At 71.7% G+C, this 50,544-nt stretch carries 30 protein-coding genes and 1 pseudogene; 24 read left to right on the top strand and 7 right to left on the bottom strand.

The genetic code is table 11. From position 1 onward, the window contains the following. Window positions 1-56: 56 nt before the first annotated feature. Window positions 57-1,049, bottom strand: a complete 993-nt coding sequence (locus KMS84_RS04660; protein ID WP_256914734.1) for a hypothetical protein — start codon at window positions 1,047-1,049, stop codon at window positions 57-59. Window positions 1,050-1,185: 136 nt separating this feature from the next. Here KMS84_RS04660 and KMS84_RS04655 point away from each other — a divergent pair, with 136 nt between their 5' ends. The 19 genes from KMS84_RS04655 to KMS84_RS04565 all read left to right on the top strand — a co-directional run bounded on the left by KMS84_RS04655 (window position 1,186) and on the right by KMS84_RS04565 (window position 30,336). Then, a complete protein-coding gene (locus tag KMS84_RS04655) occupies window positions 1,186-3,837 on the top strand; it encodes a valine--tRNA ligase (protein ID WP_256914733.1) in 2,652 nt (883 codons plus the stop codon). Window positions 3,838-3,935: 98 nt separating this feature from the next. Continuing rightward, window positions 3,936-5,468: a bifunctional tetrahydrofolate synthase/dihydrofolate synthase gene (gene folC / locus KMS84_RS04650; protein WP_256914732.1), complete on the top strand. Its 1,533-nt coding sequence runs from the start codon at window positions 3,936-3,938 to the stop codon at window positions 5,466-5,468. An 8-nt stretch (window positions 5,469-5,476) separates the two neighbouring features. Then, window positions 5,477-5,842 carry a DUF4233 domain-containing protein gene (locus tag KMS84_RS04645; protein ID WP_256914731.1) on the top strand — a complete coding sequence of 122 codons (366 nt, stop codon included), beginning with the start codon at window positions 5,477-5,479 and terminating at the stop codon, window positions 5,840-5,842. 92 nt (window positions 5,843-5,934) lie between these two features. Next, window positions 5,935-6,348 carry a nucleoside-diphosphate kinase gene (ndk, locus tag KMS84_RS04640; RefSeq protein ID WP_256914730.1) on the top strand — a complete coding sequence of 138 codons (414 nt, stop codon included), beginning with the start codon at window positions 5,935-5,937 and terminating at the stop codon, window positions 6,346-6,348. A gap of 233 nt (window positions 6,349-6,581) precedes the next feature. After that, window positions 6,582-7,601, top strand: a complete 1,020-nt coding sequence (locus KMS84_RS04635) for a rod shape-determining protein (RefSeq protein WP_020127820.1) — start codon at window positions 6,582-6,584, stop codon at window positions 7,599-7,601. Window positions 7,602-7,810: 209 nt separating this feature from the next. After that, complete coding sequence (gene mreC, locus KMS84_RS04630; RefSeq protein WP_256914729.1) at window positions 7,811-8,749, top strand: rod shape-determining protein MreC; 939 nt, start codon at window positions 7,811-7,813, stop codon at window positions 8,747-8,749. Between the two features lie 15 nt (window positions 8,750-8,764). After that, on the top strand, window positions 8,765-9,436 hold the full coding sequence (mreD, locus tag KMS84_RS04625) for a rod shape-determining protein MreD (protein ID WP_256914728.1): 672 nt from the start codon (window positions 8,765-8,767) through the stop codon (window positions 9,434-9,436). A gap of 155 nt (window positions 9,437-9,591) precedes the next feature. Further along, on the top strand, window positions 9,592-11,841 hold the full coding sequence (gene mrdA / locus KMS84_RS04620) for a penicillin-binding protein 2 (protein WP_256914727.1): 2,250 nt from the start codon (window positions 9,592-9,594) through the stop codon (window positions 11,839-11,841). Then, on the top strand, window positions 11,838-13,037 hold the full coding sequence (gene rodA / locus KMS84_RS04615; protein WP_256914726.1) for a rod shape-determining protein RodA: 1,200 nt from the start codon (window positions 11,838-11,840) through the stop codon (window positions 13,035-13,037). The genes mrdA and rodA overlap by 4 nt, the downstream gene beginning before the upstream one ends. Window positions 13,038-13,140: 103 nt before the next feature. Further along, complete coding sequence (locus KMS84_RS04610; protein ID WP_256914725.1) at window positions 13,141-14,667, top strand: CYTH and CHAD domain-containing protein; 1,527 nt, start codon at window positions 13,141-13,143, stop codon at window positions 14,665-14,667. A gap of 126 nt (window positions 14,668-14,793) precedes the next feature. Then, window positions 14,794-16,749 (top strand): TIGR03960 family B12-binding radical SAM protein, encoded by a 1,956-nt coding sequence (locus KMS84_RS04605; RefSeq protein WP_256914724.1) that lies wholly within the window; start codon window positions 14,794-14,796, stop codon window positions 16,747-16,749. Between the two features lie 75 nt (window positions 16,750-16,824). Further along, window positions 16,825-18,081: a VanZ family protein gene (locus KMS84_RS04600; RefSeq protein ID WP_256914723.1), complete on the top strand. Its 1,257-nt coding sequence runs from the start codon at window positions 16,825-16,827 to the stop codon at window positions 18,079-18,081. 107 nt (window positions 18,082-18,188) lie between these two features. Beyond that, a complete protein-coding gene (locus tag KMS84_RS04595) occupies window positions 18,189-19,334 on the top strand; it encodes a hypothetical protein (RefSeq protein ID WP_256914722.1) in 1,146 nt (381 codons plus the stop codon). Window positions 19,335-19,382: 48 nt separating this feature from the next. Next, on the top strand, window positions 19,383-20,147 hold the full coding sequence (locus KMS84_RS04590; protein ID WP_256914721.1) for a TIGR03936 family radical SAM-associated protein: 765 nt from the start codon (window positions 19,383-19,385) through the stop codon (window positions 20,145-20,147). Window positions 20,148-20,424: 277 nt separating this feature from the next. After that, on the top strand, window positions 20,425-24,633 hold the full coding sequence (locus KMS84_RS04585) for an Rne/Rng family ribonuclease (RefSeq protein WP_256914720.1): 4,209 nt from the start codon (window positions 20,425-20,427) through the stop codon (window positions 24,631-24,633). 457 nt (window positions 24,634-25,090) lie between these two features. Then, a complete protein-coding gene (locus KMS84_RS04580) occupies window positions 25,091-26,206 on the top strand; it encodes a DegT/DnrJ/EryC1/StrS family aminotransferase (protein ID WP_256914719.1) in 1,116 nt (371 codons plus the stop codon). Further along, window positions 26,203-27,228, top strand: coding sequence for a Gfo/Idh/MocA family protein (locus KMS84_RS04575; RefSeq protein WP_308287952.1), 1,026 nt, complete (start codon window positions 26,203-26,205; stop codon window positions 27,226-27,228). The genes KMS84_RS04580 and KMS84_RS04575 overlap by 4 nt, the downstream gene beginning before the upstream one ends. Before the next feature lie 108 nt (window positions 27,229-27,336). Then, a complete protein-coding gene (locus KMS84_RS04570; RefSeq protein ID WP_256914718.1) occupies window positions 27,337-29,043 on the top strand; it encodes a glycosyltransferase family 2 protein in 1,707 nt (568 codons plus the stop codon). 9 nt (window positions 29,044-29,052) lie between these two features. Further along, the gene (locus tag KMS84_RS04565; protein WP_256914717.1) at window positions 29,053-30,336 is read left to right on the top strand and encodes a nucleotide sugar dehydrogenase; all 1,284 of its coding nucleotides are present in this window, start codon (window positions 29,053-29,055) and stop codon (window positions 30,334-30,336) included. Window positions 30,337-30,551: 215 nt separating this feature from the next. On the opposite strand, the pseudogene KMS84_RS04560 reads toward KMS84_RS04565, so the two are convergent. From KMS84_RS04560 to wecB, 4 genes and pseudogenes are all read right to left on the bottom strand, one after another. Next, window positions 30,552-31,586 (bottom strand): annotated as a pseudogene (locus tag KMS84_RS04560) (acyltransferase family protein); the annotation flags it as partial. Beyond that, the gene (locus tag KMS84_RS04555) at window positions 31,583-33,250 is read right to left on the bottom strand and encodes a glycosyltransferase family protein (RefSeq protein ID WP_256914716.1); all 1,668 of its coding nucleotides are present in this window, start codon (window positions 33,248-33,250) and stop codon (window positions 31,583-31,585) included. The gene KMS84_RS04555 and the pseudogene KMS84_RS04560, both read right to left, overlap by 4 nt. Beyond that, the gene (locus tag KMS84_RS04550) at window positions 33,247-34,569 is read right to left on the bottom strand and encodes a glycosyltransferase (RefSeq protein ID WP_256914715.1); all 1,323 of its coding nucleotides are present in this window, start codon (window positions 34,567-34,569) and stop codon (window positions 33,247-33,249) included. Before KMS84_RS04550 ends, KMS84_RS04555 begins: the two co-directional genes overlap by 4 nt. Window positions 34,570-34,680: 111 nt before the next feature. Further along, window positions 34,681-35,757 (bottom strand): non-hydrolyzing UDP-N-acetylglucosamine 2-epimerase, encoded by a 1,077-nt coding sequence (wecB, locus tag KMS84_RS04545; RefSeq protein ID WP_256914714.1) that lies wholly within the window; start codon window positions 35,755-35,757, stop codon window positions 34,681-34,683. A 331-nt stretch (window positions 35,758-36,088) separates the two neighbouring features. Here wecB and KMS84_RS04540 point away from each other — a divergent pair, with 331 nt between their 5' ends. Together KMS84_RS04540 and KMS84_RS04535 are read left to right on the top strand one after the other, a co-directional pair. Next, a complete protein-coding gene (locus KMS84_RS04540; protein ID WP_256914713.1) occupies window positions 36,089-37,669 on the top strand; it encodes a glycosyltransferase family 4 protein in 1,581 nt (526 codons plus the stop codon). Between the two features lie 120 nt (window positions 37,670-37,789). Beyond that, complete coding sequence (locus KMS84_RS04535; RefSeq protein ID WP_256914712.1) at window positions 37,790-39,931, top strand: glycosyltransferase; 2,142 nt, start codon at window positions 37,790-37,792, stop codon at window positions 39,929-39,931. 232 nt (window positions 39,932-40,163) lie between these two features. Here the strand turns inward: KMS84_RS04535 and KMS84_RS04530 are convergent, their stop codons facing one another. Continuing rightward, window positions 40,164-40,769, bottom strand: coding sequence for an acyltransferase (locus KMS84_RS04530; protein ID WP_256914711.1), 606 nt, complete (start codon window positions 40,767-40,769; stop codon window positions 40,164-40,166). Window positions 40,770-40,920: 151 nt separating this feature from the next. Then, window positions 40,921-42,675, bottom strand: a complete 1,755-nt coding sequence (locus tag KMS84_RS04525) for a D-glucuronyl C5-epimerase family protein (RefSeq protein WP_256914710.1) — start codon at window positions 42,673-42,675, stop codon at window positions 40,921-40,923. A gap of 688 nt (window positions 42,676-43,363) precedes the next feature. Here KMS84_RS04525 and KMS84_RS04520 point away from each other — a divergent pair. From KMS84_RS04520 to KMS84_RS04510, 3 genes are all read left to right on the top strand, one after another. Beyond that, on the top strand, window positions 43,364-44,863 hold the full coding sequence (locus tag KMS84_RS04520; RefSeq protein WP_256914709.1) for an FG-GAP repeat protein: 1,500 nt from the start codon (window positions 43,364-43,366) through the stop codon (window positions 44,861-44,863). A 156-nt stretch (window positions 44,864-45,019) separates the two neighbouring features. Then, complete coding sequence (locus KMS84_RS04515; protein ID WP_256914708.1) at window positions 45,020-46,630, top strand: VCBS repeat-containing protein; 1,611 nt, start codon at window positions 45,020-45,022, stop codon at window positions 46,628-46,630. A 116-nt stretch (window positions 46,631-46,746) separates the two neighbouring features. Then, window positions 46,747-50,376 carry a LamG domain-containing protein gene (locus KMS84_RS04510; RefSeq protein WP_256914707.1) on the top strand — a complete coding sequence of 1,210 codons (3,630 nt, stop codon included), beginning with the start codon at window positions 46,747-46,749 and terminating at the stop codon, window positions 50,374-50,376. Window positions 50,377-50,544: the final 168 nt, after the last annotated feature.

The raw sequence follows: 50,544 nt of genomic DNA, 5'->3' as shown, positions 1-50,544 counted from the left end.
GGGGCCCCGGTCATGCGACCGGGGCCCCTCCTCGTGTCCGTCCGCGGACCGGGACGTCACACGCCGACGCGGATCTGGTCGCGCAGCTTCGTGGTGATGTCGATCGCCACGTCCTTGGTGACGCCCTTCGTGGCGTCGCCCGGCGACACCATGGCGATGGTGCTGTAGTCGGCCCAGGCGCAGAACCAGTCGGTCTTCTCCTGCTTGGTGAGCGCGTTCTTCCCCTTGGCCGCCTGGCACTTCATGACCGCGCCGTCGAGGTCGGCCTTCTCGGGTTCGCCCACCAGCTCGCCCTTCTGGGCCCCGGCGGAACCCGACGAGCTCTCCTGCGACGACTTCTTGAAGTTGGCGAAGAACAGGTCCAGCGTCGCCTGCGGGTCGGCGATCTTGCCGTAGGCGCCGGCGAACGTGATGGTCTTCGAGGTGGCCAGCTCGGACGCGTCGGGCGCGGTGCTCGGGTCGGCCGGGTCGTACCCGCTCAGGTCCGCCGTCGTGTAGACGCCGATGACGGACTTGCCGTTCTGGACACCGGTCTTCGCCAGGTCGGCGCCCGAGTCCTTGCCGGGGCTCGCGCCGTCGTCCGAGACCCTGTTGTAGTCGGTCAGGGCGGTCCCCGGCGTCGTCAGTTTGTGCGCGCCGTCGTCCTTGAGGCCGCCGGCGCCGCCGCCTCCGCCGATCACGAAGTAGGCGCCCACGCCCAGCGCGACGACGACCGCGACCGCGCCGACGACGACGGCGGCCGTCTTCTTGCCGCGGCCGCCCGCCGGCGGCTGCGGGACGCCGTAGGGCGGCTGGCCGTACGGCGGCGGCTGCTGCCCGTACGGGGGCTGCCCGTACGGCGGCTGCTGGCCGTAGGGCGGGGCCTGCGGGGGCACGCCCTGCGGGGCCTGCGCCGGGTAGCCGTAGCCGGGCTGCGGGGCGGTGGGCGGCTGGGGGTAGCCGTAGCCGGGCTGCGGCGCCTGCGGCGGCTGACCGTACGGACCGGGCTGGCCGTACGGTCCGGGCTGCTGGGGCTGCCCACCGTACGGGCCCGGCTGGTTGTGACTCATTCCTGGGTTCCCCTCCAGATGCTTATGCGTTTTTCACATCCTGGCTCAAAGCCCCTACCTGCGCGGCGGCGGGGGTCGCACCGTTACAGAGGAAACACGTTTCGGGACGGCTCGGTGACACCCCTAAACTGGGCGCGTGACCGAGAACGCTCAGCAGCAGCCATCAGCGCCCCACACCGAACTGCCGACCCAGTACGCGCCGGCCGACGTAGAGGGGCCGCTGTACGAGCGCTGGGTGGAGCGGGGCTACTTCGAGGCCGACGCCAAGAGCGACAAGCCTCCGTACACCGTCGTCATCCCCCCGCCGAACGTCACGGGCAGCCTGCACCTGGGGCACGCCTTCGAGCACACGCTCATCGACGCCCTCACCCGCCGCAAGCGCATGCAGGGCTTCGAGACGCTCTGGCAGCCGGGCATGGACCACGCCGGCATCGCCACGCAGAACGTCGTCGAGCGCGAACTGGGCAAGGAGGGCAAGTCCCGTCACGACCTCGGCCGGGAGGCGTTCGTCGAGCGCGTCTGGCGGTGGAAGGGCGAGTCCGGCGGCCAGATCAGCGGCCAGATGCGCCGCCTCGGCGACGGCGTCGCCTGGTCGCGTGAGCGCTTCACCATGGACGAGGGCCTCTCCCAGGCCGTCCAGACCATCTTCAAGCGGCTCTACGACGACGAGCTCATCTACCGGGCCGAGCGCATCATCAACTGGTGTCCGCGCTGTCTGACGGCGATCTCGGACATCGAGGTCGAGTACCAGGACGACGACGGCGAGCTCGTCTCCATGAAGTACGGCGAGGGCGACGACACCATCGTCGTCGCCACCACGCGCGCGGAGACGATGCTCGGCGACACGGCCGTCGCCGTCCACCCCGACGACGAGCGCTACAAGCACCTGGTCGGCAAGGAGATCCGCCTTCCGCTGACCGACCGCTCCATCCCGGTCGTCGCCGACACCCACGTCGACCCCGAGTTCGGCACCGGCGCGGTCAAGGTGACCCCGGCGCACGACCCGAACGACTTCGAGATCGGCCAGCGCCACAACCTGCCGTCGCTCACCGTCATGGACGAGCACGCGGTCATCACCGCCCACGGCCCCTTCCAGGGCCTGGACCGGCTGGAGGCCCGCTCCGCCATCGTCGCCGCCCTGCGCGCCGAGGGCCGGATCGTCGCCGAGAAGCGGCCGTACGTCCACTCCGTCGGCCACTGCTCGCGCTGCAAGACGACCATCGAGCCGCGCCTGTCCATGCAGTGGTGGGTCAAGGTCGGCCCGCTGGCGAAGGCCGCCGGCGACGCCGTCCGCGACGGCCGCGTCAAGATCCACCCGCAGGAGATGGAGAAGCGGTACTTCGACTGGGTCGACAACCTGCACGACTGGTGCATCTCGCGTCAGTTGTGGTGGGGTCACCGCATCCCGGTCTGGTACGGCCCGAACGGCGAGGTCGTCTGCGTCGGCCCCGACGACGAGGCGCCCACCGGCGAGGGCTGGCGTCAGGACACCGACGTCCTCGACACGTGGTTCTCCTCCGGCCTGTGGCCGTTCTCCACGCTCGGCTGGCCCGAGCAGACCGAGTCGCTCGCGAAGTTCTACCCGAACTCCGTTCTGGTCACCGGCTACGACATCCTCTTCTTCTGGGTCGCCCGGATGATGATGTTCGGCCTGTACGCGATGGACGGCACCCCGCCGTTCCACACCATCGCCCTGCACGGCATGGTCCGCGACCAGTTCGGCAAGAAGATGTCGAAGTCCTTCGGCAACGCGGTCAACCCGCTGGACTGGATGGACAAGTACGGCTCCGACGCGCTCCGGTTCACCCTCGCGCGCGGCGCCAACCCCGGCGTCGACGTCCCGATCGGCGAGGACTGGGTCCAGGGCTCCCGCAACTTCGCCAACAAGATCTGGAACGCCACGCGCTTCGCGCTGATGAACGGCGCGACGGTCGAGGGCCCGCTGCCGGACGCCTCGCAGCTGTCGGCGACCGACCGCTGGATCCTGTCCCGGCTCAACTCGGTCGTCGCCGAAGTCGACGCGCTCTACGAGGACTTCCAGTTCGCGAAGCTCTCCGACGCGCTGTTCCACTTCGCCTGGGACGAGGTCTTCGACTGGTACGTCGAGCTGTCCAAGACGACGTTCATGGCCGGCGGCGAGCCCGCGAAGGTCTCCGGCCGGGTCCTCGGCGAGGTCCTCGACGTCACCCTGAAGCTGCTGCACCCGATCGTCCCGTTCGTCACGGAGACGCTGTGGACCACGCTGACCGGCGGCGAGTCCCTCGTCGTCGCCGCGTGGCCCAAGGCTGTGTCCGTCCCCGGTGCCGACGCGCCGGGCGGCTTCCGGGACACGGCCGCCGAGAAGGAGATCGAGAGCCTCCAGTCGGTCATCACCGAGGTCCGCCGGTTCCGCGCCGACCAGGGTCTGCAACCCGGCCAGCGCGTCCCGGCCCGCCTGACCCTCGACGGCACGCCGTTCGCGGCGCACGAGGCCGCCGTCCGCCAGCTGCTGCGTTTGCAGCCGGAGGGCGAGGACTTCTCCGCGACGGCGACCCTGCCGGTCGCGGGCGCCACGGTCGCGCTGGATCTGTCCGGCACGATCGACGTGGCCGCCGAGCGCAAGCGGCTGGCCAAGGACCTGGCGGCGGCCGAGAAGGAGAAGGCCCAGGCGGTCGCCAAGCTCGGAAACGAGGCGTTCCTCGCGAAGGCCCCCGACAACGTGGTCGACAAGATCCGCACCCGCCTGGCCAAGGCGGACGAGGACATCGCCCGCATCGAGAGCCAGCTGGAGCGTCTGCCCCAGGCGTGAGGCGGCGCGAGGCGTCATGACGACGAAGGCCCCCGGGACCGGCACGGTTGCGGGGGCCTTCGCCCACCTCTGTCAGCGGTCGTCCGTAGACTGGCCCCGTGAGCGAGCTCCCCCCGAACGGCAACCACGACGACCTGCCCGCCCCCTTCGACCCCCTCGATCCCTTCGACGAGATCATCGCCGAGGAGACCGACCGCGACCCCGATCTCGCGGTCATCGAGGCCGGCAGCCGCACCCTGCGCACCCAGGGCGGCGCACCGCAGGCCGACGTGCCCGCGCGCCCCGAGGACCCCGAGGTCGACAAGGCCCTGCGCGAGGTCGAGGCGGAGCTGGCCACCCGCTGGGGCGAGACGAAGCTCGAACCCTCCGTCGCCCGGATCGCCGCGCTGATGGACGTGCTGGGGGACCCGCAGCGCTCCTACCCGTCGATCCACATCACGGGCACGAACGGCAAGACGTCCACCGCCCGCATGATCGAGGCGCTGCTCGGCGCCTTCGAGCTGCGCACCGGCCGGTACACGAGCCCGCACGTGCAGTCGATCACCGAGCGCATCAGCCTGGACGGCGCCCCGATCTCCGCCGAGCGGTTCATCGAGACCTACCGGGACGTCCAGCCGTACATCGACATGGTCGACGGCGCGCAGGAGTACCGGCTGTCGTTCTTCGAGGTGCTCACCGGCATGGCGTACGCCGCCTTCGCCGACGCGCCCGTGGACGTCGCCGTCGTGGAAGTGGGCATGGGCGGCTCCTGGGACGCCACGAACGTCATCGACGGCGACGTCGCCGTCGTCACGCCCATCGACCTGGACCACACCGACCGGCTCGGGGAGACGACCGCCGAGATCGCCGCCGAGAAGGGCGGGATCGTCAAGCAGGACGCCACCGTCATCCTGGCCCAGCAGCCGGTCGACGCGGCCCAGGTGCTGCTGAAGAAGGCCGTCGAGGTCGACGCGACCGTGGCCCGGGAAGGGCTGGAGTTCGGGGTCGTCGCCCGCCAGGTCGCCGTCGGCGGGCAGCTGGTCACCCTGCGTGGGCTGGGCGGCGAGTACCCCGAGGTGTACCTGCCCCTGCACGGCCCCTACCAGGCGCACAACGCGGCCGTCGCGCTCGCCGCCGTCGAGGCGTTCTTCGGCGTCGGCTCCCAGCGGCCCGAGCCGCTCGACATCGAGACCGTCCGCAAGGCCTTCGCCGCCGTCACCTCGCCGGGCCGCCTCGAAGTCGTCCGCCGTTCCCCGACCGTCGTCCTGGACGCCGCGCACAACCCGGCCGGCGCCCGGGCCACCGCCGAGGCCGTGGGGGAGGCGTTCGACTTCTCCCGGCTGATCGGCGTGGTCGGCGCCAGCGGCGACAAGAACGTGCGCGGGCTCCTGGAGGCCTTCGAGCCGATCTTCGCCGAGGTCGTGATCACGCAGAACGCCAGCCACCGCGCGATGGACGCCGACGAGCTCGCCGCGATCGCCGTCGAGGTGTTCGGCGACGAGCGCGTCCAGGTCGAGCCGCGGCTGCCCGACGCCCTGGAGGCGGCGATCACCCTCGCCGAGGAGGAGGGCGAGTTCTCGGGCGGAGGCGTCCTGGTCACCGGTTCCGTCATCACCGTCGGCGAGGCGCGACTGCTCCTCGGGAAGGGCTGAGGCCCGCCATGCGTACGCTCTGCTCCTCGACCCTGATCGGTGAGTTCTTCGTCATCGGCTTCGCCGGCCTGGTCGCCATGAAGGACTCCGAGCTGTCCCCGTCCACGGTGTGGACGGTCTGCGGCATCGCCATGCTGCTCAGCGTGCTGCTGTGCGGCATGGTCACCCGGCCCGGCGGGGTCGCGCTCGGCTGGGCGCTCCAGATCGCCCTGGTCGCGTCCGGTTTCTTCGTCCCGATCATGTTCTTCATGGGCCTGCTCTTCGGGGCGCTGTGGTGGGCCTCGGTGCACTACGGCCGAAAGGTCGACGAGGCCAGGGCCCGCTTCGCCGCGCAGGCCTCCGCCGCCTCGGCGGATACCGCTGACGCTGCGTGACGAGTGCCCGGAGCGGACCTGTAACCTCATCCCACCGCACCTGAGGCGCCAGAGCACCGGCGCCGGACACCGGCTGTAGAAGGAGCCCCCTCGTGAGCCAGCGCACCCTCGTCCTGCTCAAGCCCGACGCCGTCCGTCGTGGCCTGACCGGCGAGATCATCAGCCGTATCGAACGCAAGGCCGGCTGGCAGATCACCGCGCTGGAGCTGCGTACGCTGGACCAGGACACGCTGGAGCAGCACTACGGCGAGCACAAGGGCAAGCCCTTCTACGAGCCGCTGGTGCAGTTCATGGCCTCCGGTCCGGTCGTCGCGCTGATCGTCGAGGGCGAGCGGGTCATCGAGGGCGTGCGGGCGCTGGCCGGCCCGACCGACCCGATCGCCGCCGCTCCCGGCTCCATCCGCGGCGACTACGGTGTCATCGTCCGCGAGAACCTGATCCACGCCTCCGACTCCGAGGAGTCCGCCGAGCGCGAGGTGAAGATCTTCTTCCCCGGCCGGGCCTGACCCCGTACGGCCGCAGAAGGGTCTGAAGCGGGCGATCGAGGGAACGTGAGCCCCCGAACGCCCGTCTCCAGAAGCGAACCCACACAGCATCTGCAAACAATGGCGGAGACCGCTCCGCAGTGTTCGTGCAGGCGCGTTTACGATGGAAGCCTTCACGTCACAGCACCCACCTCGCCGACCTGATAAGCCCTCAAAGCTCATGGAAGGCCAGTCGAATCCTGATGGGGAACTCAATGTCGTTCATCGGCCGTGACATGGCTGTCGACCTCGGGACCGCCAACACGCTGGTGTACGTCAGGGGTCGCGGGATCGTCCTCAACGAGCCGTCCGTCGTCGCGATCAACACCAACACCGGTGGCATCCTCGCGGTCGGCGCCGAAGCGAAGAAGATGATCGGGCGAACGCCGGGCAACATCGTTGCCGTGCGTCCGCTGAAGGACGGCGTGATCGCCGACTTCGAGATCACCGAGCGGATGCTCCGCTACTTCATCCTGAAGATCCACAAGCGGCGGTATCTGGCTCGGCCGCGGGTCGTCGTCTGTGTGCCCTCGGGCATCACGGGCGTCGAGCGCCGTGCCGTCATCGAGGCGTCGACCCAGGCCGGCGCCCGTCAGGTGCACATCATCGAGGAGCCCATGGCCGCGGCCATCGGCTCCGGCCTGCCGGTCCACGAGGCCACGGGCAACATGGTGGTGGACATCGGCGGCGGCACCACGGAGGTCGCGGTCATCTCGCTCGGCGGCATCGTCACCGCCCAGTCCATCCGTGTCGCGGGCGATGAACTGGACAACGCGATCATCCAGCACATCAAGAAGGAGTACAGCCTCCTCCTCGGTGAGCGGACCGCCGAACAGATCAAGATCACGATCGGTTCGGCGTACGACCTCGACGACGACCAGCACACCGAAATCCGTGGCCGCGACCTCGTCTCCGGACTGCCCAAGACCGTCGTCATCTCGGCCGCCGAGGTGCGCAAGGCGATCGAGGAACCGGTCAACGCGATCGTGGACGCCGTGAAGACCACGCTCGACAAGTGCCCGCCGGAGCTGTCCGGCGACATCATGGACCGCGGAATCGTTCTGACCGGTGGCGGAGCCCTGCTGCGCGGTCTGGACGAGCGGCTGCGCCGGGAGACCGGCATGCCCATCCACATCGCCGAGGACCCGCTGGACAGCGTGGCGCTCGGCTCCGGGAAGTGCGTCGAGGAGTTCGAGGCGCTCCAGCAGGTCCTGGACGCGGCGCCGCGCAGATGACGTAACGCTTCGATTCCGCCGTACGGGATGATCTCCTCTCGTGCGGCGGATCGTTGGTATTGCGGCATAAGCTCCGATAAAGCGCCCTTGGTCATCTCGGCCCGGGGCCACCCCGGTTCCCCGCCCGCTCTCCGACAACTGCTCGACGACACCTGCTTCCTGATTCCTGTTCTTGGTTTTTCTCTCGAGGAAGGGCACGGCCGCCGCACGTGAGGGACACACGAGAGAGCCGGCTGCTCCTGGTGCTGCTGATCGCCGTAGCGTTCGCGCTGATCACGGTGGACATCCGGGGCGGGGAGGACTCCCCGGTCGACGGCGCCCGGCAGGCCGCGGCCGCCGCCTTCGGCCCGATCGAGAACGGAGTGTCGTCGGCGGTGGACCCCGTCGGCAACGCCGTCTCGGCCGTCCGCGACTCCGGGGAGCGCCACGACCGGCTCACCGCGCTGGAGAAGGAGAACGCGGCGCTCAAGGCGAAGCTCGGCAGCGACGACCGCAACCGCAGCCGGCTGACGCAGCTCGACAAGATGCTGAAGATCGCCGGCACCGGGCAGTACGGCATCAAGGGCGCGGAGGTCATCGCCATCGGAGCGGCCCAGGGCTTCTCCTGGACGATCACCATCGACGTCGGCGCCAACGACGGCGTCAAGCGCGACATGACGGTCCTGAACGGGGACGGACTGGTCGGGCGGGTCACCACCGTCGGACCCGACACCGCGACCGTGCTGCTGGCCAGCGACCCCGACTTCACCGTCGGCACCCGGATGGAGTCCTCCGACGAGCTCGGCTTCGCCTCCGGGCAGGGCGACCGCCCGCTGCGCGTCGAACTCCTCAACGGCAAGGCCGACGTGAAGAAGGGCGACCGGCTGGTCACCTTCGGCTCGCAGGCCGACAAGCCCTTCGTGCCCGGCGTCCCCGTCGGCGTCGTCTCCCGCGTCGACCCCTCCGGCGGCGACCTCACCCGCACCCTCTACGTCACGCCGTACGTCAGCTACACCAAGCTCGACATCGTGGGCGTCGTCGTCGAGGCCCCGAAGAAGGACCCGCGCGACACCGTGCTCCCCTCCAAGCCCAAACCGGTCCCCACGCCGACGGTGACCGTCACGGTCACTCCGAGCGCGAACGCACCCGTAGACGGCCAGCAGCAGTAGGAGCTGACAACCCCCATGCGCGTCAACCGGATCCTGCTCTCCGTCCCGCTGGTCGTCGTCGCCCTGGTCGTCCAGGTGAGCGTCCTCGCCCGCCTCCACCTCCCGGGCGCCGTCCCCGACCTCCTCCTGCTCACCGTGCTGGGCCTGGCCATGGTGTACGGCCATGTCGGCGGCGCCCTCATCGGCTTCGGCGCCGGCCTGCTGGCCGACCTCGCGCCGCCCGCCGACCACGCGGCCGGGCGCTACGCCCTGGTGCTCTGCGTGATCGGCTACCTCGCCGGGCTGATCAAGCCCGAGACCGGGCAGATCAAGTCGGCCACCGGCCCGATGGTCGTGGTCGTCGCGGCCGCCGTCGGCTCGACCCTGCTGTACGCGGGGGTCGGCGCCCTCGTCGGCGACACCGCCGCCCGTCACGTGGGCCTGACCGGGCTGCTGTTCACGTCCGCCCTGTACGACCTGCTGCTCGCCCCGTTCGTGGTCCCCGCGATCATGTTCCTGGCGCGGCGCGCCGACAACGACCCGCTCGCCGAGACCAACTCCGCGGCCAAGACCCCGGACATCTCCTCCGGCTGGCTCTCCTCGGGCACGGGCCTGCGGATCGGCGGGCAGCGCGGCGGGCTCAAGCTGAAGGCGGCCCGGTCGCGGGCCACCCGAGCCGGGCGCATCAAGGGGGTCAAGCGGCTGTGACGGCGGGGGCCCGCGCGCACGGCGCGCCACCGGATGAATCACCCGAACGGGTAAGGCGAGGCGGAACGAGGCCTCACAGACCGATCGTTCATCATTCGTCCGCGCACACACGTTCGCGCACCGCGTCCGCGTCCTGAGAGGGGGAGACAGCCGCAGTGACCAACATTCCCGAGACCGGTCGGACCCCACGGGTGCAGATCCGGCTCGTCGTGATCCAGATCCTCGTCCTCTCCCTGCTCGGCACCCTGGGCGGCCGCCTGTGGTACCTGCAGATCCGGGAGGGCGCCGCGTACGCCAAGGAGGCCTCCGGCAACCACGTGCAGCAGGTCGTCGAACCCGCGGTGCGCGGCTCGATCCTGGACGCGCGCGGCGTGCCCCTGGCCGACAACGAGACGCGCCTGGTCGTCTCCGCCTCCCGCACGGACCTGCTGAAGCAGCCCGACGACGGCAAGGCGGTCCTGGCCAAGCTCGCCGGTGTCCTCGGCATGAAGGCCGACGAGGTCGCCCAGAAGGTCCGGCTGTGCGACGCGAAGACGCCGCAGCCCTGCTGGAACGGCTCGCCCTACCAGCCGATCCCGATCACCGACGAGGCGACCGCCAAGCAGGCCCTTCAGATCCGCGAGCGCGCCGAGGACTTCCCCGGCATCACCGCCGAGCCCGAGGCCGTGCGCCGCTATGCCGCCCCCGGCAACGCCAACACCGCCCAGGTCCTCGGCTACCTCTCCCCGGTCACCGACGCGGAGATCACCAAGGCCCAGGACACCGACTCGCCGTACCTGCGCTCCGACCAGGTCGGCCGCAGCGGCCTGGAGCGCCAGTACGACAAGGAGCTGCGCGGCAAGGCCGGCGTCACCCGCTACGAGGTCGACAACCTCGGCCGTGTCATCGGCCAGGCCGAGGCCGACGCGGCCCAGCCCGGCTCCAACCTCGTCACCAGCATCGACGCCCGCGTCCAGCGGGTCGCCGAGTACGAGCTGAACAACGCGATGAAGATCGCCCGCACCCAGTTCGACAAGATCACCGGCGAGAACTACAAGGCCGACTCCGGCGCCGTCGTCGTGATGGAGGCCAAGACCGGACGGGTCGTCGCCATGGCGTCCGCCCCGGCCTACGACCCCAACGTCTGGGTCGGCGGCATCTCCGCCAAGGACTACAAGCGGCTCACCGGCAAGAACTCCGACTACCCGCTGCTCAACCGGGCCATACAGGGTCAGTCCGCGCCCGGTTCGACGTTCAAGGTGGTCTCCACGGCCGCCGCGGTCGAGGCCGGCTACGAGTGGGACGGCGGCTACCCGTGCACCAGCTCCTACTCGGTGGGCGGCCAGGTGTTCAAGAACTTCGAGGGGGAGAGCTTCGGCCCCATCTCGCTGGGCCGGGCCCTCGAGGTCTCCTGCGACACCGTCTTCTACGGCCTCGCCGACCGGGAGTGGAAGAAGGACGGCGGCATCAACCCGAAGAAGGGTGAGCCCAAGGACTTCTTCTACAAGGCCGCCCACCAGTTCGGCCTCGGCAAGGAGACGGGTCTCGACCTGCCGAACGAGGTCACCGGCCGGGTCCCGGACCGCCAGTGGAAGGAGTCCTACTGGAAGGCCAACAAGGACTCCTGGTGCAAGTCCGGCAAGAAGGACGGCAGTTACGTCGAGAAGATCGCGTACGAGAACTGCCTCGAGGGCAACAAGATGCGCGAGGGCGACTCGATCAACTACTCCATCGGTCAGGGCGACACCCTCGTCACCCCGATCCAGGAGGCCGTGATCTACGGGGCGCTCGCCAACGGCGGCACCATGTACACCCCGACCATCGGCAAGGCGATCGTGAGCGCCGACGGCCGGACCGTCCAGGAGATCAAGCCCAAGCCCAAGGGCAGGCTGCCCGTCACCAAGGCCACGATCAAGGGCATGGACGCCGCGCTGGAAGGCGTGATCACCCGCGGTACCGCCGCCTGGAAGTTCGGCGGCTGGCCGCAGGACAAGATCCCGCTGCACGCGAAGACGGGTACCGCGGAGGTCTACGGCAAGCAGACGACGTCCTGGCTCGCCACGTACAGCAAGGACTACACGGTCGTCATGACGATCGCCCAGGCCGGTACCGGCTCGGGCGCCTCCGGTGAGGCCGTGCGGCACATCTACAACGCGATGTACGGCGTCTCCGAGGACGGCGGCATCGACAAGAAGAACGCCCTGCTGCCCACCCCGCAGACCGGCCTGCCCAAGGTCCAGGCGGACGGCACGATCAAGTCCCCCAAGGTCTCCAAGGACCCGGCCAAGGAGCAGCGCGCCAGCCAGCAGAGCACCCCGGACCCGGACGGGACGCAGCCGGCGGGCACCGCGCAGCAGAACACCGCCACCAACCGCGACACCCGCCGCCGACGACGGAACAGGGGAAGCCGGAGGATGTGCACATGAGCGGCGCGAACAGTTTCTCCGTCTCCGGATACGGGCCCGCCCGGGCCGGCTGGACACGGGTCTTCGCCCGTGACTCGATGGCCCGCAGGCTGGACTGGCCGATACTGCTGTCGGCGATCGCGCTGTCGCTGATCGGCTCGCTCCTGGTCTTCTCGGCGACCCGCAACCGCACCGAGATCAACCAGGGCGACCCGTACTACTTCCTCGTCCGGCACCTGATGAACACCGGCATCGGGCTCGCCCTGATGGTCGGCACCATCTGGCTCGGCCACCGCACCCTGCGCAACGCGGTGCCGGTCCTGTACGGACTGTCGCTCCTCGGGATCCTCGCGGTGCTCACGCCGCTGGGCTCCACGGTCAACGGCGCGCACTCCTGGATCGTGCTCGGCGGCGGCTTCTCGCTCCAGCCCTCCGAATTCGTGAAGATCACGATCATCCTGGGCATGGCCATGCTGCTCGCGGCCCGGGTCGACGCGGGCGACAAGCCCTACCCCGACCAGCGCACGGTGATCCAGGCGCTCGGTCTCGCGGCCGTCCCCATGCTGATCGTGATGCTGATGCCCGACCTCGGGTCCGTCATGGTCATGGTGATGATCGTGCTGGGCGTGCTGCTGGCTTCCGGCGCCTCCAACCGCTGGGTCTTCGGGCTGCTCGGAGCGGGCGCGGCGGGCGCGATCGCCGTCTGGCAGCTGCACATCCTCGACGAGTACCAGATCGCCCGCTTCGCCGCCTTCGCCAACCCCAGCCTCGACCCGGCCGGCGTGGGCTACAACACCAACCAGGCGAGGATCGCGATCGGCTCCGGCGGTCTCACCGGCGCCGGGCTGTTCCACGGCTCGCAGACCACCGGCCAGTTCGTGCCCGAGCAGCAGACCGACTTCGTGTTCACGGTCGCGGGCGAGGAACTCGGCTTCATGGGCGCGGGCCTGATCATCGTCCTGCTCGGCGTGGTCCTCTGGCGCGCCTGCCGCATAGCGCGTGAGACGACGGAGCTGTACGGCACGATCGTCGCCGCGGGCATCGTGGCCTGGTTCGCGTTCCAGGCCTTCGAGAACATCGGCATGACCCTGGGGATCATGCCGGTGACGGGCCTGCCGCTGCCGTTCGTCTCCTACGGCGGCACATCGATGTTCGCCGTCTGGGTGGCGGTGGGACTGTTGCAGTCCATCCGGGTGCAACGGCCCATGTCGGCCTGAGCGCCCCCGCACCCCCGGGCACCTTCGGGTTCTCCTCCGGGCGGCCGTGATTCGGGTCCGATGCGCACTGCCGCTCGGACCCGAGTGCGACTAGATTCAATTCATGGCGGAGACGAAACGCGAGATCGAGCGCAAGTACGAATCCGACGAGAGCGGGCTGCCCGATCTGACCGGAGTGGCCGGCGTCGTCACCGTCCTCGACAAGGGCGTCGTCGAGCTGGACGCGACCTACTACGACACCTCCGACCTGCGGCTGGCCGCGGCCTCGATCACCCTGCGCCGCCGCACCGGCGGCTCGGACGCCGGCTGGCACCTGAAACTGCCGGTCGAGGCCGGCGTACGGGACGAGATCAGATCCCCCCTCTCGGACACCGTGCCCGAGGAGCTCGGCCGGCTAGTCCGCTCGCGGGTCCGCGAGGGGCAGCTGGTGCCGGTGGTGCGGCTGCGCTCCAGCCGGGACGTGCGCGAACTCGTCGACGGCAGGGGCCGCCCACTCGCCGAGGCCAGCGTGGACGCCGTGCGGGCCGACCGGCTGTTCGGCGGCGAGGGCAGCGCCCAGTGGACCGAGATCGAGGTGGAGCTCGCCGACGGCGGTGACCCGGCCCTGCTCGACAAGGTGGAGAAGCGGCTGCGCAAGGCCGGCGTCCGGCCGTCGAGGTCGTCGTCCAAGCTGGCGAGGGCGCTGACGGAGACGGCGTCGAAGAAGAAGCGGGCCAAGGGCAGGACGTCGGCGGCGAAGGCCGCCGCGGGCGACGAGCCGGTGACCGCCGGCGACCATGTGCTCGCCTACGTGCGCGCCCAGCGGGACGCGATCGTCGCCCTCGATCCGGCCGTCCGCCAGGAGACCCCGGACTCCGTGCACGACATGCGCGTCGCGACCCGACGGCTGCGCAGCACCTTCCGTTCCTTCGGCAAGGTCCTCGACCCGGCCGTCACCGCCCCGATCGCCGACGAGTTGAAGTGGCTCGCCGGCGAACTGGGCGCCGGCCGCGACCAGGAGGTGCTCGACGAACGCCTGACGGCCGCTGTGGACGACCTGCCCGCCGCCCTCGTCTCCGGCCCGGTGGAGGCCCGGCTGCGGGCATGGGCGCAGGCCCAGCGCACCGGCTCGCGCCACCGGCTGCTCGGGGTCCTGGACTCGCCGCGCCATCTGGCCCTGCTCGACGCCCTGGACGCGCTGGTCGCCGACCCGCCGCTGCTGGAGGCGGCCGCGGGCAAGCCGGGCAAGGTGCTGGCCAAGGCCGTGCGCAAGGACTTCCGGAAGGTGTCGGCGCTGATCGCACCGGCCCTGGACGAGCCGTCCGGTCACGCGCGGGACGTCAGCCTGCACGAGGCGCGCAAGAAGACCAAGCGGACCCGCTACGCGGCGGAGACCGCCGTCCCCGCGGTCGGCGGCTCCGCCAAGGCGCTCGCCAAGTCCATGAAGTCGCTGCAGAGCCTGCTCGGCGACCATCAGGACAGCGTCATGGCCCGCCAGACCCTGCGCGAGCTGTCCGCGGTGGCGCACGCGGCGGGGGAGAGCGCGTTCACCTACGGCGTGCTCTACGGGCGGGAGGTGGGGCGGGCCGAGCGGGCCGAGGAGGCGCTGCCGCGGGTCTGGGAGCGGGTCTGCGAGCGGACGCAGGTCTGAGGACCGGCCGCCGTGGGCTTCTCGTCGGGCGGGGGATGCCTCCGGTCGGGTTACGCTAGATGGTCACCCGCCCCCGAGCCTGTCGGCCGGGGGGATCCCCGGTCAGCTCACGAAGGTGCCCCCGCGATGTCTGTCGAGTCGGTCTTCCCGCAGCTCGAAGCCTTGCTCCCGCATGTGCAGAAGCCGATCCAGTATGTGGGCGGCGAGCTCAACTCCACGGTCAAGCCCTGGGAGGCGTGCGACGTCCGCTGGGCTCTGATGTACCCGGACGCGTACGAGGTCGGTCTGCCCAACCAGGGCGTCATGATCCTCTACGAGGTGCTGAACGAGCAGGAGGGCGTCCTCGCCGAGCGCACCTACAGCGTGTGGCCGGACCTGGAGGCGCTGATGCGGGAGCACGCCGTCCCGCAGTTCACCGTGGACAGCCACCGCCCGGTGAAGGCCTTCGACGTCTTCGGCCTGTCCTTCTCCACGGAGCTGGGCTACACCAACATGCTGGCCGCCCTGGACCTCGCCGGGATCCCGCTGGAGGCCGCGGACCGCGGTCTCGACGACCCGATCGTGCTGGCCGGCGGGCATGCCGCCTTCAACCCCGAGCCGATCGCCGACTTCATCGACGCGGCGGTCATCGGCGACGGCGAGCAGGCCGTGCTCGACATGACGAAGATCATCCGCGAGTGGAAGGCCGAGGGCCGGCCCGGCGGCCGCGAGGAGGTCCTCTTCCGGCTGGCGAAGACGGGCGCGGTGTACATCCCGCGGTTCTACGACGTCGAGTACCTGCCGGACGGCCGGATCGCCCGCGTGGTCCCGAACCGCTCCGGCGTGCCGTGGCGGGTCTCCAAGCACACGGTCATGGACCTCGACGAGTGGCCCTACCCGAAGCAGCCGCTGGTCCCGCTCGCCGAGACGGTCCACGAGCGCATGTCGGTGGAGATCTTCCGCGGCTGCACCCGCGGCTGCCGCTTCTGCCAGGCCGGCATGATCACCCGCCCGGTGCGCGAGCGGTCGATCACCGGCATCGGCGACATGGTGGAGAAGGGCCTGAAGGCGACCGGCTTCGAGGAGGTCGGCCTGCTCTCGCTGTCGAGCGCCGACCACAGCGAGATCGGCGAGGTCGCCAAGGGCCTCGCGGACCGCTACGAGGAGGACAAGATCGGCCTGTCCCTCCCCTCCACCCGCGTCGACGCCTTCAACGTGGACCTGGCCAACGAGCTGACCCGCAACGGGCGCCGCTCGGGTCTGACCTTCGCGCCCGAGGGCGGCTCGGAGCGTATGCGCAAGGTCATCAACAAGATGGTCTCCGAAGAGGACCTGATCAGGACCGTCTCCACCGCGTACGGCAACGGCTGGCGCCAGGTGAAGCTGTACTTCATGTGCGGCCTGCCCACGGAGACGGACGAGGACGTCCTCCAGATCGCCGACATGGCGATGAACGTGATCGCCGAGGGCCGCAAGGTCTCCGGCCAGAACGACATCCGCTGCACGGTCTCGATCGGCGGGTTCGTGCCCAAGCCGCACACCCCGTTCCAGTGGGCTCCCCAGCTCTCCGCCGAGGAGACCGACGCCCGCCTGCAAAAGCTCCGGGACAAGATCCGCGGCGACAAGAAGTACGGCCGCTCGATCGGCTTCCGCTACCACGACGGCAAGCCCGGCATCGTCGAGGGCCTCCTCTCCCGTGGCGACCGCCGCATCGGCGCCGTCATCCGGGCCGTCTACGAGGACGGCGGCCGCTTCGACGGCTGGCGCGAGCACTTCTCCTACGACCGCTGGATGGCCTGCGCCGACAAGACGCTGCCCGCCTTCGGCGTGGACGTCGACTGGTACACGACGCGCGAGAAGACCTACGAGGAGGTCCTGCCCTGGGACCACCTGGACTCGGGCCTCGACAAGGACTGGCTCTGGGAGGACTGGCAGGACGCCCTCGACGAGACCGAGGTCGAGGACTGCCGCTGGACGCCGTGCTTCGACTGCGGCGTGTGCCCGGCGATGGACACGCACATCCAGATCGGCCCGACGGGCAAGAAGCTCCTGCCCCTCACGGTGAAGCAGCCCGCCGGCAGCGGACACGCGCACGGGCACTGAGGCGGGCCCCGCTCCACTTCCGCGCCGGTCGGGACGTCCGGCCGGCGCCCGGGTGCGTGTCCCGAAGGCGGCAGCGTGATCGAAGCGTCCCTCTCCGCCGTGCCGGGCCTGGTCGTCTCCGTGCTGGTGCTCGCGGTGCTCACCGCGGCGCCCACGGCCCTCGTGGCGAAGGCGACGGGCAGGCCGTGGCCCCTCAGGACGGCCCTGGCGGTCTACCTGGCAGGCATCCTGGCGGTGACGCTCCTGCCGGGCCACGCCGGCTTGCAGCCGTGGCAGTGCGACACCGGTGCGCCCGCGCACCTGTTCACGTCGGCGAGTTCGCTGCTGAACGTCGCCCTCTTCGCCCCCGGCGCGCTTCTCGCCGTCCTGCTCTTCCCCAGGCCGGTGACGGTCGCGGCTGCCTTCGCAACGCTCAGCGCGGCCGTGGAACTCGCCCAGTCGGCCGGGATCCCGGGCCGCTCGTGCAGTGTGACCGATCTTGCGGCCAACGGGACCGGTGCGCTGCTGGGCTCCCTGCTGGGGGCGCTGTGGCTCCACCTCCGCCGGCGACCGCCCGGCAGGCCGCTGCGCGACCTCGTAGGGGGAACGTCCCTCGCCGTGCTCGCCGCGCTGCTCGTCGGCGGTGTCTTCGCGTCCCGCATCGACCGGGTCGACGTCGTCGCGATGGACGAGCACCGGCGCGATCTCGCGCAATCCGCCGTCCAGGCCGACGAGTGGATCACCACCGTGGCCGAGGGCGTCTTCGGAAGCGGTACGCGGGTGCGGGAGACCGCGAGCGCGACGCAGGGGCGCCGGCTGCGGATCACCGCGACGACGAACCGCGGCACCGTCACCGGGATCTGGCCGGCGAAGACGCTGGAGAGCGCTCGGTCCTCCACGGTCCGCGGCGACGAGGGAAGCCTCGACACGAGCGACGTCGCGGCGGCTGCGGCACGGTTCGCCCACCGGTGGTTCCCGCAGAACGTGAAGGGGAGCCGGCAGCGGGTCCGCTGCACCGGTGACGGCCCGACGAGGGTCTGCGCGGTGGCGTACCGGCGCTACGTGGACGAGGTCATGATGCCGATGCGTCTCGACCTCGCCGTCTCCGCATCGGGTCGCGTCCTGGGGTTCACCGCCCGAACCGTCGACGACCCGGTCCTCGCGCGCGTCACCGTCGACGTGGCCGAGGCCGAGGCCTTGGCGAAGGCGCCCGCGGGATCGACGGGCACATCCGCCGTGCTGCTCGCCGCGCGGGTCCGGGGCGCGTGGCGGCCGGTCTGGCTCGTCGGCGGCGGCGGGCGGCACGTCACGATCGACGCCGCGACCGGTGAACGCGTCGCGGGCACGGCCTGAGCGACGGGGCGGCCCTGACATCCCCTCAGGAGAGCCTCGGCGCAGGCGGGTCGGGGGCGGGGCGGCGTCCGTGCATCCGCCGGAGCGGCTGTAGCGTCTAGGTCCATATGGACCTGCAGAAACCGCCCGCCGCGCAGTCGCCCGCGGCACCGTCCGGCCGAGCGGCCGGGCAGGCGCCCGAGGGGTGTCTCGTCGTCGCGATCCGGCTGCCCGTGCGCATCGTGGTGCTCGTGCTCGTCGTGCCGGTGCGGATGGCGTGGGACGCGCTCGTCGTCGGCGGACGGTTCCTCCGGGACACCGTGCTGCGACCGTTCGGACGGGCCCTGCTCCGGCTCGGGAAGGCGCTGTTCGTCTGGCCGCTGATCGGGCTGTGGCGGTACGTCGTCGTTCCCCTGGGCCGTGCGCTCGCCTGGCTGGGACACGTACTGCTGGTAGTGCCCGCGCTCTGGCTGTACCGCCGGGTCCTCACGCCGCTCGGGCACGGCCTCGCCTGGCTGGCCCGAGGGGTGGGAGCCGGGGCGACGTGGCTGTACGCGCGCGTGCTGACGCCGGTCGGACACGCCGTCCTGTGGTCGCTGAAGGGGATCGGTGCGGTCGCCGCGGCCGTCGGCCTCGGTCTCTACGGCGCGGGGGCGTGGCTGGTCCGGTACCTCGTCGTCGTCCCCGCGCGATGGCTGTACACGTGGTGCCTCGCACCGGTCGGCCGGGCGCTCGCCCGGTGCGCGCGGGAGGCGTGGCGGCTGCTGCGGCTGCTGGCCGGCGGGATCGGCCTCGCCCTGTACTGGACGGTCCGGATCCTGCTGGTGCTGCCCGCGCTCGCCCTGTGGCGCTGGGTGCTGGCCCCCGTCGGCCGCTTCCTCGCCGTCGTCGCACGGGAGGTCGGGGACGCCCTCGGGCACGCCTGGCGCATCGCCGGCCGCATCTCGTTCGCCGTCGGCCGGTTCCTCGCCACCGTCCTGCGGTGGACCGTCGTGGAGCCCGTGCGCTGGGTCCACCGGACGGTGCTCACCCCGGTCGGGCACGTGATCCGCGACGCCGTGCTGCGTCCCGCCGCCCAGGCCGCGCGCAGCGTGGGCAGGGCCTCCCGGCAGGCGCTGGCCGCCGCCCGGGAGACGGCGCGGCAGACCCGCGCCGACGTGCGCCGCATGCTGTTCGGCGAGCCCGTGCCCCGGGAGGCGCTCGCCCGCCGGGAACCATCGGCGGGCGAGGCACGTACTCTTGGTAGCAGTACGACCGCTCTCACGAAGGACTGAACGACACTGGGCAAGCGACAGCCCGAAGGCCCGCCGCCCGCACCCGCGGTGCAGCGCATCCGTCTGCGTTACACCAAGCGCGGCCGCCTCCGGTTCACCAGCCACCGTGATTTCCAGCGTGCCTTCGAGCGCGCGTTGCGCCGTGCCGAGGTGCCGATGGCGTACTCGGCGGGGTTCACGCCGCACCCGAAGGTGTCGTACGCCAATGCCGCACCCACCGGCACGGGCAGTGAGGCGGAGTACCTGGAGATCGCGCTGACGGCGGCGCGTGACCCGGAGAAGCTGAGAGCTCTGCTCGACGAGTCGCTGCCCACCGGGCTCGACATCGTCGACGCGGTCGAGGCCCGCACCTCGGGTCTGGCCGACCGGCTGACGGCCTCCGTCTGGGAGCTGCGGCTGGCCGGCGTGGACCGGGCCGACGCCGACCGCGCGGTGGAGGCCTTCAAGCGGGCCGACGCCGTGGAGGTCCAGCGCACGACCAAGAACGGCGTCCGCACCTTCGACACCCGGGCCGCCGTCGTCAGCCTGGAAACGCACGGTGAGCCTGCTGATAGGCCGACCGACCAGCCCTGTGCGATACTGCGGCTGGTTGTTCGGCACGTGACGCCTGCCGTACGACCCGACGACGTCCTGTCCGGTCTCCGCGCCGTGGCCGACCTGGCGCCGCCGGTCCCCGCTGCGGTGACCAGGCTGGCGCAGGGGCTGTTCGATGAAGAGACCGGCACGGTGACCGACCCGCTCGCGCCCGACCGCGAGGCAGCTCAGGCCCTCACAACGGCCGAACCCGCTGCCGCCGCGAAGGCGCCCGCGTAGGGAAGGTCCCGCGAAGGAACGTACGTCGTAGCGCCGCCCTCGTATCCGGGAGCCACCTGGGTCGGGCAGCGCACCGACCACAAGACTTTCGCCAGGCCGTACGCATTCGGCGTACGGAACCGGCGAGACAGGACACAGAGAGCCCCCGTGCGGCGCCCGCGCCCCGGACGGCGGCACCGCGCATCGCGCGAGCCGCGGACGTCAACGGCGGTCGATCCTTCGTGATCGCCGCCGGACCAGGCGCGGCGCCCGGGGGCCTGACGGGAGAAACGCCCGCATGCTCGAGCCAACCGAATCCGCAGAGTCCGCGACGGACTCCGAAGCGAACACCCCCAGCGACACCCTGCCGCCGCGTCGTCGGCGCCGTGCCGCTTCCCGGCCGGCGGGTCCGCCGACCGGGGCCGCCGCCGACGCCCCGGCCGAGATCACCACGCCGGCCATACCGGCCGTGGAGTCCGTCGAGGAACTGGCGGAGGACACCGTCACGGACGAGACCGTCCAGGACGAGAACGCCGTGGCCGAGGCGAGCCGGCCCGAGGAGGCGGCCGAGGCCGCGCCTCGCGCCCGCCGTCGTGCCACCCGCCGGGCCTCCGCGCCCGCCGGAGCCCCGGCCGCCGCCGAGGCGGCCGAGACCGTCGTGCCGGTGGCCCCGGCCGAGGCGGACGCCCCGGCCGTCGAAGAGGTCGCCGCCGAGGCGGCGCCGGACGAGGACGCGGCTCCCCGCCGCTCCCGCCGCCGCGCCACCCGCCGTGTGACCACGCCCGCGGAGGCTCCGGCTGAGGCCGTCGAGGCCGCCGAGGAGCCCGCCGCCGCACAGGCCGCGCCCGAGCCGGTCGCCGAGGAGGCGCCCGCCGAGGCCGCCCCGCGCACGCGGCGCCGCGCCACCCGCCGCGTGACCGCCCCCGCCGCGACGCCCGAGCCCGAGGCGTCCGCCGCAGCCACCGCGTCCGACGCGGTCGTCGAGGCCACCGCGTCGGTCGAGTCGGCCGAGGCCGGGACCGAGGCGTCCGCGCCGGCCGCGGAGGCGGCCGAACCGGCCGCGCCGCGCTCCCGCCGCCGCGCCACCCGCCGCGTCTCCGCGCCCGCCGCCGAGACCCCCGAGGTCTCCGCGCCCCAGGCGTCCGAGGCCGCCGCGGAGCCGGTCGCTCCCGCCGCCCTCGAGGAGCCGAAGGCCGCCGAGGCCCCCGCCGCCGACGAGGACGAGGCCGGTCCGCGCCGCGGCCGCCGTCGGGTGGTCCGCCGGGCCGCCACCGGCTTCTCCGCGCCCGAGCCCGTGAAGGACGAGGACGACGCGCCGCGCCGTCCCGCGCGGCCCGCCGTCGCCGTGTTCCAGGCGCCCGTGTTCGCCGAGCCGCAGTTCCAGACCCCGCAGCGAGCTGCCGCCGAGGCCGCCGCCGAGGCGGAGACGCCCGTGGCGGAGGAGCCCGAAGAGGTGCAGAGCGCCCCGGAGCCCGCCGAGGAGCCCGCCGGCTCGCGTCGCCGTCGCCGCCGCAGGGCTGCCGGCGCCGGTGAGGAGGCCGAGTCCGGCCGTCCCGCCGCGCCCGCCGCCGAGACCGTCGCGCCCGCCGCCGACGACGAGGCCGAGACCGAGCCGGAGGAGGCCGACGAGGCCGCCGAGGACCTCGCCGACGGCGAGGACGACGGCGAGGAGACCGGTTCGCGCCGCCGTCGCCGCCGGGGCGGCCGCCGCCGCCGTCGTGGCGACGCCGCCGACGGCGAGGGCGAGTCCGCCGACTCCGACGACGCCGACGACACCGCCGAGCAGGACGACGCCGAGGACGAGCACGCCGAGGACGAGGACGCGGGCGGGTCCACCGCCGGCAGCCGCCGTCGCCGCCGTCGCCGTCGCCGCGCCGGGGACGCCTCCACCGAGGCCGAGTCCGTCGACGGGGACCCCGAGCGCACGGTCGTCAAGGTCCGCGAGCCGCGCAAGCCCTCCGAGCCGTCCGACGAGGTGCAGTCCATCAAGGGCTCGACCCGTCTGGAGGCCAAGAAGCAGCGTCGCCGCGAAGGCCGTGAGCAGGGCCGCCGACGCGTCCCGATCATCACCGAGGCCGAGTTCCTGGCCCGCCGCGAGGCCGTCGAGCGGGTCATGGTCGTCCGCCAGAGCGGCGAGCGCACCCAGATCGGCGTCCTCGAGGACAACGTGCTCGTCGAGCACTACGTCAACAAGGAGCAGGCCACCTCCTACGTCGGCAACGTGTACCTGGGCAAGGTGCAGAACGTGCTGCCGTCGATGGAGGCCGCGTTCATCGACATCGGCAAGGGACGCAACGCCGTCCTGTACGCCGGCGAGGTGAACTTCGAGGCGCTCGGCATGGCCAACGGGCCGCGCCGCATCGAGGCCGCCCTGAAGTCGGGCCAGTCGGTCCTCGTCCAGGTGACGAAGGACCCGATCGGCCACAAGGGCGCCCGCCTGACCAGCCAGGTCTCCCTCCCGGGCCGTTACCTCGTGTACGTGCCCGAGGGCTCGATGACCGGCATCAGCCGCAAGCTGCCCGACACCGAGCGGGCCCGCCTGAAGACGATCCTCAAGAAGATCGTCCCCGAGGACGCGGGCGTCATCGTGCGCACCGCCGCCGAGGGCGCGAGCGAGGACGAGCTGCGCCGTGACGTCGAGCGGCTCCAGGGCCAGTGGGAGGACATCCAGAAGAAGGCGAAGAACGGCGGCGGCTCGAACGCGCCGTCGCTGCTGTACGGCGAGCCGGACATGACCGTCCGGGTCGTGCGCGACATCTTCAACGAGGACTTCTCCAAGGTCATCGTCAGCGGTGACGAGGCCTGGTCGACCATCCACGGCTATGTCTCGCACGTGGCGCCCGACCTCGCCGAGCGGCTGTCGAAGTGGACGTCGGAGGTCGACGTCTTCGCCACCTACCGGATCGACGAGCAGCTCGCCAAGGCGCTGGACCGCAAGGTCTGGCTGCCCAGCGGCGGCTCGCTGGTGATCGACCGGACCGAGGCCATGGTCGTGGTCGACGTCAACACCGGCAAGTTCACCGGTCAGGGCGGCAACCTCGAGGAGACGGTCACCAGGAACAACCTGGAGGCGGCCGAGGAGATCGTGCGTCAGCTGCGGCTGCGCGACCTCGGCGGCATCATCGTGATCGACTTCATCGACATGGTGCTGGAGTCCAACCGGGACCTGGTGCTGCGGCGGCTGCTGGAGTGCCTGGGCCGCGACCGCACGAAGCACCAGGTCGCCGAGGTCACCTCGCTGGGCCTGGTGCAGATGACCCGCAAGCGGGTCGGCCAGGGTCTGCTGGAGTCGTTCTCCGAGACCTGCGTGCACTGCAACGGCCGCGGCGTCATCGTCCACATGGAGCAGCCGACCTCCGCCGGCGGCGGCGGCAAGCGCAAGAAGCGCGGCCGCGGCGGCGACGGACAGGGCCACGACCACGAGCACGAGACGGCGGCTGCCGAGGCCGTCGAGTCGTACCCGGGCGCCGAGTCGGAGACGGAGACGGAGACCGAGGCCGAGGTCGCCGCCGAGGTGGCCGAGCCGGTCGCGCTGGCCGCCCCCGAGTTCGCCGTGGACGAGGAGCTGTACAGCAGCGTCGCCGAGGCGGAGGCCGCCGCGACGCGCGGCCGGGGACGCCGCCGGTCGAGCCGCCGGGCGTCCGCTCCGGCGGGTGCGCCGCGGGGCGGATCCCGCCGTGCGGGCGGTTCCGAGGCGTTCGTCTCGGAGCTGTCGGCCGGGAGCGAGCAGGAGACCGTCCAGGCGCCCGTCGCGCAGGACGCCGCCGTCGAGGCTCCCACCGCGCAGGACGTCACCGTCGAGGCGGAGACCGAGCGCCCGGTGCGCCCGGCCGAGACGGCCACCGCGCACACCGAGCCGGTCGCCGTCGAGGACCCGGTCGTCGAGGCGCCCGCCGAGGCCCCGGCCGTCGAGGACGCCGCGCCCAAGGGCCGTACGCGCCGCCGCGCCACCCGCAAGGTGTCCGCGCCGGCCGGATCGCCCGCCGGCGCCGAGGCCGCCGCCGTGGTCACGGTCGCCGAGACCCCGGCCGTCGCGACCCCGGCCGCCGAGGCCGCGGTCGAGGAGCCGGAGGCCGGGCAGGCCGCCGAGCCCGCCGCCGAGGCCGAGAGCGCGGCCCCGGCCCGCCCGCGGCGCCGCGCCGTGCGCAAGGCCACCGCGCCGACCGCCTCCGAGGAGACGGCCGTCGTGGTCGTCCCGTCGGCCACGGCTCCGGCCCCGGCCGAGCCCGTGACCGAGGGCGCGGCCGAGGCCACGTCCGAGGGGGCCGCCGCGCCCGCCGACGACGAGGCCGCTCCGGCCAAGAAGACGGCCGCCCGCAAGACGGCGAAGAAGGCCACTGCGAAGAAGGCCGCCACCAAGAAGACGGCGGCGGCCAAGACCACGGCCGCGAAGAAGACCGCCGCCAAGAAGACGACGGCCAAGAAGGCGGCCAAGTCGGTGTCGAAGAAGACGACGGCGGCGGCGCAGCAGAGTGTGCCGTCCGTCACGGCCTCGACCGAGGACTGACCCCGCCCGGCGCGGGTACACACGGCGCGGGCGTCCGGACCATCCGGGCGCCCGCGCCGACGTTTCATCCGCCCCCTGTGCTCGCGTCGCCGTGCGTTCACCGGGGAGTTACTCTGTGTCTCTCTTGTGAGAGAGCGCACCCGCGCTGTGGGTTTCGGGGTGGTAACCCTGGGCAAGATCGTCGTCTCCAGGCTGGTAACGTGCACTCTGGTCCCGGTGGCCTGAGACATGCACACCGTGACCACAGCCGATGAGCACAACCGGTCTCCCAGGCCGGACACGGCTGACTTCCCGCAAGGAACCCTCACGGGGCGGGGTCCTGTGTACAAGCCGTCCGCCCGCCCGCTGGCGTCGGCGGACAACCAGGGATGCGGCCGTGCTGTGCATCGACACGGTCCCTTCCCGACCATGCATGACGTGGTGCGCCTTCGAGGTCGCCGTAGAGGAGGGGATGTCGATGACCGACGCCCATGAGTTCATACCGGCCGCCAAACCAGTGATCGGCGAGGAGGAGATCGAAGCCGCCGTGCGCGTCCTGCGCAGCGGCATGGTCGTCCAGGGGCCCGAGGTGGCCGCCTTCGAGGAGGAGTTCTCGGAGCTCGTCGAGGGACGTCACTGCGTCGCGGTCAACTCCGGCACCTCGGCCCTGCACCTGTCGCTCCTCGCCCTCGGCCTCGGCCCGGGCGACGAGGTCATCGTGCCGTCGTTCTCCTTCGCCGCCTCCGCCAACGCGGTGCGGCTCGTCGGCGCGGACGTCGTCTTCGCCGACGTCGACCCGGAGACGTACTGCCTGGACCCGGCCGCGGTCGAGGCGGCCCTGTCGCCGCGCACGGCCGCGATCATGCCGGTGCACCTGTACGGTCACCCGGCCGCCATGGACAAGATCATGGCGATCGCCGGGCAGCACGGGCTCGCCGTCGTCGAGGACGCCTGCCAGGCCCACGCGGCCGCCCTGAACGGCACCCCGGTCGGCGCCTTCGGCGCCGTCGGCACGTTCAGCTTCTACCCGACGAAGAACATGCACAGCCTCGAGGGCGGCATGATCTCCACCGGGGACGCGGAGACCGCGCGGACCCTGCGCCTGCTGCGCAACCAGGGCATGGAGAAGCGCTACGCCAACGAGATCGTCGGCGCCAACGTGCGCATGACGGACGTCTCGGCCGCGATCGGCCGCGTCCAGCGCCGCAAGCTGGACGGCTGGACCGAGCAGCGCATCGCCAACGCCGCCTACCTCACCGAGCACATCACGGCGCCGAACGTGATCACGCCCAAGGTCGCCGAGGGCGCCCGGCACATCTACCACCAGTACACGGTCCGCATCCAGGGCGACCGCGACGCCGCCATGGCCCGGCTCACCGAGGCCGGCATCGGCAACGCCGTGTACTACCCGACTCCCATCCACCGGCTGAAGCCGTACTGGGAGCCGGACCAGAAGGCGGGCCGCACCTGGGACCTGCCCGAGACGGACCGGGCGGCCGCCGAAGTCGTGTCCCTGCCCGTGCACCCGGCCCTGTCCACGCAGGACCTGGAGCGCATCGTCACCGCCGTCAATGCTCTGGGGGAGCAACTGTGAGTACCGGGAAGTCGCTGCGAGCGGGACTCGTCGGCCTCGGTTCCATGGGGCGTCACCACGCCCGTGTCCTGTCGGGTCTGGACGCCGTCGACCTCGTCGGCGTCGTCGACCCGATGGGGGACAAGTTCGGCGCCGCCCAGGGCGCGCCGATCCTGAACACCGTCGAGGAGCTGATCGCCCTCGGTGTGGACTACGCCGTGGTGGCCTGCCCGACGCACCTGCACGAAGAGGTCGGCCTGGCGCTCGCCGACGCCGGCGTCTGCGCGCTCATCGAGAAGCCGGTCGCGGAGTCCGTGGAGGGCGCCCGCCGTCTCGTCGAGGCGTTCGAGTCCAAGGGGCTCGTCGCCGGCGTCGGTCACATCGAGCGGTGCAACCCCGCGCTGCGCTCGCTGCGGGCGCGGCTGGAGGCCGGCGAGCTCGGCGACGTCTACCAGGTCGTCACCCGCCGCCAGGGTCCCTTCCCGCACCGCATCGCCGACGTCGGCGTCGTCAAGGACCTCGCCACGCACGACATCGACCTGACCGGCTGGGTGACCGGGCGTCAGTACGTGTCCATCGCCGCGCACACCGTCTCCAAGAGCGGCCGTGAGCACGAGGACATGGTCTCCGCGGTGGGCCGTCTCGACGACGGCACCATGGTCAACCACCTGGTGAACTGGCTGAGCCCGCTCAAGGAGCGGTTCACCTCGGTCACGGGCGAGCGCGGCTGCTTCATCGCCGACACCCTCACCGCCGACCTCACGTTCCACTCCAACGCGGCCGTCACCACCGAGTGGGAGGCCCTGCAAGCCTTCCGCGGCGTGTCCGAGGGCGACATGATCCGCTACGCCATCCCGAAGCGCGAGCCGCTTCAGGTCGAGCACGAGCTCTTCCGGGACGCGGTCCTCGGCAAGCCCGTCGACATCTGCACCCTGCGCCAGGGCATGCGCACCGTCGAAGTGGCGGCGGCGCTCCTGGAATCGGCCACGAACAACACCAGCGTTACGCTTCCGGTGGAGGACCTGGCCGTCCATGGCAGCTGAGCATCACACATCGGGGGAACGGTGCGTGCTCGGTGGGACTCCTACGTTCTGTGAGACTTTCCCCGCAGGACCCAGCCGGCCCGGCCGGCGGAGACCAGGAGCCCGAGCATGAGTGCTGCGCCTGACGTCAGCGTCGTCGTCGCGGTGTACAACACGATGCCGTACCTGACGGAGTGCCTGAACTCCCTGGTCAAGCAGACCATCGGACGCGAGCGGCTGGAGATCGTCGCCGTCGACGACGGTTCCACCGACGACAGCGGCCGCGAACTCGACCGGTTCGCGGCCCTCTACCCGGACACCGTCAAGGTGATCCACCAGCCCAACTCCGGCGGCCCCGCCGCGCCCAGCAACCGCGCGCTGGAGGTGGCGACCGGCCGGTACGTGTACTTCATCGGCTCCGACGACTACCTCGGCGAGGAGGCGTTGGAGCGCATGGTGAAGTACGCCGACCGGCACGACTCGGACGTGGTCGTCGGCAAGATGGTCGGCACCAACGGGCGTTACGTCCACCAGGCGCTGTTCCAGCACGGCGACCGGGACGTCCACCTGGACGAGCCCGGGGTGCCCTTCACCCTGGCCAACACCAAGCTGTTCCGCCGCGAGATGGTGGAGAAGTACAAGCTGCGCTTCCCCGAGCACATGGCCGTGGGCAGCGACCAGCCGTTCACCATCGAGGCCCTGGTGCGGGCCCGCAAGATCTCCGTGGTGGCGAACTACACCTGCTACTACGCCGTCAAGCGCGGCGACGCCAGCAACATCACCTACCGCGCCGACCATCTCTCCCGGCTCGAGTGCACCGCCGAGATGATGAACTTCGCGGCCGGTCTCATCGAGGCGGGCCCGCAGCGCGACGCCCTGCTGCGCCGGCACTTCACCTGGGAGCTGGCCAAGCTCGTCCAGGACGACTTCCCGGCCCTGGACCGCGAACTGCGCGTGAAGATCTGCGCGGGCATAGCGCGGCTGGCGGACGCCTACTTCACGGACGGCATCCGCGACGCCATGGACGTCAAGCGCCGGGTGCGCATCGCCCTGGCCCAGGCCGGAGCGGTCGACGAGCTGTGCGAGGCGATCGTCTCCGAGCCGGAGAACGGCGTCACGTTCGTCGTCGAGGACGACCACACCTTCGCGCGCTATCCCGGCTTCCGGGACCCGCGCATCGGACTGGCCGACCACGTCTTCGAGGTGCTGGCCGGGGACTCGGTCGCCGCCCAGCTCGCCCCGGGAACCCGGCTGCTGGCCTCCGACTGGGAGCAGCAGGGCGACGGCCTCACCTACACCGCGTCCGTGCGGGTGCCCGTGGTCGGCGTGGCCGACGGGATGGCCCTGCGGCTCACCAAGGGCGCCATGCCCAAGTCGGCCGACAAGCCGGGCGCCCGGAAGCTGAAGGCCGGCCACAAGGTCCCGGCGCCCGTGGGCGAGCAGGTCGTCAAGCCCGCCGAGGACGGCGCCGCGACCGTGCTGCACGCCCGCATCCCGCTGGAGTACGTCACCGCCAAGCGCGGTGTGCGGGTGTACCTGGCCGTGGCCGGCGCCACGTACGAGGTCCCCGTGCGGGGCACCGACCTGCCCATGCCGCTGGCCCGCCGGTGGGGCCGGGAGGGGGACCCCTACCGGGCGTCGGCCATCGTCAACGACAAGGGCCGTGTCGTGGTCGACACGGCCCAGATGTACCCGCCGAAGAGCGCCCAGGTGCTCCAGGCGCTCGCAGCTCCCGTCCGGAAGCTGAAGTCCCTGGCCGTCCGCTTCCGGGCGGCCGGCGTCAGAAAGTTGAAGTCCGCCGGTTTCAAGAAGCCGACCGGTTCCAAAAGGAAGTAGCGACCCTCCATGAACATCTGTGTAGTAGCACTCGGCAAGATCGGCCTGCCGCTCGCCGTGCAGTTCGCCTCCAAGGGCCACCGGGTCATCGGCGCGGACGTCAACGAGAAGGTCGTCGAGCTGGTCAACGCCGGCGTCGAGCCGTTCCCCGGCGAGCACGACCTCGACGTCAAGCTGAAGCAGGCCGTCGACGCCGGACTGCTGAGCGCGACGACCGACACCGCGTCCGCGGTCGCCGAGTCCGAGGCCGTCGTCGTGGTCGTCCCGCTGTTCGTGGACGCCGAGGGCACCCCGGACTTCGGCTGGATGGACTCCGCGACGAAGGCGATCGCGCAGGGCCTCAAGCCCGGCACGCTGGTCTCGTACGAGACGACCCTCCCGGTCGGCACCACCCGCACCCGCTGGGCGCCGATGCTGGCCGAGGGCTCCGGCCTGACCGCGGGCGACGACTTCCACCTCGTCTTCTCCCCGGAGCGCGTCCTGACCGGCCGGGTCTTCTCCGACCTGCGCCGCTACCCCAAGCTGGTCGGCGGCATCGACGAGGCGTCGACGGCCCGCGGCGTGGAGTTCTACGAGCAGGTCCTCGACTTCGACGAGCGCGCCGACCTGCCCCAGCCCAACGGTGTCTGGGACCTGGTCACCGCCGAGGCCTCCGAGCTGGCCAAGCTCGCCGAGACCACCTACCGCGACGTCAACATCGGCCTGGCGAACCAGTTCGCGCGCTTCGCCGACCAGAACGACATCGACGTCAAGAAGGTCATCGAGGCCTGCAACTCGCAGCCCTACAGCCACATCCACCAGCCGGGCATCGCCGTCGGCGGCCACTGCATCCCGATCTACCCGCGGATGTACCTGTGGAACGACCCGGCCGCCACCGTCGTGCGCTCCGCCCGTGAGGCCAACGCCGCGATGCCCGAGTACGCCGTCGACCTGCTGGCCGCCGCGTACGGCGACCTGACCGGCGTGAACGTGCTGGTGCTCGGCGCCGCCTACCGCGGCGGCGTGAAGGAGACGGCCTTCTCGGGCGTCTTCCCGACCGTCGAGGCCCTCAAGGCGCGCGGCGCGGTCCCGTTCGTCTCGGACCCGATGTACACCGACGCCGAGCTCCTCGCGCACGGCCTCACCCCGCACGCGGGCGAGAAGGTCACCGCGGCGATCCTCCAGGCCGACCACGCCGAGTACCGCACGCTGACCCCGGCCGACCTGCCGGACGTCACCGTCCTGGTCGACGGCCGCCGCACCACGGACCCGGAGGCCTGGAAGGGCGTCCGCCGCGTGGTCATCGGCGGCTGAGCACGCTCGCGCACACGACTGCGGCCGCTGCCCCCCGTCCGGGGGGCAGCGGCCGCAGCCGTTCTCCGTCGTGGTTGCGCGGTCGTGGCGACCGCCATGTCTAATCGTGTCTTCTCGACGGTCCGGGACTCGGGGCGGTCCGCGCGCGGGACGGAGGGGCCGACGCGGCGCAGGCGCCGCTCGGCCGGGTGCTCCACCCAGTGGTAGGCGGCGGCCGCGGCGGCCAGACTGACGACCAGGACACCCGCCCAGAACAGCGCCGTCACGCCGCCGGGGGCCGGCCTGCCCCAGGTGAAGACGGCCGCCCGGATCACGATCTCGTGGAGCAAGTACCAGGCGAACGACCAGTGTCCGAGCCTGATCATCCAGGACCCGCCGAGTCCGGTGCGCCGGCCGTCGAGGTCGGCGCGGGCCGCCGCGCAGATCAGGGCCGCGAAGATCGGGGCCGACAGCCACTGCGAAGCCGTGTAGGGGCTGTACCAGAGCGGGTCGGGCACCGCGTGCGACCAGGGGATCAGGGCCAGGTGCCAGCCGAGGACGAGGCCCGCGGCGGCCCACAGCGGCAGCGGCGGGCGCCAGCCGCGCTTGAGGGCCAGCCCGGCCACCACGCCCAGCACGAACTGCAGGGCACGCGTCAGCGGCAGATAGTCGAGCGCCCAGCTGCGGGTGGTCGGCGACAGGCCCGACAGGGACGGCCACAGCACCAGGGCGGCACACGTCACGCCCACGGCCGTCCACACCCACACGCGGGTCCGGCAGCCCGCCAGCAGGGCCAGCAGCACGGGGAAGAGCAGGTAGAAGAAGGCCTCGTCGCTGAGCGACCAGGCGGCCGGGTTGCCTCCGGTGAACATCACCGGGTCCGGGAACCAGGCGTGCACCGCGAGCAGGCTCGCGCCGACCGCCCCGAGCGACACGGGTCGGCCCATGACGCACCACACCGTGACCGACAACACCACGCTGACCGCGAGGAGCGGCCAGATCCGGGCGAAGCGCCGCCACAGGAAGACCTTCGCCGGGACTCGGGCGCCGTCGTACGTCCAGGCCAGGACGACGCCGGACAGGACGAAGAAGAACGTCACACCGCTGCGGCCGTACCAGACCACGTCGCTGAGGTACGGTACGGCGCCCGTCTTGCGGGACAGGTGGTACAGGACTACGAGAAGGGCCGCCCAGAAGCGAAGCCCGGTCAGCGACGGCAGCCGGTCGCGCCCGGGCTCACGAGTCTGCAGTTCATCGCCCAGTCCCTTCATCTCCAGCGCAGCAGGAGCCGGTCGAACTCCTCGCGCACGACCGGCCAGTCCCAGGCCGCCAGGGCGTGCTCCGAGGCCGTCCGGCCGGTGTGGCGCCAGACGTCCGGGTCCGCCGTGACCTTCAGGATGCGCTCCGCCGCCTCCTGCGGCGAGGCGACGACCCAGTCGGCGGGGAACAGGGTGCGCGCCCCGTTGGCCTTGCCCGCGAAGAACGGCCAGTCGCGGCCCACCGGGACGGCCCCGCTCGCGGCGCCCTCCACGAACCCGCAGTGGAAGCTCTCCCGCACGGAGGAGCTGAGGATGACGCCGACGTCCGTCAGCGCGGCCGGGACGTCGTCCAGCTGGCCGAGCCGGCGGACGGCACCCGAGGGCTCCAGTTCGGCCAGGTCGGCCCGGTAGAGCCGGGCGTAGGAGCGGGCGGCGGCGCTGAGCCTGGCGTCGACGTCGTCGCCGATCAGCACGAGCCGGTAGCGGGAGTCCTGCGCGCGCAGGATCCGCAGGACCTCGATGGCCCACCGCGGGTCCTTGGCGACCGACGAGATCCCGGTCAGGCCGAGGGTGAAGCGGGCGTCGTCCGGCTTCGGGCGCACCTGTGCGGCGAGGTCCATCGCGTTGGCGATGACGTGCAGCCGGGGCGTGCGCCGCCCCGGCCCCGCCACCAGCCGGGGCGTCACGGCGACCGTCAGGTCCCGCAGATGGGCCCCGACGAACACCAGGTCGTCGACCCGGCTGAAGTCCACGAGGAACGGCCAGGGGCTGAACGTCTCCGCGCTGTGCAGCCGCACGACGATCCGGGTGTCACCGGGGTCGACGGAGGTCAGCAGCGCGGCCGGCCCGACGCACCAGTCGACGAAGACGGTGTCCGCCCAGTCCAGGTGGGGACGCAGCAGCTTCTCGGCCTGCCGGCCGAACTCCTCGTCCTCGCCCAGCCGGTGGGCCGCCAGCGCGGTCAGGGAGCCGGCCAGCTTGTCGAGTTCCGGCTCGTCCTTGAGGTCCAGGGAGCGGACCTCGACGTCGGCGTGCGCCGTGTAGTGGTCGCGGATCTGCCGCAGGAAGTTCGCGTTGCCCCGGGTGACGAACAGCAGCCGCAGCGGGCGGCCGGCGGGCGGCGCGGCGGGCTCCGCGATGCGGCCCGCGCCCTCGGTCAGCGCCCGGACGGCCGTGGAGGCGTGCACCTGCGCCAGATACCCGGCGGGGTCCTGGGACAGCGGTGAGGTCGTCCGGTCGAAGTGCAGCACCCGGTGGAAGGCCAGCTGAAGCGCCCGTACCGCGGAAGCGGCCGCCGCGGTGGCGTCACCCTCGGCCAACCGGTCGTCGGCGTAGGCGAGTTCGGCGGACACGGCGTCGGTCAGGGCCCGGGGGGCCTTGCCGCGCGCCAGTTCGAGCCGGGCCGCGTCGCCGAGCAGGTCCGCCCGGTGACGCGCGCTGGTCGTGCGACGGGCGGCGGAGCTCAGCGTGAGCACCGCGCCCTCGGGCCGGTTGGCCTTGTCCAGGCCGTCCCGCACGCGCTGGGCGATACGGAAGCGCAGCGAGTCCGGCAGCCCCGGAGCCGCCACCACGAGCCGCCAGGCGCGCGCGCCCGCTCCGGTCCGCAGCACACTCGGGTGCAGCGCGCGCCGGGCCACCGCGCCGGGCAGCCGGGTGATCCCCCGTTTGGCCGTCATGCCGATCGGCTCCCCGTGAGCGTGGAACGGACGGCGTCGCTCAGCTGCTGCGCCGCGGGGGCCATCAGCAGACCGCGGGTGAAGCGGGAGGCGTGGGCGCGTGCCTCGGCCCGCTGCTCGGTGGTCGTCTCCACGGCCATCCGGGCCGCCTTGACGAACGAGTCGGCGATGCCCTCCGCGTCCAGACCGCAGGCGCCCGTCCACAGGGGGTGGCCGGCCAGCACGGCGGAGGCGTCGTGGTCCACCTCGTGGGCCGAGACCACCGGCAGCCCGGACGCCATGAACTCGTACACCTTGCCGGAGGTCACGAAGCGCCCGCCGACGAGCATCAGCACCAGGGCGTCCCAGCGGCCGTAGGTCGCTCCGACCTCCGCCTTGGGCACCGGGCCGCCGAAGAGGACGCCGTCGGGCTCGGCCTGACGGATCAGCGTCATGTGGGCGTTGGCCTCACGGCTGGCGCCCGCTCCGATGTGCCCGCGGATCTCGAACCGGGACCGGGCGACCAGCGGGTCGCGCTCCCGGGCCGCCCGCCAGCCGTCCAGGACGGTGGCGAGGAAGGCCGGCTTGAAGTTCACCGAGCCCAGGTAACCGAAGGTCAGGCCCTTGTCCGGGTCCGGCCGGCCGTGCACCTCGGGCACGCTGTCCGGGTCGAAGCCGTTGCGCACGACGTGCACCCGCCCGGCCAGATCCGGGTAGCGCTCACGGTAGAAGTCCGCGATCGGGTCGTTGACGCACCAGATCGCCACGGCCTGCGAGAGGACCTTGGACTCCCACTCGCCCGACTCGGAGTCACGGGTGAACGCCTCGCCGCCGCCGATCACGTCGACCGACCAGCCGTCGCGGAAGTCGATCGCGTAGGGGACCTGGTGCGTCTCCCACAGCTTCCACGCGGCCGCCAGGTTGACGTACGGGGCGCAGCTTGCCAGCAGCAGGTCGGCCGGGAACTCGCGGTGGATGTCCACGACGCCCTGCTCCAGGGCCGACCGCCACCCGCCGAACACCGGCTCCGGGAAGTGCTCCAGGTGCCGGTCGCGCTCCCGCTGCATCCACCGGATCGGGTTCAGCGCCCGGTCCTCGGTGAACAGCCGGATGTCGGTCTCCAGGTCCTCACGGGCCAGCGGGAGCTCGACGATCCGCACCCGCGGGTCCACCGGGTCGGAGAGCGTGTGGTCGAGTCCGTACTCCCGCTCCCAGGACTCCTCCGCGATGGTGAGCACGGTCACGTCCCAGCCGAGCTCGACGAACTTGTTCGCCGTCTCGCGCATCCGGTACGCACAGCTCTTGGCCGCCGGCGGGAAGCCGATGGCCAGGTAGATCATGTGCGGGCGGACTCCGTCGGGTCGCGGGCCCGTCGTCCTGGGACGCTTGATCACGTTTCGCAAGGGGTGCTCCGGGAGACTGATGGAACGGTGGCGAGAGCGGTGAACGGCTCAGGCCTCGACGATGGCCTGTACGGCGCGCACGGCGGCGTTCCCGTCACCGTACGGCGTGCCGCGCGGGGTCTCGGGCGCCGGACGCGTGGCGAGCGCGGTGAAGTCGGGGGTCTCGTGCGGGTCGGGCACCAGGTGGTTCCAGCCGCCCTCGAGGGTCTCGACCCACTCGGTCTCCGGACGCACGGTGGTGCAGGCGCGGCCCAGCAGGAAGGCCTCCTTCTGCAGACCGCCGGAGTCGGTGACCACACCGGCGGAGCCCAGGACGGCGCCCACGAGACCGGCGTAGGGCAGCGGACGGCCGACGCGCACGGCGCCCTGGTTCAGCTTGATGCCGTGCTGCTCGGCGCGGGCCACCAGACGCGGGTGGGCCAGCAGGGCCACCGGGACCGGCAGCGCGGCGAGCGAGCCGATGATGGCGGCGAGGCGCTCGGGGTCGTCGGTGTTGTCCGGCCGGTGCAGCGTCGAGACCAGGTACGGCGCGTCGGCGTCGATGCCCTCGGGCAGCTCCGGACGCGGGTGCTCGCCGGCCAGGACGGCGTCGCGGATGCGCAGGCACACGTCGACCATGACGTCGCCGACGAGGGTGGAGCGGTGCGCCAGGCCCTCGTTCGACAGGTGGCGCATGGCCTCCTCGGTCGGCGCGAGCAGCAGGTCGGCGGCGTGGTCGGTGAGGACGCGGTTGTGCTCCTCGGGCATCCGCCGGTTGAAGGAGCGCAGGCCGGCCTCCAGGTGCGCGACCCGGTAGTGCAGCTTCACCGCGGAGAGCGCGCCGGCGACGGTCGAGTTCGTGTCGCCGTACACCAGGACCCAGTCGGGCTTCTCCGTCTCCAGGACCTTGTCCATGGCGGCGAGGACCGCGCCGGTCTGCTCGCCGTGGCCGCCGGAGCCGACGCCGAGGTGCACGTCGGGGTCCGGGATGCCGAGGCCGGAGAAGAAGACATCGGAGAGGTCCGCGTCGTAGTGCTGGCCGGTGTGCACGATGACGTGCTCGTGAGGGGTGTCGGCGAATGCGGCCGCGATGGGCGCGAGCTTGACCAACTGGGGGCGTGCGCCCACGACACTGATGACCTTCACGTGCGCTGCTCCTACTGAATAAACGTATGGACGGCCGAACCCAGATCATACGGGCGTGGCGGCGGCCGTCGTCGCGTCCCGGCGACACCCCGGCGACAGCCTGGCGACAGCCCTGCAACGGCCCGGCAACGGCGCGGGCCGGGCCGCTGGGCGGTCCGTCGCTGGCGGTATGCTTTGATGCGCCGGGTTATCGGGTTATGTAGCCGTGCCGTCAGCACCCAAGTGCACTGCACGAGACGCCCGCTTTGGACGGAACTGGTGTGCGAGCTCGATCATCCTTGCGGGCTCCTGCAACGTGCCAGAAGTTTCAGATCAGGAAAGGCACACATTCATGGAGCTCGACAGCACCGAGGGTCAGAGAAGGCCCAGGGCCTCCCGCGGCCGCGTTGTGATGCTGGTCGACAACGGTGTCCGAAATGACTCGCGTGTCCAGAAGTCGGCCCGGTCCGCCGCCGAGGCCGGCTGGGAGGTCGTCCTTTTCGGCATCTCGCCCGCTCCCGAGATCCAGACCTGGAACATCGGCGAAGCCGAGGTCCGCCTGGTGCCCAAGCCGAGCCCGCTGGGCCCCAGCCGACAGGACAGGCACGGACTGCGCTGGCGCAGCCCGCTCGCCTACCGCACGCCGCAGATCGCCAAGTACCGCAAGCAGCAGGTGAAGGCCTGGCGCGCGGACCTGCGGTTCCGTGCCGCCGCGGCGAAGGCCGACGGCCCGGGCCGCCCGAGCGCCAGTGGCGCCGCCGCCCGGCTGGTCGTGCCCAAGGCCGCCGCGAAGCTGACGAGCAAGTGGGTCTCGCTGCGCTCGCGCCTCACCGGCCGCGCCAAGCGCAAGCGGTCGAAGTTCAACACGCCGCTGGACAAGCTGCAGATCAAGTTCTGGCAGATCACCATGGGCCAGCGCGCCTGGCGCCGGCTGCTGCCGTACCTGTGGGACTTCGAGCTGGCCTTCGGTCCGCACATCGACGAGCTGAAGCCCGACATCATCCACGCGCACGACTTCCGCATGCTCGGCGTGGCCGCCCGCTCGGCCGTCCGGCTGCGGGCCGCGGGGCACCCGGTCAAGCTGGTGTGGGACGCGCACGAGTTCGTGCCCGGACTGCACTCCCACCACGACCGCTGGATCCCCGGTCACGTGGCGTGGGAGAAGGAGCACGCCGTCTTCTCCGACGCCGTGATCACCGTCTCCCCGTCGCTCGCCGAGCTGCTGGTCAAGGGCCACAAGCTCAAGGAGACGCCCTACGTCGTCCTGAACGCCCCGGTGATGAAGCCGGCCCCCGACGAGGTGGCCGACGTGGACCCGGTCCCCGACCTGCGCGAGCTGTGCGGCGTCGACGCGGACACCCCGCTGCTCGCCTACTGCGGCGGCATCAACCCGGTGCGCGGCGTCGAGACGATCATCGAGGGCCTCACCCTGATGCCGGACGTGCACGTCGCGCTGGTGTCGCTGCCGCCGTCGGGCAAGCACTTCCCGGCGACCAAGAAGGTCATCGAGCTGATCGAGGAGCTGGGCGTGGGCGACCGCGTCCACATCCTGCCCTTCGTGCCGCACTGGCAGGTGCCCGAGTTCCTGTCGACGGCGGACGCGGCGGTCAGCCCGCTGCACCACCTGCCCAACCACGAACTCGCCCTGAGCAACAAGTTCTTCGAGTACTCCCAGGCCAGGCTGCCGCTGGTGGTCAGCGACATCCGCACCATGGCCGAGATGGTCGAGAAGACCGGTCAGGGCGAGATCTTCAAGGCCCAGGACACCCAGGACTACGTACGCGCCGTCAAGGCCGTCCTCGCCAGTCCGGAGCGCTACCGGGCCGCCTACGACGACCCGGGGCTGCTGGAGAAGTGGACCTGGGAGGCCCAGGCCGTGGTCCTGGACCAGATCTACAGCCGGCTGCTGCCCGGCGACGGGAAGACCGCGTGACGGCACTGCTGTGACTCACGGCGACGGTCCGGCGCAGGGGCGTGACACCGCCCCTCGCCGGACCGACGCACACGGCACGTCCCTCGCACGGAACGCAGAACAGGTGGAGGACCTCCTCGCATGACCCACGTACTCCTGATCGCCGGCACGGCGCCGACGCTCTCGATGCTGAAAGCCGCCGTCGAACAGTTCCGGGCCGCGGGAGCGACGGTGCGGCTGGCCGGCTACTTCGATCGTGAGGCGGTGGACGGCGTCCTCGACGCGGCCGACGTCTGCTCGCTGACCGAGTCGGCCGCCGAGCGGGGCGACGCCTTCGCCAAGCGCGTCGCCAAGCTGCCGCCCGCCCGTCGGACCTGGGCGAGCGCGGAACGCAACCGCTGGGTCCTGCGCAACGCCCGCCGGTCGCAGGTGCTGGTCGCGCTCGACGCGCACGGCGTCTACACCGTCTGGCGGCTCGCCGAGCGCAACCGGCGCGCCGACGCGGTGTTCGGCGTCGCGCCCGGTCTGCGCGCCCTTCAGGCCCGTGGCGAGCGTCCGGTGCACTACGTGCTGCGCGACGCCGTCCGCACCGTCCCGTCCCCGGCCGTCACCCTGCGCTCCACCAAGCGCGGCGTGCGGCACAGCGCGGGCGCCGTGCTGCGCCGGGCCTCGTCGCCCGCCGTGATGCGCACCGCGATCGGCGCCAAGGCGTGGCGGACCGCGGTCGTCGCGCCGCGCGTGCCCGACGCGATGCGCGCCAAACTGGCCCGCCGGGTGAGCCTGAGCATGACCAAGGGCGGCCGCAAGACCGGCGCCACGATGGTGCTGAACCAGGCCGCCGAGCGGATCAACAACCGCAAGCTCAGCGCGGCCCTGCTGGCGGACGCCGCCCGCGCCGACCTGGCCCGCGGCCACGACGACCCCAAGCTGCGCAACAAGGCGATCGAGGCCGCGCTGGCCATCGCCGACCAGCGGTTCAAGAAGAAGGACTTCTCGGCCGCGGCCGACCAGCTCTCGACGGCCTTCGCCCTCGCCTTCAACCGCGGTCTGCACTTCGACGGGGTGTCCTCGCCGATGGCGGAGGACCCGGACGCCTACCTGGCGCCGTTCCGCAGGAACGCCGCCTTCAAGGCCCTGTCCGCGCCGCGCGGACGCGCCCTCCCGGCCGCCGCGGCCCCGACCGGCCGTCCGCTGCGGCTGCTGGTCACCACGTACGCCAACGCGGCCTTCCTGAAGGCGATCCGCGACCGCTACGAGAACCACCCCGACGTCGAGATCCGCTACCTCGACGTCAACGAGGACGAGAAACTGCGGCCGTTGGTCCGCGGCATCAAGCGGATCATGGAGCACGCGCTGGGCGGCCAGCCCGCCTTCCACGACAAGGTCGAGGAGGCGCTGCGGCCCCACCTGGACTGGGCGGACACCGTCTTCGTCGACTGGTGCACCAACGCGGCCGGCATCTTCACCGCCGTGGACCCCGGCACCACGCGCATGGTCATCCGGCTGCACAGCTACGAGGCGTTCGCCTTCTGGCCGCACGTGGTGGACTTCACCCGGGTGGACGACCTGATCCTGGTCAGCGAGCACCTGCGCGAGGTGGTGGAGAAGGTTTTGCCGCAGCTGGCCGGACCGGACACCGCCACGACGCACGTCGTCCCCAACGCCATGGACCTGGTGCTCTTCCAGCGGCCCAAGGCCGGCCCCGAGGCCCGCTTCAACCTGGGCCTGGTCGGCGTCAGCGCCGTGGCCAAGGACCCGCGCTGGGCGGTGCAGGTGCTGCGGCTGCTGCGGGAGAAGGACGACCGCTACCGCCTCGTCGTCATCGGCGAGGGACTGCCCCGCAAGGCGGGTGCGGCCGTCCGCGCCTACGACGACCTGCTCCAGGCGGACCTGGAGGAGCTGGAGGCGGCCGGCGCCGTGCACCTGGTGGGCCAGACGGACGACGTGCCGGCGGCGCTCACCGAGGTCGGCGTCATCCTGAGCAGCTCGGTCCGCGAGAGCTTCCACTGCGGCCTGGTCGAGGGCACGGTCAGCGGCGCGCTCCCGGTCGTCCGCGACTGGCCGTTCTTCGCCTCCCTGGAGAACGGGCCCCGCACCCTGTTCCCGGGCGAGTGGGTCGTCTCGACGCCGGAGGAGGCCGCCGAGCGGATCCTCAAGCTCACGGCCACCGAGGACAGCTGGCGCGCGGCGACCGAGCCCGCCGCCGAGCACGCGCTGACGATGTGGGACTGGTCGGTGGTGAGCCGGGAGTTCGACCGGCTGCTGCTGGGCGGGAAGGCGTAACGCTTCCGCGGGTCTGACACAAAAGGTTTCGGCCGCGTCCTGCTGGACGCGGCCGAAACCTTTTTCCGCCCCGCACCGGGGGAGCGGGAAGGGGCAAGGGGGAGCCGGCGGAAGCCGGCGGGCGAACGTTCGGGCCGGGAGCCGGCCGTCCCGGAAACCGGTCGGGGCCGCCGGGCCCGAAACCGGTCGGGTGCGCTGGGCCAGAACCTGGTCGGGGCCGCCGTCCCCGGAACTAGCCGGCGGTGCGCTCCACCAGGACGCCGTCCTTCTCGTCGTACAGCTCGCCGCTGCTCGGGCACTCCCACACGCCGGTCTCGCCCGCGCGCTCGACCAGTTTGACGCCGGCCTTCCCGACCCAGCCCACCTGCCGCGCGGGGACCCCGACGACCAGGCCGAAGTCCGGCACGTCCTTGGTGACGACGGCGCCGGCGGCGATCATCGCCCAACGGCCGATGGTGATCGGCGCCACGCACACGGCACGGGCCCCGATGGACGCGCCGTCCGCGATCTTCACGCCGACGGCCTCCCAGTCGCCGCCGCGCTTCTGCTTGCCGTCCGGGTCCACGGAACGCGGGTTGTGGTCGTTGGTGAGCACCACGGCCGGACCGATGAACACACCGCTGCCGAGCTCGGCCGGCTCGTACACCAGCGCGTAGTTCTGCAGTTTGCAGTTGTCGCCCATGTGGACGCCCGAGCCGACGTAGGCGCCACGGCCGATCACACAGCCCTCACCGAGGCGCGCGCCCTCGCGGATCTGAGCGAGGTCCCAGACGCTGCTCCCGGCGCCGATCTCGGCACTGTCGTCGACCTGCGCGCTGGGCTGGACCCTGTAGTTCACTTCTTCGCCTTCCGGTGTGGGGCTTCGCCCGGCGAGCATACGGGGCCGGGGGGAGGACGCCCGCGCGCGGGCCGTACACCGGTGCGACGGCCCGCGACCCACGGTCGGGCGCGTCGAACGGCACGGCCGCCGTCCGACGCGCCCGGTCCGGTCAGCTGTCGGCCAGCACCGGTCCGTTGGGCACCCAGTAGCCGGTCAGTCCGCCGGCGGTGATGCGGAGCATGGGCCGGCCGTTGACGATGGCCCGCTGGTCGAAGGGCGCCTTGGAGCTCTGGGCGAACTTCACCGTCTTCGTGGTGCCGGTCTTGCCGTCGCTGCCGAACTTGATGCAGGTGATGGAGACGCCGGCCGGGAAGGTGGCGGTGCGGTTCGGGCGGTAGGTGGTGGGCAGGTGCACCCCGCGCAGGAACACGTTCGGGTAGTACTCCCCGACCCACCAGCCCGCGTAGGCGCCGGCGCTGATGCGGTAGTAGATCCCCCGCCCGTAGATGCGGCGTCGGACGTCCACGGGAGCCTGGGTGGCTTTGGAGAAGGTGACCTTCTTGGTCGCCTTCTGGGCGTCGTTCATAGTCGGGGACCAGCCGTAGAGGGGAGCGCCCTGCGTCTTGAACTGGTACAGCGCGTGCGTGCCCGCCGCGAACGCGATCACCGAGCCGGCCGGAAGGTTCTGGGCCGAGGGGTAGTCGTTGATCAGCGTGTCCTGCCGGTCGGCGAAGGCGGGACTGCCGGTCTGCCAGTGGAGCTGGCGGAACAGGTTGATGTGGTGCTGGTGGTAGCCCTTGGTCGGCACCCGGTGGGTGTTGCAGTAGTACGAGAGCCACTTGGCCTGGCGCAGCCGCGGGAAGTGGTCGCGGATGGTGGTGACGGCGCCGTCGTAGAGCTTGAGGGCCAGCTCGTTGCCGGTGGCGATGTAGTAGTCCCAGACGCCGAAGGTGGCGAAGATCATCCCGTTGAACGTGTAGTCACCGGTGCCGGGCGTGGCGCCGGGGTACTCCTGGATCCACAGGTAACCGTCCTTGTCCCGGTTCACCACCCACGGCTTGGCGTTGTCTGCGCGCAGCAGCGAGGCGAACGCGCCGTCCGCCGCCGCCCGGTAGAGCTTGCGCTCCTCCTCGGTGACCCCGTCCAGCTGCGACAGCTGGATGAAGAGGCTGATCGACTCGCCCTGCGCCATCCCGGAGTACCAGGGCGCCTTGTAGGTGACGCCGCTGTGCTCGGGGTGGAACCAGTCGAAGGGGTACGGGAAGTACCAGGCGCCGCGCGTCTCCACGCGCTTGTCGATGAGCCGCTTCGCCTGCGCCTTGGCGCGCTCCAGGAACAGGGCCTTGCGGGTGGGGTCGGTCGTGGTGCGGTAGCTGGCCACGCAGCCGAGGGCGAACTGGATCTGCGTGACGGGCTGGTCGTAGCCCGGGGTGTTGCGGTCGGGCCGGTACTGGACGACGCCCTCGTCGTCGAGATAGACGTTCTCGGTGTTGGGCGTGACGTTCGACCAGGTGGTGGGCCGGTCGCGCCAGGGGCGCATGTACTCGGGCAGCTCGGTGTCGAGCCGGTACCCGGAGGTCTTGAACTCGAACGGCAGCGTCGTCGGCACGGAGCCCTCGTCGGGATCCGGGGTGCCGCCGGTGTAGGGGATCCGGGTGCCCGGGCTCGGCGCTTTGATCACACCGTCGGCCAGCTGGTCCGGCAGCTCCGGCGCCGGCGGCTGGGTGCTGCCGGGGGCGTCGGGAAGGCTCAGCACGAGCGAGCGCGGCACTCCGTCGATGGTGTCCGTGGCGGGGGAGTCGAGGATTCCCGTGGCCAGCGCGGTGAAGGTCCCTCCGCCCACCACGGCCACCCCGGCGACAGAACCGCCGGCCACCCTGATGAACCGCCTGCGCCCCAGCTCGACACGTCGCTTACCGGCCATGAACTTGCCTACCCCCCACAGGTCTTGACGGGCCGAAGGGAGAGCGGCGTGGTGGGTCTCACCGGGTCCCGCCGGAGTTCGGCGGACGCGACGGAATCCCGCACGCAGCGCAGCGTCCTTGCGGCCTTGTCCCAAAGGAAGAAGTTCAGCCGACGCCACTCGGCGGCAAAAGCGGCGTAACAGTGCAAGAATGGTCAATTCTCAGGGCTCGAGAATTTTTCGTGATGGAACCGTGATGGTGTGATGCATTCATGTCGGACATGTGTGCACCGTGAGGTGAGCGGCCTCCGTGGCCACCGATGGAGGTGTCGTCACTCCCGCGCATCCCAACTCTGCCCGCCCAGGGGGCGGTTGAGGGCGAGCTCTCGATGCTGCCGGCTCGCCCCGGAGCGAGGCGCCACCCGGGCCGGGGTCTCGTGATCCGGCCATCCGTCACCTCGCGGCGGCGGCCGACGGCTGCTCCGCCCGGTCCGTGGACCCACCCCGTTCGCGCCGTCCGGCATATGCCGACAGCTGGGAATGTGACGCGTTTTCACCGTGGGCCATGTCACATTTCGAGCCGCATGCAGATGTTGCATGTGCACTTCACGTGAAGAGATGATCCGTTGACCTTCTTTAATTCCTCTTTATTTACGGGGCGTCTGTGTCAAGGGTGGGGAAAGTGTGGCGGCGTGGCGCTGTCACCGTCGTGGCAGGGGCACTGCTGACCTGGGGGCTCGGAATCGGCGGGACGCCCGCCGCGGCCGCCGTCGCATGTCCCTCGGGCGTCGAGTCGGACTTCAACGGCGACGGGGTCAGGGACACGGCGATCGCCGACCCCGAGGCCACCGTCGACGGCGTGGCCGAGGCGGGCGAGGTGCAGATCGTCTACGGCGGCGGCAAGGGAGTCCTCACCCTCTCGCAGGCCCTCGACAGCGTCCCCGGAGCGCCCGAGGCGGGCGACCGGTACGGCGAGTCGCTCGCGGTGTACGACGCCGACCTCGACGGGTGCAGCGACCTGGTCGTCGGCGCGCCCTACGAGGACATCGGCACGGTGGCCGACGCCGGGTTCGTCCACGTCGTCTACGGCTCCACCAGCGGACTCAACGCCGGCGCCAAGCCCGTCAAGGAGTTCTACCAGGGGACCGACAAGGCCCTGGGCGGCGCTCCGGAGACCGACGACTGGGTGGGCTACGCGGTGGCGGCCGGCAAGACCTCCGCCGGCGCGCCCTACCTGCTGATCGGCAGCCCCGGCGAGTCGGTCGGCACCGTCGAGGACGCCGGCGCCTTCTACTACGTCGGCGGCACCGCCCAGACGGTCGTCTTCGTCAGCCAGGACACCGACGTCGCGGGCGCCGTGCCCGGCACCGCCGAGCAGGACGACCGCTTCGGCTCCTCGCTCGCCGCCACCCCGACCCACTTCGCGGTCGGCGCGCCGGGCGAGGCGCTCGGCACCGTGGCCTTCGCGGGCGGGGTGGCCTACTTCAGCCACGCGCTCACCTCCAACTCCCCGAAGCCCCTCGGCGGGCTCGGCCAGGACCAGGACGTGATCTCCGGGGCCGAGGAGGTCGGCGACCAGTTCGGCGCGGCGCTCGCCATGGTCCCCTACCGGGCCTCCGGCGCGACCTCGACCACCGAGTCGCTCCTCGCCGTCGGCGTACCGGGCGAGGACCTGACGACGACCGTCGACGCGGGCGCCGTCCAGGTCTTCAAGCTGGCCGCCAACGGCACCTTCACCCAGACCGCCTGGATCGACCAGAACACGGCCGACGTGGACCAGGAGGCGGAGGCCGGCGACTTCTTCGGCAAGCGGCTCGCGGCTGTCAACTCCTCGCCGAACGCCACCTCCACCGCCACCACCACCCGGCTCGCGATCGGCGTGCCCGGTGAGGAGTCGGACGAGGAGAACGCGGAGAAGGGCGGGGTGCAGATCGTCCCGCTGGTCGGCGCGCCCGGCGCCTCCGACCAGTGGATCGACCCCGGCTACGGCATCGGCCCCGCCCCCGCGCCGCGCATGCTGGCCGGCATCTCCCTGGCCGCCACCCCGTCGCTGCTCTACGTGGGCGTGCCCTACGGCCCGGCGGAGAGCCGCGCGGTCTACGGCTTCCCGTGGAACGTGGCCTCCGGCGGGGCGCCGACCCAGACGATCAAGCCCGGTGTGGGCGGAGTGCCGGCCACCGGCGTCGCCTTCGGCGCGGTCGTCCGCTGACCGCAGCACCTCTCCCGCCTCACCTGCCTCACCTGTATCGCCTGCCCCACCTTCTCCTCTCGCGTCGTTCGCCGTCGTGCCCGGGCGCCCCGGGCACGACGCCGACGACCGCGCACACAGCCTCGAAGCACGCAGCCCCACCGGGGAGGAACACCCATGCCCGCAAGCACCCGACGGACGGCGGACCAGGCGGTTCGCCGCGATCCGCCCGGCCGAAGACGCCCGACGCGGGCCGTCGCCGGTGCGCGCCGTGCCGCCGCCGGGTCGATCGCGGCGGCGCTCCTGCTCCTGGGCCTGGCCGGCTGGGGCGCCCCCGCCGCGGCCGCGGCGGCCTGCACGGCCGGCACGTCGTCCGACTTCAACGGCGACGGCGTGCGGGACACGGCCATCGCCGACCCCGACGCGACCGTCTCGGGCCACGAGCGGGCGGGACTCGTCCACATCGTGCTCGGCGGCGGCAAGGGGGTCGTCGAGATCTCGCAGGACACCGCCAACGTCGCCGACGCCGCCGAGAACGGCGACCGGTTCGGCTTCTCGCTCGCCGTGTACGACGCCAACAAGGACGGCTGCAGCGACCTGGCCGTCGGCATCCCGTACGAGGACGTCGGCACCGTCAAGGACGCGGGCTACGTCCAGGTGATCTACGGGTCGGCGACCGCGGTCGGCTCGGAGTTCAACAGCAGGGGGTTCGTCCAGGGCGAGAACCAGCCGCTGGGCGGCGGACCCGAGGCCGAGGACTGGCTCGGCTACGCGGTCGCGGCCGGCACCTCGCCCACCGGCTTCCCCTTCCTGGTCATCGGCGTTCCGGGCGAGGACGGCGCGGCCGGTGCGGACATCGGCCTGTTCGGTTACGTCTACGGCACCGACTACCAGGCCGCGTCCGTGGGCCAGGACACCACCGGGGTGTGGGAGGAGGCCGAGCCCTACGACCGGTTCGGCGCCTCGATCGCCGCGACCGACCGGCACTTCGTCGTCGGCGCCCCCGGCGAGAGCCTGGGCACGGCCGCGTTCGCCGGCGGCGTCGTGGCCTTCCGGCCGTCGATCAACTCCAACGGCGTGCCCGACCCGCTCTTCGGCATGGGACAGGCCCGCACCGTCGGCCCGAACCCGGACCTCGCCGCGCAGACCGACGACCGCTACGGCGCCGCCCTCGCGATGGCTCCCTACCGGCCGACGGGAGCGGCCACCGTCACGGACTCGCTCCTCGCCGTCGGCGTTCCCGGAGAGGACCTCGGCACGACGGTCGACGCCGGGGCGGTGCACGTCTACCACGTCAAGGCAGACGGCACGGTCGCCCTGCTCAACTGGATCGACCAGAACGTCGAGGGCGTCGAGGGCGACGCCGAGGCCGGCGACTTCTTCGGCCAGCGGCTCACGGCCGCCAACACCGCCACCAACGTGGTGAGCACGGCGGCGACGATGCGCCTGGCGGTGGGCGTCCCCGGCGAGGAGGCCGGTGAGGACGCCCCCGAGGCCGGCGGCGTCCAGATCCTTCCGATGATCGGCGCCCCCGGCGCCTCGGACGCCTGGATCGCGCCGGGCCAGGGCATCCCCTCGGGTCCCTCCGCCCGGACGTACGCGGGCATCGGACTCGGATCCAGCCCGGCGCTGCTGTACGTGGGCGTGCCCCACGGGCCGGCCGGCGATCGCGCGGTGCACGGATTCCCGTGGAACGTCGCCTCGGGCGGCGCACCGACCCAGACGTGGAAGCCCGGTGAGGGCGGCATCCCCGCCGGTGCGGGCGCCTTCGGGGCGGCGGTCCGGTGACCGCGCGCGACCGGGGACCGGCACCGGCATCCCGCAGACAACCCGACGCAACCGAATTGACCCAACGGGAGAGTGGACGCGTGTCCGCAGACACACAGAGACCGATACGGCGTGGCGTGCTGCTGCGTGCCGCCGTCGCGGCCGCCGTCGCCGGCGCGGTGACGGCCGGGACCCTCGCGGTCCTGCCGGGCGGCGCCCCGGCCGGACCTGCGCCGGTCGCCGCCGGACAGCCCATGGCGACCGAGCAGCAGGCCATGGCGGCAGCGAAGGACAGCGGCAAGAAGACGGAGGTCGTGGGTCTGCGCACCGAGCGACGCGAGATCTTCGCCGAGCCCGACGGCACGTTCACCGCCCGCGAGTACACCGAGCCGGTGCGCACCGTGCAGGGCGGCAAGTGGGTCAAGGTGGACCCCACGCTGGTGAGGCGGGCCGACGGCGGCTGGGGCCCGAAGGCCGCCACCGTCGACCTCAGCTTCTCGGCGGGCCAGGCGGGCAAGCCGTTCGTGACCATGCAGCGGGCGGGCCGCGAGTTCGCCCTGACCTGGCCGTACGGCAAGCTGCCCGCGCCGAAGGTCGACGGCGAGACCGCCACCTACGTGGACGCCCTGCCCGGCGTGGACCTGACGGTGCGGGCCGAGGCCGACGGCTTTGGTCACCTGCTCGTGGTCAAGACGCCGCGGGCGGCGGCCGATTCGCGACTGGCGCGGCTCGACCTGGGCATGGCCACGGACGGCCTGAAGGTCGCCGAGGACGCCACCGGGGCGATCGTCGCGCAGGACGCGGTCGTCGGCGGCACCGTCTTCCAGGCGGGCAAGCCCGCGATGTGGGACTCGGCCGCCGTCCGGGAGGCCGCCGCCGAGAAGCAGGGCCCCAAGGCCGTCGCGAAGGCGCTGAAGTCCGCGGCCGCGGCTGCGGCCGTCACCGCCACCGGCGCCGACGCCAACGCGTCCGCCACGGCCGGCGCGTCCGCCACGCCCACCGCGGTCCCCGGCCCGCAGGCGGCGCCGGAGGCCGCGCTGGAGGGACCGGGCGGCGGCGGACGCGTCGCCCCGCTCGGCGTCGAGGTCGGCAAGGGCAAGCTGCGGCTCGTGCCCGACCAGAAACTCCTCAAGGGCGCGGACACCGTCTTCCCCGTCGTCATCGACCCGATCCAGCGCACCACCTCGCGCACCTCCTGGACCGGCGTCATGTCCGGGATGCCGAGCGAGCAGGACTGGAAGTACTCGGGCAGCGCGGGCGTGGGCAAGTGTCCCACCGACTACAACCCGGTCTCCTGCAACGGCGTCGGCACCCGCCGCGTGATGTTCACGATGCCGCTCTCCTTCTACAAGGGGAAGCAGATCCTGGGCGCGACGTTCTCCGCCCGGGTCGAGCACATCTACAGCGCCTCGCCGACCGCCGAGCCCATCAAGCTCTACCGGATCGGCGGCAAGAACTACTCGCTCACCTCGTCCAGCAACTGGTCCAACACCTCGGACGACTGGGACGACTACCTCCAGACCGTCGACAAGGCGATCTCCCCGACGTCCTGCTCCAGCCAGGCGAACCTGCACTTCGAAAGCGGTGCGACCGGTGAGCTGACCAGCGAGATCAAGACGGCCGCGGCCGACGGCTGGAGCTCGATGACGCTGGGCCTGCGCGCGTCCGACGAGTCCCGCTTCGCCGAGTGGAAGCGGATCTGCGGCAACGCCTACCTGTCCATCTCGTACAACAACCTGCCGCGGCAGATCAAGACGTCCGACATGTTCACCGACCCGGGCGGTCTCTGCAAGTGGGGTGCGAATCGTACCTACACCGACGTCCCGCCGAAGCTCCAGGCCATCGCGAGCGACCCCGACCACGGCAACGGCCAGACCGACAAGGTGAAGGTCGAGTTCAAGGTCGAGTGGAGTGGCGGTTCGTACACCTACACCACCCCGGACTGGCTCTCCCCGACGGCTGCCACCAAGTTCACGCACACGGTGAAACCATCGGTCCCGCAGAACACCGTCATCTACTGGAGCGCTCGCGCCTACGACGGCGACGGCTTCGGCCCGTGGAGTTCCGAGGGAACGCAACGCTGCGAGTTCATCTACGACAAGACATGGCCGGGCAAGCCGAACGTGCTGTCCAAGCAGTATCCGTCCGACACCGTCTACCACGACGGCGTCGGCACCTACGGGACGTTCAGCTTCTCGCCCAACCCGAACGACGCCATCCCGGACACCGACGTCGTCAAATACCAGTACTCCTTCGACGGCGCCGCGCTGACGACTCTCACCCCCACCACCGGAGGCGGCTCGGTCACCGCGCAATGGGTACCGACCCGCGCCGGCCGCCACGTGCTCAAGGTGCTCGCCGTGGACAAGGCGGCGCACTCCAGCGAGAACTACTACGACTTCCTGGTCGCCGAGGGCCGGCCGGTCGTCGGCCAGTGGAACCTCGCCGACGAGGCCGGCACCGAAGCACATGACGAAAGCGGTGACTTCTCGGCTACAGCCGGCAGCGCCGTCACCTTCGGCGTGGACGGCCCCGGCGGCAAAGCCGACAAGGCCGCGCGCTTCGACGGCACAGCCGACGCCTACCTCGACACCGGTGAGACGGTGCTCGACTCCGCCAAAAGTTTCAGCGTCAGCGCTTGGGTCCGCCCCACCGCCCTGAACAAAAACATGACGGTGATCAGTCAAGACGGAACCGGCGAGCCCGGCTTCACCCTGGGCTACGACGCCTCCGTGCAGACCTGGAAGTTCTCCGTCCCTGCCAACGACGTCGTCTCACTCGGAGAATGGAAGGCCGTCTCCACCGGAGTCTCCGTGGTCAAGGACCAGTGGGTACTGCTCACGGGCGTCTACGACGCGCAGAAGACAGGCGGTCCGCAGCTCCAGCTCTACATCAACAAGGACTCCAAGGGCGTGAGCCAGCGACTCTCCACCTGGAAGTCCTACGGTCCGTTGCAGATCGGCCGCTCCACGGCGAAGAACGGCTACCGCGACAACTTCACCGGCGACCTCGCCGAGGTCCGTGTCTTCGACCGGGTCCTGCCGCCGACCGAAGTCGCCGAACTGATGACCATCAGGCCCGAACGCAAGGGCTACTGGCAACTGAACGACGCGACCGGCGGTGTCTCCCCGGAGGTCGGCGGCGGCCAAGGGCTGACCCTGACGGGTGATACCAAGATCTACAAGCCTGCCGACGTTTTCGACAACGCCGCTCTGGTGGGCGACGGCAACCTGCTCCTCGACGGTGACGGCGACTACGCGTCCACCGTCACCGCCCCGGTCACCGGCAACACCAGCTTCACCGTGGCCGCCCGCGCCCAGCTCACCTCCCTGGATGCCGAGAAGTCGCAGACAGTGCTGTCCCTGCCGGGTGCCAATGCCAACCGCGTCCAGGTCCGCTACCAGGCCGCCACCAGGCAGTGGGAACTGGCCGTCGCCAAGACGGACGGGATCACACCTGAGCTCGTCACTTACACCAACGACCAACAGTTGCCCGACATCGGCGGCTCCGGCCAGCACCTGGCCGTGGTCTACGACGCTTTCGCCAACTCCATCCGTCTGTATGTGGAGGGGCAACTCGTCGCCGGGGCCTACGGCCCCGAGGACACCCTGTGGCCGGCGACCGGGGGCCTGCAGGTCGGCCGTTCACTGCGCGGCGCGAGCGAGTACTTCGCGGGCGCGATCGACGAGGTCCGCGTCTACAGCGGCGCGGCCGACCAGAGCGCGGTGCAACTGATGTCCGTCCTCACGGAGACCCCGGATATGTGACCGACCGTCACACCTGGCTCGTGCCGGACCCGTCCCGGTCCGGCACGGCCCACCTCCCCATGACTTTCTCCTTCGACCAGGGAGTCGTTCGATGTTCTTCCGTGGCCGCTCACTGAGCCGCCGCATGCCCAGACCGGCGCTCGCCGCGACAGTGCTCGGGCTCACGCT

Source organism: Streptomyces hilarionis, from assembly GCF_024539675.1.
GTDB classification, from domain to species: Bacteria; Actinomycetota; Actinomycetes; order Streptomycetales; family Streptomycetaceae; genus Streptomyces; species Streptomyces hilarionis.
This window is presented reverse-complemented; position numbering and strand designations above follow the sequence as displayed.

Excerpts from the sequence above, each read along its gene's own strand:
- KMS84_RS04535 (WP_256914712.1), top strand. The coding sequence starts at position 37,790 with ATGACCCACGTACTCCTGATCGCCGGCACGGCGCCGACGCTCTCGATG.
- KMS84_RS04540 (WP_256914713.1), top strand. The coding sequence starts at position 36,089 with ATGGAGCTCGACAGCACCGAGGGTCAGAGAAGGCCCAGGGCCTCCCGC.
- KMS84_RS04605 (WP_256914724.1), top strand. The coding sequence starts at position 14,794 with ATGTCTGTCGAGTCGGTCTTCCCGCAGCTCGAAGCCTTGCTCCCGCAT.
- KMS84_RS04550 (WP_256914715.1), bottom strand. The coding sequence starts at position 34,569 with ATGATCTACCTGGCCATCGGCTTCCCGCCGGCGGCCAAGAGCTGTGCG.
- KMS84_RS04635 (WP_020127820.1), top strand. The coding sequence starts at position 6,582 with ATGTCGTTCATCGGCCGTGACATGGCTGTCGACCTCGGGACCGCCAAC.
- rodA (WP_256914726.1), top strand. The coding sequence starts at position 11,838 with ATGAGCGGCGCGAACAGTTTCTCCGTCTCCGGATACGGGCCCGCCCGG.
- KMS84_RS04525 (WP_256914710.1), bottom strand. The coding sequence starts at position 42,675 with ATGGCCGGTAAGCGACGTGTCGAGCTGGGGCGCAGGCGGTTCATCAGG.
- mreD (WP_256914728.1), top strand. The coding sequence starts at position 8,765 with ATGCGCGTCAACCGGATCCTGCTCTCCGTCCCGCTGGTCGTCGTCGCC.
- KMS84_RS04515 (WP_256914708.1), top strand. The coding sequence starts at position 45,020 with ATGCCCGCAAGCACCCGACGGACGGCGGACCAGGCGGTTCGCCGCGAT.
- KMS84_RS04555 (WP_256914716.1), bottom strand. The coding sequence starts at position 33,250 with ATGACGGCCAAACGGGGGATCACCCGGCTGCCCGGCGCGGTGGCCCGG.
- KMS84_RS04565 (WP_256914717.1), top strand. The coding sequence starts at position 29,053 with ATGAACATCTGTGTAGTAGCACTCGGCAAGATCGGCCTGCCGCTCGCC.
- KMS84_RS04595 (WP_256914722.1), top strand. The coding sequence starts at position 18,189 with ATGGACCTGCAGAAACCGCCCGCCGCGCAGTCGCCCGCGGCACCGTCC.
- KMS84_RS04570 (WP_256914718.1), top strand. The coding sequence starts at position 27,337 with ATGAGTGCTGCGCCTGACGTCAGCGTCGTCGTCGCGGTGTACAACACG.
- KMS84_RS04610 (WP_256914725.1), top strand. The coding sequence starts at position 13,141 with ATGGCGGAGACGAAACGCGAGATCGAGCGCAAGTACGAATCCGACGAG.
- KMS84_RS04580 (WP_256914719.1), top strand. The coding sequence starts at position 25,091 with ATGACCGACGCCCATGAGTTCATACCGGCCGCCAAACCAGTGATCGGC.
- KMS84_RS04645 (WP_256914731.1), top strand. The coding sequence starts at position 5,477 with ATGCGTACGCTCTGCTCCTCGACCCTGATCGGTGAGTTCTTCGTCATC.
- KMS84_RS04660 (WP_256914734.1), bottom strand. The coding sequence starts at position 1,049 with ATGAGTCACAACCAGCCGGGCCCGTACGGTGGGCAGCCCCAGCAGCCC.
- KMS84_RS04585 (WP_256914720.1), top strand. The coding sequence starts at position 20,425 with ATGCTCGAGCCAACCGAATCCGCAGAGTCCGCGACGGACTCCGAAGCG.